Source organism: Streptomyces sp. NPDC041108 (assembly GCF_055592645.1).
On record NZ_JBVIYK010000001.1, the window covers coordinates 1,166,750 to 1,223,885 of the forward strand.

The following is a 57,136-nucleotide window of genomic DNA, read 5'->3' on the forward strand; positions in this document are numbered from 1 at the left end:
GCGCCGACTGAGGATCGAGGCCGGCAGCCCGACGTACCGGGACATGGCCAAGGCCGCCATGTACTCGGCCTCGGTCCTGTCCAGCGCGGCGAACGGACACCGGCTGCCCACACTGCAGGTCGCCCTGGCCTATGTGGCCGCCTGCGGGGGTGACCGGGAGGAGTGGCGCCGGCGCTGGCTGGCGGCGGCCGGCAGCGGAGTACCGGTGACGCCGCCGCGCCCGGCCGCGCAGCCGCGGGAACCGGAGCCGGTGGCGACACCCCCGGAGCCGCACGGCGCCACGCCGTCGCTGCCGAAGCCGTTCCAACTGCCGCCCCGCCCGCAGGGGTTGGTGGGCCGAGCCGAGGAACTGGCCCGGCTCGCCGCCGCCCCCGCCGGTCCGGTCGTCATCAGTGGCCCGATCGGCGTGGGCAAGAGCGAACTGGCCCTGCACCACGCGCACCACCTGGCCCCCGACATGGTGGACGGCCAGCTCCACGCCGTCGTCGGACCGGTGCCCGAGGGAGGGTACGACGTGTCCTCCCTGATCGGCGCGTTCCTCACGGCCCTCGGGGTGCCCGCCGAGCGCATACCGGCGACGGTGGACCAGCGGGCCGGGCTCTACCGCTCGCTGCTCGTCCAGCGCAGGGTGCTCGTGCTGCTGGAGGACGTGTACTGCGAGCGGCAGGTCCGCCCGCTGCTGGTCGACTCCTCCACCAGCACCACCCTCGTGGTCAGCCGCTCCTCGCTGCTCGGCCTGCGCGACGTCCAGCGCATACGGCTGGAGCCGCTGCCGCGGGCCGACTCGGTCGCCCTGATCGCCCGGGGACTGCCGGAGCGCGCCCAGGCCGACCCGGCGAGCGCGGACCGGCTGGCCGACCTCTGCGGCGACCTGCCGCTGGCGCTGGACATCGCCACCCGCAAACTGCTCGCCCGTCCCGAGCTGTCGCTGCGCGGGGCCGTGGGCCGGCTCGACCGCCCGGAGGCGCTGCTGGACTGGCTGAGCGTCGGTGACCTCTCCATGCGCGAGATCCTCAACTCGGCGCACGTCCAACTCGGCGACCCGGCCTCCGATCTGCTCGACCGGCTCGTGAACCTGGCTCAGCCGGAGCTGCGGGGCGACGAATCAATCCTCGCCGGAGCCGATCAATTGATCGACGAGTTGGTCGAGGCAGGCATGCTCCGGACCACCGAACGGTTCGGCGCGTACCGGCTCGACCCCCTGGCGCGAGCCTTCGTCACCGACCGCGATCCGGCCCACAACCTGCTGCCTCGTCGCTCGGTGCCGTTCCCCCGGATGCGACCCAGGGAGGGTGTCCGGCAGCTGACCTGACCCTCCGATCAACTGCGGGCCCACGCCCGTTGATTGTCCGCTCCGGACAAGCCTGTCGATCAACAGCCGACCTCGTTGTACTCGTCCTATCGAACGGATCCGAACAGCACGACGGACCGTTCACCTGCTCGCTCGAACGAGCGGTAGGACGAGTCACGAGAGGCTGAGCATGACTAACCACGAGGTCGAGGTCCTGGCGATCGGCGCCGGCCCCTCCAACCTGGCCCTGGCGGTGGCGATCGAGGAGTCCGGTGCCACCGGACTGGCATCCGACACGCTGATACTGGAGCAGCACCACGACGTGGTGTGGCAGCGCAACCTGCTGCTGCCGTTCGCCCGCAGCCAGGTCTCCTTCGTCAAGGACCTGGTGACGCTGCGCAACCCCCAGAGCCGGTTCTCCTTCCTCTCCTTCCTGCACGCCAAGGGCCGGCTCGACGAGTTCGTCAACCTCGGCACCTTCAACCCCTTCCGCCGGGAGATCTCCGAGTACCTGCAGTGGGTGGCCAACTCCCTGGACCACGTGGGAGTGCGCTACAACTCCCGGGCCCAGAGCGTCGCCCCGCGCAAGGCCGACGACGGCACCGTGATCGGCTGGCGCGTCACCCTGACCGACGGCGACACCGTGGACGCCCGCGACCTGGTGGTCGGCACCGGCCGCGACGCCAACATCCCCGCGGAGTTCGCCGATCTGCCGCACGACCGGCTGATCCACAGCACCCAGTACTCCACCCGTATCGCCCAGTACCCGATCGACCGCCCGGTACGGGTGGTGGTGATCGGTGCCGCGCAGAGCGCCGCCGAGATGTTCGTCGCCGTCCACCAGGACCTGCCGCTCAGTCAGCCGACCCTGGTGCACCGCTCGATCGGCCTGATGAACTACCAGACCAGCAAGTTCGTCAACGAGCTGTTCTTCCCGTCCTTCATCGACGAGTTCCACGGCAGCTCCCCGGACGCCCGCAAGCAGATCCTGGACGAGGTCCACCTCACCAACTACGCGGGTCTGGCGGCTCCGTTCCTCGACGAGATGTACATGAAGCTCTACGAGCAGAAACTGACGGGCTCGCAGCGCTCCGCCGTCCGGTCGATGACCGAGGTGATCGCGGCCCGCGAGGAGGACGGCGAGGTCGTCCTCGAACTGCGCGACCGCAGGACCGGCCGCGTCGAGATCCTCCGCTGCGACCTGGTCCTGCTCGGCACCGGCTACGACCAGCGCATGCCCGCGATGGTCCGCAGTCTGGCCGGCCAGGTGGGCGTCGACCACGTCGAGGTGAACCGCCGCTACCGGGTGGACCTCGGCGAGGCCCGCGCCGGTCTCTATCTGCAGGGCTTCAACGAGCGCACCCACGGCATCTCCGACTCGCTGCTGAGCGTGCTCGCCCAGCGCTCGCACGAGATCACCACCGACCTGCTGGACCGCCGCAGCGTCGGCGCCACGACCGGGGTCCGCTGATGGAGATCCGTCGACTGGACCGCGCCAACCTGACCCCCGCCTACGGCATCGAGGGCGAACGCCTGCAGCCCTGGGACGCGCTCAACGCCCCCTTCGAGGGCGCCTGGTGCGTGGTCCGGGCCGGCGGTGAGTCCACCCCGCACAGCCACCACGAGTACGAGATCTTCATCGCGCTGAGCGGCCGTGCCGCCCTGGTCGTGGACGGCGCCGAGCGCGAGTTCGCCGCCGGAGACATCGTCCACCTGCCGCCGGGCTGCGACCACAAGGTGGTCAACGGCTCCGCCGAGGACTTCGAGTACTACGGGATCTGGTGGGACACCGACATGTCGGAGAGCTTCCTGACCCGCCATCAGAAGGAGAGCACAGCATGAGCAAGCGCGTGGCGGTGATCTCACCCGCCCCGACCGCCAACGGCGACCTGCACCTCGGGCATCTGGCCGGTCCGTTCCTGGCCGCCGACGTCTTCACCCGCTACCAGCGTGCCGTCGGCCGGGAGACCGTCTTCGGCACCGGCGCCCAGGACACCTCCACCTTCGTGGTCACCACCGCCCGCCGGCTGGGCACCACCCCCGAGGCCCTGGTCGCCGACTCCACCGCCAGGATCGAGTCCACCCTCGCCGCGATGGGCATCGAGGTCGACGGCTTCACCCGGGACGAGGAACGCTTCACCAAGCAGGTGCTGCGGTTCGTCAGCCGGCTCCACGACGAGGGAAAGCTGGTCCTGCGGCCCACCCTGTTCCCCTACGCGCCGAGCACCGGGCAGTACCTGGTCGACGGCTTCGTCAAGGGCGGCTGCCCGAACTGCCTGGCCGAGGGCTGCGCCGGGCTCTGCGAGAGCTGCGGCCACCCCCTGGCCGCCGCCGACCTGATCGACGCCCGCTCCGCCGAGAACCCCGAAGAGGTCCTGGAATGGCATGAGATCCCGGTCCTGGTACTGCCGCTGGAGGAGTACCGGGGACGGCTGCGGGAGTACTTCGCCACCACCGGCGCCGCGCTGCGGCCGCACATGGCCCAGGCCGTCGAGGAGATGCTGTCCCGTCCGCTGCCGGACTTCCCCCTCACCTACCCGATCTCCTGGGGCATCCCCGCCCCCTTCCCCGAGGTCGCCGGACAGTGCGTCAACCCCAACGCCGAGACGATGGCCTGGTCCATCTACACCACCGGCCTCTCCGCCGAAGCACGCGGCGAGGTGCTGACCGAGGACGACCAGCTCTGGTGGCCGGAGTCCGACACCGAGGTCGTCTACTTCCTCGGCTTCGACAACACCTTCCCGTTCGCCATCGCCGGGGCGGCCATGCTGCTCGCCCTGCACGACCGGTACGCCCTGCCCGCCGGCTTCGTCACCAACGAGTTCTACGAACTGGAACACCAGAAGTTCTCCACCAGCCGGGGCCACCTGGTCTGGGGCCAGGAGCTCGCGGACAGACTGCCGCGGGACATCGGCCGCTACCACCTGGCCGCCACCAGCCCCGAGAACCAGCGCACCAACTTCGGCTGGTCGGCCCTGGCCGCCGTCACCGGAGCCCGGCTGGTCGAGCCGTGGAACCGGGTGGCCGCCAAGGCCGAACGCTGGGCCGGGCAGACCCTGCCGGTCTCCGCCGCCTCCCGTGAGGCCGCCGCCCGGATCACCGCACGGTTCGCCGCCGCCTACGAACTCGACACCTTCAGCCTCGGCCGGGCGGCGGAGACGCTGGCCGAACAGCTGGGCCGGCTGGACCGCTGGGAGGTCACCGACGCACAGGCCGGCGACTTCTTCCACCAGGTGCGGACCGTACTGCGGGGCGCCGCCCCCATCCTGATCGACCTCGCCGAACGCGCCGGCGTCGGCACCCGCCTGACGTACGACGACCCGACGACCGAGGTCACCGTGGGGCAGCTGCCGCGGCTGGACGGCGAGGCGATGTAGATGGCCACCGACAGACGACGCGTAGTGGTGGTCGGCGCCGGGGTGACCGGACTGCTCTCGGCGGTGCGCTGCGCACTGGCCGGACACCACGTCACGGTCCTCGACCGGGACGCCATCCCGAACCCCGGCTCCACCTCCTTCGACCAGCACCGCGCCGTCCGCGCCCTCGACCTGACCGACCGCGCCGCCTCCCGGCGGGTCGCGGTGGCACACCGCCGCTGGATGGCGCTGGAGGCCCTGACCGGGTCCAAGTTCTACCGCCGGGTGGGCATGATCACCGCCTGGGCCGCCGACGAGGTGGACGAGGTGATGGCCGCCGCGGCCGCCGCCGACCTGCCCGTCAGCGTGGTCGACCCGGACTCCGTACCCCACGTCCGCTTCCCCGAGAACACCGTCGGGGTACTGGAACGCCACGGCGGCGTCCTGCTCGCCGACCACGCGCTGCAGGTGCTCGTCCGCTGGCTGAACGAGCAGCCGAACGTCACCCTGCGCCCCTGGCAGCAGGTCAAGGCGGTGGATCCGGAGACCGGCCGGGTGTATCTGCCCGACGCGGAGTTCCTGGACTCCGACCTCACCCTGATCGCCACCGGCCCCTGGTCCAAGGACCTGGTCGACCTGCCGATGGTGCTGCACCGCCAGACCCTGGTCTACCTCAAGCCGCCGGAGCAGCTGGCGTCGGCCTGGGAGAACACCCCCGGGATCGGCCGGATCGGCACCTCGGGCCTGGCCTGGCTGCTGCCGCCCGGCGACGGGACGCTCCTCAAGGTCAGCTCGGCCTCGGTCTGCCGGGAGGCGGACGCGGTCACCACCGGCTCCTCGGTGGAGGAACGCCGGTGGGCCGAACAGGTCCTGGCCGAACGGTTCCTGACCGACCCCGACCGCTACAGCGTGATCGCGGTCAAGCGCTGCCACTACTTGGTGGACGCCGAGACCGGCGCCGCCCACCTGGTCAAGATCGGCCCGCACACCTGGGCGAGGACGGCCAGCGGCGGAGACGGCTTCCGTACCGCCCCGCTGGTCGCCGAACGGATTCTCGAAGCACTCACCACTGACTTCCGGGAGGAGACGATATGAGCGCCGAAGACCGCGTGCTGCTGGTGATCGGCAGCGGACTCAAGGTCTACCGCGAGTACCTGATCGAGTCCGCCGCCCGCCGGGCGGCCGAGCTGGACCTCAAACTGGTCCTGGTCAACAACCTCAAGCCCACCTGGCAGGCCGGCTACTTCGACGAGATCACCGTGGCCAACGTGTTCGACCACGACGAACTCCGCGCCGCCGCCAGGGAGATCGCGAGCCGCCGTACGGTGGTCGGGCTGTTCTGCTACGACGAGCCGCTGGTGATGCCGGCCGCCGAACTCGCCGCCGAGTTCGGGCTCCCGGGCCTCGGACTGGCCGGCGTGCAGGGCTGCCGCGACAAGCACCGGACCCGGTCCATGCTGACCGCCGCCGGCCTTCCCCAGCCCGGCTTCGAACTGACCGACACCCTGGAGCAGGCCCGTGAGGTCGCCGCCCGGATCGGCTACCCGGTGGTCGTCAAACCACGGGCGCTGGGCGCCTCGATGGGCGTCGTCCTCGCCGAGGACGAGACCCAGCTGGAGCGTGCCTACCTGGTCGCCTCCAACGCCAGCCTGGTCGGCGACGAGCCCTTCCGGGGCGGCGCGATCGTGGAGGGCTACGCCCGGGGTCCCGAGATCAGCATCGACGGCGTCGTCCACCAGGGCGAGTACCGGGCGCTGTTCGTGGCCCGCAAGGAGACCGGGCACTACCCGTACTTCGAGGAGGTGGGCCATGTCGTGGACGCGGCGGACCCGCTGCTGCGGGACCCGGAACTGATCGACGTCCTGACCAAGGCCCACGAGGTGCTCGGCGTCGAGAACGGACTGACCCACACCGAGGTCAAGCTCACCTCGTACGGCCCGGTGATCATCGAGATCAACGGCCGGCTCGGCGGCGACCTGATCCCCTTCCTCGGCCGGATCGCCACCGGGATCGACACCGGCGAGGTGCTGGTGGAGGTCGCGGCCGGACTCCGCCCGGACACCGCCTTCACCCGGCACGAGGTCGCGGGCATCCGCTTCGGCTACCCGGAGGAGGACTCCACCATCCACGCGGTGCGGGTGCCGACCGGACTGCCGGGCCTGGTGACCGCCTCACCGATGGTCGAACCGGGCACCGAACTGCGGCTCCCGCCCGGCGGATACCTCTCCCGGCACTCCTTCGTGGTCTGCGCCGGCGAGGACACCGGGACCTGCCGGGAGCGCCTCGGCGCGGCCATCGCGGCCGTCGAGCTGGACACGGACCCGCTGGAGCGCAAGGACGTCGCCGCACGGCTGGAGATGCCGGCCGGGCTGCTGGACGCGGACGTATGAGCATCGACTACAACGGCCGCCAGTTCCGCAAACTGGCCGCCGCGGACGGGGTGACGGCCCAGTACCACCAGAAGGACGACCTGGTGTGGGCGGACTTCGCCGGAGGCCAGGTGCGCCGGGGGAGCGTGAACGGGATCTGCGAGCCGGACGGCACCCTCCGCCTCGCCTACACGATGGTGCTGGACGGCGGCGAGGTCATCGCCGGAAGCACCGTCAACACCCCTGAACAGGACATCGAGTTCGGTCTGCTGCTCCGTGAGGAGTGGAAGCGGTACACACCGCGCTCCGAGACCGGCGTCTCGTACCTGACGGAAGTGACGGAACCGGAGGAAGCGGGATGACCGACTGGCAGGGCCTGCGCGAGCGGGTCGACGGAACGGTGCGGCTGCCGGGGGAGCCCGGCTTCGACGAGAACAGCGGCGCCTTCAACAAGCGCTACGCGGACATCCGTCCGGCCGGGGTCCTCTCGGTGGCGAGCGTCGCGGACGTCACCCGGGGCATCGCCTGGGCCCGTGAGCAGGGGCTGCCGGTGGTGGCCCGCGGCGGCGGCCACAGCTACGCCGGCCAGGCCGCCACCCCGGGACTGGTGCTCGACCTGCACGGGCTCAACACCATCACGGTGGACCGCGAGCGGGAACTGGTCACGGTCGGCGGCGGAGCCCGCTCCGGCGAGCTGTACGCCGAACTCCAGCGCCACGACCTGGCGGTGCCGCTCGGCAACTCGGACGAGGTCGGCATCGGCGGCCTCACCCTCGGCGGCGGCGTGGCCGCGGTCTCCCGCGCCTTCGGTCTGACCTGCGACTCCCTGGTGGAGACCGAGATCGTCCTCGCCGACGGCACGCTCGTCGTCTGCGACGAGACCCGCCACCCCGACCTTTTCTGGGCCTGCAAGGGCGGGGGCGGCGGCAACTTCGGGATCAATGTCTCCTTCACCTTCCAGGCCCGTCCGACGGTCGACAGCTCCACCTGTCTCGTGGTGTGGCCGATGGACGACGCCGAGGCGGTCCTGCCGGTGATGCAGCGCATCATGCGGGACGCGCCGGACCGGTTCGCCGCACGGATCGGGGTCAACCGGTCCGGGGACGACGACGGGGTCGTCTCGGTGATCGGCCAGCACCTGGGCCCGGCCTCGGAGCTGCGCGCGCTGCTGGCGCCCGCGCTGGAGACCGGCAAGCCGTCCACCGTGGAGATCGAGGACCGCGGCTACTGGGAGGCCAAGGACTACCTGCGCCACGAGACCTCGGGGGACCCGTTCGCGGTCCGCACCCGCACGGTCGGCGAGCCGCTCACCGAGGCCGGCGTGGACACCATGCTGACCGCCCTGCGCAAGTGGCCCGGCAGCGGCAACCCGGACGGCGCCGGTATCGCCCTGTTCACCTGGGGCGGCGCCATCAACCGCGTACCCGTCACCGAGACCGCCTTCCCCCACCGGGACGTCCTCTTCCTGGTCTCCATGGACACCTCCTGGTCCACCGACGACCCCGGCGAGGTGCGCCGCGCCAACCTCGACTGGCTGACCGAGCTGCACACCGCGATGGGCGCCCACGCCCGGGACGCCTCCTACGTCAACTTCGCCGACCCCGACCTGTCCGAGGCCCAGGCCGCCTACTTCGGCCCCAACCTGCCCCGGCTCCGCGAGATCAAGCACCGCTACGACCCCGAGCGGGTCTTCACCTTCGCCCAGGCCGTCTAGTTCCGAGGAGAAGCCGTCATGTCACCCGATCTGCGCGGCACGATGCGCAACTTCGCCACCGGAGTCTGCGTCGCCACGACCTACACGGACCGCGGGGGCCTTCGCCGCCACGACGCCGTCACCCTCAACTCACTGACCTCCGTCTCGCTCGACCCGCCGCTGGTCTCCATGTCGCTGCACCGCGACTCCCAGTTCCTGGGCGATCTGCTGGAGACCAAGAAGTGGGCCGTCTCCATCCTGGACAGCGACGCCGAGCCGCTGGCCCGGCGCCTGGCCAAGGGCCGCGACGCCCGAGCCGGAGCCGTCGCCGAACTGGAGGCCAACCCCGGCCCCGCCACCGGCGCCCTGATGCTGGACGCGCAGAGCAGCCTGGAGTGCGTGCTCTGGGACAGCTTCGACCTCGGCGACCACACGATGCTGATCGGCGAGGTGGTCTCCACCGGCGTCCGCGACCAGCAGCCTCCCCTGCTCTTCCTGCACGGCAACTTCCACCAGCTCGCGACCGCCACCGGCAAGGAGTCCTGACATGACGCACACCCAGGCGATTCCCAACACCGCCGCCGAGATCCTCGCCGCCTCCCGTGCCCTGGCCCCGCGACTGCGTGAGCGCGCGGTCGAGATCGAGCAGAACCGCCGCCTCCCCGCCGACGTGGTCGAACTGATCCGCTCCACCGGCGCGTTCCGGATGGGCTTCAGCAAGGCATGGGGCGGCCCGGAGCTGACCTCCGTCGAGCAGACCGAGGTGGTCGAGGCCCTGGCCTACGGCGACTCCTCGGCCGGCTGGGCCGTGATGATCGGGATGGACTCCGGCCTCTACGCCTCCTTCCTCGACGAGACGGTCGCCAAGGAGATGTTCCCCCGGCTGGACATGACCACCGCCGGCCTGCTCTTCCCCACCGGCCGGGCCGAACGCGTCGACGGCGGGTACCGGCTGACCGGCAAGTGGCAGTTCGGCAGCGGCATCACCCACGCCGACTGGGTGATCTCCGGCGCCTTCATCTACGAGGACGGCGAACCGTACCTGGTCGACGGCGCGCACGACTCCATCCTGCTGATGGTGCCGCAGGCCGAGGTCGAGATCATCGACACCTGGAACACCACGGGCCTGGCGGGCAGCGGCAGTTGCGACTACGCCATCCACGACGTGTTCGTCCCCGAGGGGCGCACTCTCACCTTCGGCACGGTGCGCAACGGCGAGGGCCCGCTGGCTCAGCCCGAGGTGCACATGCGGAACATGCCCGGTGTCCCGCTCGGCGTCGCCCGGGCCGCGCTGGACTGGGTGCGCGAGCAGGTGGTGGCCAAGTCCCCGCCCGGCGGCGGTGGCTGGGCCGACAACTGGCGCATCCAGGTCGGACTGGCCGAGTGCGAGGCCGACTTCAACGCCACCCGCGCCGCGGTCTACGCAGCGATGGAACGCCAGTGGGAGGTGCTGGCCGCCGGCGGCACCCTCGACGACCTCACCCCCGACGAGCGCGCCGCGCTGCCCCTGTCCCGGCTGCACGCCTTCCGTTCCGCCCGCTCCATCGTGATGCGCCTGTACGACCTGATGCAGACCGCCTCCATCTACAAGCCCAGCCCGCTCGACCGCTGGCTGCGCGACACCATGACGATGTGCCAGCACGTGGTGGCCCAGGACAAGATCCTGCAGTCCGCCGGCGCGCACCTCCTGGGCGCCAAGCCCGGCTTCCCCCTCAGCCTCGGCATCACCGGCTGACCGCGCACCAGCGCCCCGTTCACCGCATCCTCACTTCGAAGGGACCCCTCCCATGACCGAACTTCTCGCGCCCGCACTGGAACTGACTGAGCGTCAGGCCCGCACCCGGGACTACGTGATGTGCCGCCCCGACCACTTCGAGGTCACCTACAGCATCAACCCGTGGATGAACCCCGAGAAGCCCACCGACAAGGCCCTGGCCCTCGCCCAGTGGGAGGACCTGCGCGCCCTGTACGTCGAACTCGGCCACCGGGTCCGCACGATCGACGCGGCCCCCGGGCTGCCCGACATGGTGTTCTCCGCCAACGGCGCCCTCGTGGTCGACGGCAAGGTGCTGATCTCCAGGTTCCGCCACCCCGAGCGCCACGCCGAGGCCGGGTTCTGGGCCGACTGGTTCCGGGGCCGGGGCTATACGGAAGTGGTCCAGGCCGCCTTCACCAGTGAGGGCGAGGGCGACTACGTGACGACGGCACGGGCCGTCCTGGCCGGCAACGGCTTCCGCTCCGACCCCCGCTCCCAGGCCGAGGCCCGGGAACTGTTCGGCCGCCCGGTGATCGGCCTGAAACTCGTCGACCCGCGCTTCTACCACCTGGACACCGCCCTGGCCGCCCTCGACGACGACGAGATCGTGTACTACCCCGGCGCCTTCGACGCCGAGAGCCTGCGGGTGCTGGAGAGCCTGTTCCCGAAGGCCGTCCTCGCCGACGAGGAGGACGCCCTGCTCTTCGGACTCAACCTCGTCTCCGACGGCCGCAACGTCATCCTCCCCGAGCCCGCCACCGGCCTGGCGGCCAAGCTCCGCGCCCACGGCTTCCGCACCCACCACGTGGACCTGTCCGAGCTGCTCAAGGCGGGCGGCAGCGTCAAGTGCTGCACGCTCGAACTCCGCCACTGACCCTCGACCCGCGCCCCCCGGCCCCCGTCCCGGCACTGGAGAAGCATCATGACCGAGCAGCAGCCCTGGATCATCGTCGGATACGTCAACATCCTGCCCTACATCAAGGAGTTCGCCCCCAACTCCGTGATCGTCATCGACGAGCCGGACGTGATCCGCAAGCAGGACGTCAAGCAGGCCCTCGAAGGCGCCGAGATACTCCGCGAGCTGATCGAGTGGGAGTACCAGCTCCCCGCCGCCGCGGACGAGTTCTACAACACCTACCCCGACCTCGCCCCGGCCGTGGTGGCCCCGCTGGTCGAGTACGCCACGCCGTTCGCGGCCCGGCTGGCCGAGCGGTACGGCCTGCCCGGGGCGGGCGCCGGAGCGGCCGCCGTCATGCGGGACAAGTCGCTGCTGCGCCGGGTCACCCGGGCCGCGGGTGTCCCCAACCCGGCCTCCCGGGAGGTCACCTCCCCGGACGAGGTACGGGAGTTCGCCGCCGCCCACCCCGGCTCGCTGGTCCTCAAGCCCGCCAACCGGCAGGCCTCCGTCGGCACCAAGGTGCTGCACTCGCTGGACGACCTGGACGCGGCCTGGGAGGAGTGCACCAGCCAGGACGAGGGCGACCGGGTGCCGGACCGGGAGCGTGAACTGCGGATGATCATCGAGCAGTACGTCCGCGGCGCGGAGTACAGCGTCGAACTGCTGGTCCGCGAGGGCGAGACGCTGTTCTCCAACGTCACCGGCAAGCTGCTCTTCCCCGGCCCGCGCCCCGTCGAGCTGGGCCACACGGTGCCGGCCGCCGGCCTCCCGGACGAGCTGAACGACCTGATGGTGTCCCAGACCGAGGCGGTGCTGCGCGCGGTCGGCTTCGGCAGCGGCATGGTGCACTGCGAGTGGATCGTCAGCGACGGCCGCCCGTACCTGGTGGAGTGCGCCGGCCGGTTCCCCGGCGACGGCATCCCGATGCTGATCGAGGAGGCGTACCGGATCGACCTGGCCGGGGCCTTCTACACCGTCATGCGGGGCCGACGCCCGGAGCCGCTGCCGCGGAAGGCGGCGGGCGGCGCCGCGGTCCGCTTCATGGAGGCGGCACCCGGCGAGGTGGTGTCGGTCGACGGCGCCGAGGAGGCGGGCCGGCTGCCGGACGTCCTCTCGCTCTCGCTGCACCTGAAGCCCGGGGACACCGTGCGTGAACTGCAGAGCTCCTGGGACCGCGTGGGCTCGGTGATGACCAGGGGAGCCACGTCGGCGGACGCCCTGCGCACGGCGGAGGAGACGGTCGACGCGATCCGGATCACCACCGTCTGAACACACCCGCACCACGCATGCCGATGCGACCGGGGGCCGAACCAGGTCCCCGCTTCGCCTTTTTCCGGCGCAGGGCGGTGTGCCCCTCGGCTGTGCCCACGCTCCCGGTCCGGCGTGCACGAGCAGGCGGAGAGCGGAACAGCGGGAGCCGTCGAGGTCGCGCTCGCATGGTCGGAGTGCCCACGGGGTATTTCAGCCGACGGGTCCGTGCGGGTGCCGATGGCCGGCTGACTTCTTGGGGGGAGAGCCATGGGACACGGCGCGCTCTTTGTCCTGTTCGACAAGTACAGTCGGCGGGCGCGGCTGAGGCCCGTCCTCATCGCGTTGCTTCCGCTTGCGTTGCCCCTCGCCGCGGCTGCCCCGACCCTGCCCAGGACGCAGTGGCTGTGGTCACTGGTTCTGCTGAGCGGGCTGCCCCTGTTCGCCGACCAACTGGGACGCAGCAGGGGCAAGCGGATCGAGCAGCGGCTCTTCCTGTCCTGGGGAGGAAAGCCCAGTGTGCAGATGCTGCGCTGGCGGGGTCCCACCAACCGGCAGCAACTCGGGTTTCTGCATGCCAGGGTTCAGGAGATCACCGGTCCTTCGCTGCAACTGCCCACCCGACAGGAGGAGGCGGCGGACCCGCAGAAGGCGGACCAGATCTACGATGCCGCAGGGCTGGCCCTGCGGGTCCGGGCCCGCGGACTGCCAGGGGGCGAACTGGTCCTGGAGCAGAACTGCGAGTACGGGTTTCGCCGCAATGTGCTCGGGTTGCGCCCGTACGCCCTGCCCGTCGCCTCGGCAGGACTGCTGGCCGTAGTGGTCTGGATGTTCACCGCGCCCGGATTCCTGGGCCGGCCCGGCATCCCGTTGCTGGCCGTGCTCTTGGCGATGGAGTCACTCCTGGTGGCTTTCCAGGCGCTGCTGGTGCGGACGTCCTGGGTCGAGTCGGCGGCCTGGGCGTACGCGGAGCGGCTGCTGGAGACCGCGGCGCTGCCCGGCCCCCAGGCGCTGTCCACGGACCCCGCGTCCGGCGCCACGGCATCATGACGATCTGTCAGACCCGGCAGAGCACCGGTCCGGGCGCGGTCCATGCGTGCCCGGGGCCCGCGCACCCCAGGCGGAAGCGACGTCGAGCAGCGCCACGGCCCACCGGAGGTTCGGCTTGGGCTGCCCGGCGTGAGGGACGTGGGCGTGCACACGCGAAGACGTCCGCGGCGTGGTGGTGCGTGTGGAACAGGGACGGGCCGGCCTTGTCCGGCGCACTCGAGCGGGACCGGGCCGACCTCACCGGACTCGAAGCGGTGCCGCCCTGCCCGGCGGCACGATTCTGTCGTGTCGCACGTCGTGTCTCAGCTCCGGAGACGGCCGGTACGGAAGCCGCCCCCGCCGGGCCCGGCCCGAACCGTCCGGTCGCATCAGTGAAGGCTTCGGCGGCGCATGGAACACCAGGTGGGCCGGGTGTGATCCGGGACGCGTTCCTCTCGGGCCCCGGACAGTCGACAGAGCCCTGGCCCAGTCGTCGGGAATCCCGGCCCGCCGCAGATCCGGCTCAGTGCCATGAGAGAGCCGACGCGGTGGGGCGGGCTGCCGGGGAAGGATGCGGAGGCGCCGGTGGGCAACGGGGGAGACGCTGACATCGCGGAACCGGAACGCGCCGAGAGGGAACTGAGATCGGCCGAGGCCGCGGGCGCCGGGAGCGAGCTGCTGACGCGGCTGCTCGTACAGCTGAGCGATGCGTACCGCCGACGGTTCTGGAACCTCGGAAACGTCGCGGACCTCGACCGTGCCGTGGCCGGATACCGGCGCGCCTGCGACACCGGCCGGCACGACCCGGCGGAACGTGCCAACGACCTGGCGGTCGTGCTCACCGACCGCTACGACGTGACGGGCGACCTCGACGACCTCGCCGCCGCGACGACTGCGGCCGAGACGGCTGTGGCCGGTGCGCCGGAGGGATCGGTGGCCTGGGCGCGGTACGCGGCCACCTCGGTGCTGTGCCTGTGGGACCGCTACGACGCCACCGGTTCCCTCGACGACCTCGACGCGGCGATCGATCTCGGGACCCGCGCCCTGGCCACCCTTTCGCGCGAGGACCGCGCCTGGGCGCGGCTCTGCAGCAACGTCGGCATGCTGCGGATGGACCGCTACACACGCCACGGCACGGACGAGGACCTCCAGGAGGCCGTCGCACACGCGCGGCGTGCGACCACGCACGCGTACGAGGACGACCCCGAACTGGGCGGCTGGTACAACAACCTGGGCAGCGCGCTGTTGGCCCGGTTCGGCGCGAAGTTCCCCGAACGGGCAATGCCACGGCCGGGCGCCTCCGTCGACCTGGAGGACCTGGAGGCAGCCGTGGCGGCGTACCGAAAGGCCATCGAGGAGTCCCCGTGGGGCGTCGCGGGCCGGGCCACGTTCCTGGCCAACCTGGGCAACGCCTTGTCGGACCTGGGCGAGATGTACCGCCTGGGCGGACAGCCGGAGCACAGCCGGCCCGCGCTCCGGGAGGCGGCGGACGTCCTCGCCGAAGCGGTTTCTCTGACCCCGTCCACCGCGCCGTATCTGGCGAGTCGGCTGAACGTACTCGGTGAGGCGTGGCGCGTCATCTCCGAGGAGACAGGTGAGCCCGGTGACATTGCCACGGCGCGTGACTCCCTGCGGAAGTCGTGCTGTGCGGGCCTGGTGACAGCCCCCGAGATGACGGTGGCCGCAGCCGACAACTGGATGCGCTGGGCCGTACGGCGCTCGGCATGGGACGAGGTGGGCGAGGCCGACGGTTACCTGCTGCGGGCGGCGGAGACCCTGCACAGGGCCCAGTCGCTGCGCCGTCACCGGGAGGCATGGCTCGTCGCGTGGCGCGGGCTCACCCAGGAGTCGGCGTACGCGCTGACCATGAGAAAGTGTGCGGCGGACGCGGCGGTTCGTCTGGAACGCGGCAGGGCCGTCCTGCTGAGCGAGGAGCTCGGCCTCGCACGCGCGTCCTCGGAGCGGCTGCCGCAGCCGCTGCGCAACCGCTACACCCATGCCCTGGGACGGCTTGAGGCCGCACTGCGGGGCATGGAGTGACCACCGTGGGGACGGCGGATTCCGGCATCGCCGTGATCCTCCGCGCCTACCTCGCGGAGGACGACTACCACCGCGCGGGCGCCCTCGTACGGGCCCACCCCGAACTGCTGGGCGACACGGCGGCAGCCGCCCTCGGGCGAATGGCGAACCAGGGTCCGCGCGCCGTCCGGACGTTGGCCGAACAGCACCTGCGCTTCCTGGACCGCTGCCGCACCGACCCCGACGCGGTCTTTCCCGAGGGCCACCCGGTCATCGACCCCCTGTGCTACGCGGCTGTCGCCGACCGCCACCGGGCGGCGGAGCGGGCCGAGACGGACTTCGAGGAGGCATCATCCCCGGCCGACCGTGCGACCGCCGCCGAGCGGTGGAGCGTGGGGTGGGCCGCAGTCCTGGACGAGGTGGCCCTCGGCGCCGCGCATCCTGCGCTGCGCGCCGCCCTGCTGAACGACGCCGCGCGGGCGCACCTGCTGTGCCACTACGCGGTGGGAGACGGCGGGCTCCTGCGCCGTGCCGCCGCATGGGCGTCGGAAGCGGTCGCGCTGACGCCCCTGACCTCGCCCCGCCTGGCCACCCGGCAGAGCAATCTCGGGCTGGTGCTGCTGGAACTGTCCGAAACCCCGGACACCCTGGACCGGGCGCGGGACCGCGGCACGGCGATGAAGCTGCTGCGCCGCGCCGCACGCACCGCAGCCGTCGGCACCGCTGCGTGGGCGGACTGCCACATGCGGCTCGCCCTCGGCCGGCTGCACGCCTTCTGGGGCGATGGCCGGACGGCCCACCTCGACGTGGCGGTACGTGAGCTGACAGCCCTGTGGGAGACGGGCCCCCGGCAGGCGGACATCGCCCACACCCTTGGCGCCGTGCTGCGCCAGCGGTACGAGGCCCGGGGCCGGGCCGCGGATCTCGACGAGGCGGTGGGGCTGCTGTCGGCGGCCGCCGAGGCCACCCCGGCCACCTCCCCGCACCGCGTGCGCCGGACGCTGGACCTGGGTGTGGCCCTGCTGAACCTGCACCAGCGCAACCCGGCCGACGCGGCCCTCGTCGCGGCAGGCAGTGCGCTGCGCGAAGCCCTGGAGGCAGCGCCGGTGACGTCCCCCGACCGGGTCTCCGCTCTTGGTCACTACTCCGGGTACTGGTATCGCGTCTTCGAGACCGGCGGGGAGCTGGCGGCCTTGCAGGTGGCGCTAGGCCTGGCCCGGGAGGCCGCTGAGGCGTCCGTGGCGCGGGCCGGGGAACGCGCGGCGTGGCTGGTCAACCTGGCGGTGGTCATGGAGGAGATCGCACGCCAGTCCGTCGACCTCGGCCTGCTCGACACAGCGCTCGACACCTTCACCGCGGCACTACGGGCCGATCCCCCCTCCCTCGTCAGGCGTGCCGCGCTGGCCGGCATCGGCGGTGCCCGGCGCGACCGGTTCGCCCTGAGCCAGGACCCCGAGGACCTGCGGCAGGCCGTTCTCCAGTTGGAGCAGGCCGCTCCGGACGGCCCGCCGCGCTCACCGGAGGATGTCCGTATCGCCCTGCTCCTGGCCCTGTCACGGTTCGAGCGCTACGTGTTCACCGAGACCCCGTCCCGTGCAGCACCCGGCGGCCCACCACCGGCCGTGGACCACCACGCCGGCCTGCTCGCGGCGCTCACCTCGGTCCGCTCCCTGGCCCGCAGGCGCACCGTCCCACTGGACCGGCACCGCGTCCGGGCCACGCTGCTCATCGTGACGCTCGCGGCGGCCGAGGCCGGTCTGGTCGAGGCGTCCCTGCCGGCCCTGCGGCGGACCGTACGGCGGATACGAGTCGACGCGCCGCGGACCGACCCCGAGACGCTGCTGTGGATCGGCTCGCTCTGGGGCCGTTGGGCGAGTGGGGAGGGCCGCCCCCGGGACGCCGCCCTGGGCTACCGGATCGCGGTCGAGACCCTGAACGAGCTGGCCCGGCGTCAGGCGGACCGGCACTTCGGCACCTGGTGGCTGCGTTCGGGCGGGCGGCTCACCGGGGAGGCCGCCTACGCCGCCGTGGCCGCCGGCGACCCGCGGGAGGCCGTCCGGCTGATGGAGACCGGGCGATGCGTCCTGCTCAGTGAGGCGCTGCTGCTCAGAGCCATGCAGACGGGCCCGGCGCCCGTAGGACTGCCGCCCGTCCTGCTGCACCGGCTGGCGACCGCCGCCCGTCGGCTCAGGAATCTGGAAGGCCCTGCCCCCCGGCCCGCCGACGCACCCTGAGCCGCCCGCCGACTGCCCCTGGCCGTACGTCACTCCGGTGGGGCCGCCGCGACATGGGCCCGCAGACTCCTGGAGAAGGCGAGGACGTCACCGACACGCAGTCGGCGGGCCTGGTCCCGGGGAAGCGCGTGACCGTTGAGGAGGGTGTCGTTGGTCGTGCTGAGGTGACGGATCCAGGCGCCCTGGGTGTCCGACCAGACCACGGCATGGCTCCGGGAGACGTTGCCGTAGTCGGTGCCCGTCCACCGGCCGTGTTCCAGCATCCGCTCGGCGAGTGCGCCCGGCGCGGTGGTCGAGCGGCCGACGAGCAGCGGTTCCGGGCCGAGCGGGTAGGAACCCCACGGGAACACGACCGCGATGCCCTGCGCGCCGGAGCCGGCGGGCGATCCGGTCGGCGCCGGGCCCGTCTCGCCGGACCGCTGCGAGGCCGCGGGGACGATGGTGCCGTGCAACGGACAGCGGTCGCCGTCGAGTTCGAGACCGCACCCCGCCTCCGGACAGATCTCCGCGGCCGAGGACGCCGGCCGGGAGCCGTGCGGGGACTCGCCCGCCGGTCCGGCGGCCGCCTCGGGAGCAGGTGCCTTGCGCAGGTACTCGCCGCAGTGCACGCACAGCGCGCCGTCACCGGGATCGTCGTGCCCGCGCGGACAGATCAGGGCCGCCATGTGACACCTTCCATCGTGATGCCCCGCGCGGCGAGGGCCCGCTGGATGCGGGCGGGATCGCCCGGGCGCGGGACGCCGATCAGGAACATGCGGTCCTCCTCGACCTGGAACTGCAGTTCGGCCGGAGGTCCGGGGCCCGGACCGTCCCCGGTCCACGGTCCGTAGCGCTGCCGTCCCAGGTCGGTGAGCGGCACCAGCCGCTGGTTCGCCGAGCCGCGCCACCTCCCCCCGCCGGCCGCCGCCGCTCGGTAGGGGCCGGTCACCAGGCCGTCCAGCAGCGCGTACGCCTCCGGACAGCGGGCGGCGAAGTCCTCCTCCTCCAGGCCCGTCCAGCCCAGCAGGTCCCAGCCGTGGCGCTCCCGGCGGGCGGCGAGACCCCTGAGCAACTCGGCCAGGGCGAGCGGCTGTTCGGACGGTTCGCCTCCGCTGAGGGAGACGCCGTCGATGTCCTCCGGCGGCCGGCCGTCGCACCAGTCGAGGATCGTCCGAGTGTCCACCGCGTACTCGGGCCCCGATTCCCAGGTGTCCCGGGACAGACAGCCCGGGCAGGCCAGCGTGCACCCCTGGACCCAGATCCCGAGCCGGGAACCCGGACCGAGCGCCGTCACCGGGTGGTGCAGCCGTGCCACGTTGAGGATCATTCGGTCACCAGCCTCCAGTTCTGCCCCTCCTGCTTCAGACCCAGGACGCGGACGGTGCCCCCTGGCCGGCGGGGATTCAGGAACAGCTCCCGGGCCAGGGGGTTGACCAGGATGGCCTCGATCTCCGAGACGATGCCCCGCCCGCCGTTGCGCAGGTCGAAGATGGCCAGCTCGCGCAGCCGCTCCCTGGCCTCGTCCGTGTACTCCACGGTGACCCCGTGCACACGCAGCACGGTCTCGGCGACCCTGTCCAGGGCACGGTCGGCGATCTGGCCGGTCACCGGTGGCCGCAGGAAGTCGAAGACGACGATGTTCTGCTGAATGCGGTTGTACAGCTCGGGACGCCCCAGCAGATAGCGGAAGTAGATCTGGAGGTGTTCCCGAACGCGGCTCTCGATGATCTCCAGGTCGTCGTCCGGGGTGACGTTCTCCTTCGGCTTGCCCTCCTCGTCCGCGGTGATCACACCGAGGTTGGTGGTGAACACCAGCAGCGTCTCGGTGAAGTACACGGTGGCACCGCGCCCGTCGGTGAGCCGACCGTCGTCGAGGATCTGGAGGAACTTGTCCATCAGCCGCGGGTGGGCCTTCTCGATCTCGTCGAAGAGCACGACCCTGAAGGGCTGTTCGCGGATGCCGTTGGTGAGCTCACCGCCCGCGTTGTGGCCGACGTAGCCGGGCGGCGCGCCGATGAGACGGGCCTCGGAGTGCTCCGCGGAGAACTCGCTCATGTCGAAGCGCAGATACGCCTTCTCGTCGCCGAAGAGGAGCCCAGCCAGGGCCTTCGCCAGCTCCGTCTTGCCCACGCCCGTCGGCCCCGAGAAGAACAGCACGCCACGCGGTTTGGTCCCGGTGCCGCCGGTCTGCGCCCCGGAGAGCCCGGTGACGGACCGGGCGACGATGTCCACCGCCCGGCGCACCGCGTCCGGCTGGCCCAGGACCCGGCGCCCCAGCACAGCCTCGGCCCCGGCCAGTCGGCCGCGCAGCGTCGGGTGCTGCCAGGGGTTGTCGGGCACGCCCACGCGGAAGGTGCGTACGGCGTCCTCCACGCGCTCCGCCGGAATGCCCGCCACCCGCGCCAGCTCCACCACATCACGCATCTGGCGCAGCCGCATGCCGTGGGTGGCCTCGGCGAAGCGGCGGGCCAGAGCGGAGCGTTCCGCGGGATTGGCGGGGGCGTCCAGCATCCGGGGCATGTACTCCGCCGCCGCCCGCTCACGTGTGCCGAGGTCGGGTTCGGGCACCGCGGTCACCCGCAGGGTGTGGTTGCCCGTGGTGAACCAGCTGGGCAGATCGTTGACCCGGTCGAGCACCCAGAAGATCACCGGATAGCCGACCGCGGTCGGCAGCGCCTGATAGGCCAGCCGGTCCGCGACCGAGAGGAACAACCGTTCCTCGGCCGTGGTCTGCTCCCCGGACAGCAACCGGGACGCGTCGGTGACGATCAGCGCCACGGGCTCGGCGCCCGGCGACCGGTCACCGGCGACGGCCACCATGACGTCCCGCAACTGCCCCAGAGACAGGTGCTGCCCCAACTCGGCCTCGGCCCGGCCGAGGAGCCCGGTCACCACCTGCGGCACCGCGCCCTCGGGGCGCACCACCCGCAGCCCCTCCCCGCCGGCCGAGCTGAGCACCGCCGAGTAGTTCCGCTCGGCGAGGACGCTGCTCAGCACGTCGACCAACTCCATGTATCGCGGCCGCCCGTCGAGTTCCGGATCGGGCAGCAGATACTGGTCGTGGACGTTCCCTGTCAGCAGGATCTGCGGGTGTGCGCCGACGGCCAGCGCCACTTCCCGCACCCACGCGGGCCGGGAATCCTCCTCGGCCGGGGGCCCGACACCCTCGTAGGACGCGCCGGAGCCGTACGTACCGGTCATGCCTGTGCCTCCCGTTCCTGACCGCCACCGTGTTCCCGCCGCGGTACGACTCCCGCCCCCACCCGGGGCACCGGCCGTGCACCGGGTTCCTCCAGGTCGCCCGAGCCCAGGCGCACGTGGTAGTGCCCCAGACCGGCGACCAGCGCGGGCAGCGCGTCGCAGAACGTCCGCTGGGCCCGGCGGTCGGCGCTCTCGCCGCCGTCCGCCTCCGCGTCGCGCACGACGATGTGGCGCAGCACCGAACTGCCCCGGTCGAAGAGGACCTTCAACCCGTAGCCGGTGTCGCCGGGCAGCGCGGCGTGGGCTGTTCCCTGGTCCACCAGAGCCGTCTCGAATCCCTCGCCGACGTGGTAATCGAGGTCGGCGAGGACCTTGCCGAGGGCCCGGGCGGCGATGCGGCGTGCTCGCTCGCCGTCGGCCTCGTCGACCGCCCGCTCGACGGCGGCGACGAGGTCGGCCGGCACCTCGGAGCGCCCTTCCTCGATCACCGCGGCCAGCCTGTCGGCCAGTTCCGTCACACGCGCGCCAGGTACGTCCTCCAGCCGTGCCATCAGGGCGGCGGCCTGCTCGGCGGCCGCCTCGACCGCGCGCCGGGTCTGCTCGGCGGAGCGCAGTCGTTCCTCCAGCGAGGCCAGGACGCGCCGCGCCTTCTCCTCGCCGGCGGACGAGGCCACCTCCCGGGCGTCCTCGGCGCACCGCTCCCGTACCGGGGCCGGGGTTCCGACGGGCAGCCGGGCCAGCAGGTCCGCCGCCCGCTCGGCCAGGGCCCGGCGCCTCTCGACGCTCTCCTGTGCCTCCCGGGCGCGTGCCGCTTCGGCCTGTTCGCTCGTGACCCCGGCCCTCGTCGTGTACTCCCGGCGGGTCACCCTGGGGGCCGGGCGCGTCGCCAGGGCCGTCAGTTCGGCACGGAAGACCTGGGCCAACTGTGCGTCGAGGAGGCCGCGGGCGTGTGCCGCCTCCGCATCGAGCCGCTCCGCGGCCGCCTCCCAGTCGTCCGCTGTCGCACGGGCCGGGGGTTCGGACGCGCGCCGCAGCGCGGAGATCGCCCTGCCGTGCGCGGTCCGGCATGCCGTGGTCTCGGTCACCAGAGCGACGTGCCGGACCGCTGCCCGGCGGTAGCGCTCCCGGGCGGCTCTGAGCCGACGCGCCTCGATCTCCTCGGGCGTCTCCACACGGTAGGACGCCGCTCCCATCGAACTCATGGCCGTACCTTCCATGTCCCGGCGACGAGCGTCGGCTCGCGGCCGGCGCTCACCACAGCTCCTGCGGTCGGTCCGGCACGAGGGGCAGCCATATGTCCAGGGCGGGGAAGACGAGCAGCACCAGGACGACCGCGACGACGAGGACCCGGGCCCATACGACGTCGTCGGCCGGACTCCGCCTGCCGGTTCGGCCGTCCGCCACCTTCACGACGCCCGCCAGACAGAGGCACGCGACGATCGCGGCCCACACGGCCGTGGACCCCGGGCGCTCGCCCGCGCGCTGGTTCGCCGTCAGGAACGTCTCCCTGAGGTCCTCACCGGGAAGGTAGGGAAAGCGGATGTCACCGCCGTGGCCGTTCCACAAGGCCACGGCGACGATCCCGCCCGCGAGCAGCACGATCCAGACGGCCGACCGCGCGGCCGGCCCCGGACGCCGTCGCCAGAGCAGCACTGCCAGGATCACGGCCGCCAGCGGAACCGTGAGCTGGTACTGCACGGCCGCGGCCACCTGCGCATACCGGCTCATGTCCGGCTCGGGTGTCTCCTCGGCCCAGCTGAGCCAGGCCGCCGTCGCGGCGTACAGCGCGACGAGCGACGCGACGAGGAACAGGGCGGCGGTGGCCAGGTCGGCCACGAGCACCGCGGAGACCGTCGCCACGTTCTTCAGGGTGTCCCTGGTCCTCGTACGCCACCGGTCGCCGGTACCGCCCGGTCTGCGGAGCTCCTGAAGCCCCTCGGCCGCGGCCAGGCGCAGGAGCACCCGGGCCAGCAGGAGACGAGCAGGCGAGTCCTTGTGCCGCAGGGCCTCCGAGGACAGCCGCATCCACCAGTCGCAGGCCCGCATGCGCGGTCTGAGGCGGATCAGGACCATCCGCAGCCGCTCCCGGCGCACGGCGGCGGGGTCGAGGACGCTGCGCAGGCACAGCACCCGCAGATCGCGGTCGTGCTGCAGCGAGCCCAGCGCGTCGCGCACCGTCGGCGAGGCGCCGGTGCCGAGCCGCGTCCGCAGTCCTGTGATCGCCCGCCGCAGGTGGGCCTCGGTCTCGGGCAGGGTCTCCGCCGCGGTGGCCAGTACCTCGCAGCGGCCCGCGCAGCGGTGATGTCCGGAGGCGGTGGGCGTGGCACACGGGTGGGCGGCCAGGACCCGCAGAAGTTCTCCGCTGATGAGAGCCACGACCTGCCGGTCCTGGGCCGCGGAGGATGCCGCCAGCGCGCACAGGCCGGCGGCGTCGGCAGGCTGGTCCGCGAACCTCGGTGGCGCGTCCGGGACCACCGCCGCGCGGAACGCGGCCATGCGCACTGCTGCTTCCCGCGCGTCCTGCGCGCGTGCGGCGACGAGGTCGCCGGGGATGCCGCCGCCGTTGAACTCTCGCTGCAGCCAGGCGCGCAGAAAGGCGAGCCGGTCGTCCGAGAGGAACAGGTCCCGTGCGGCGGGCCAGAACGGGCCGACCATCGCCTCGGCCAGACTCTCCAAGTCGTCATAGGTCCGCCCGTCCAGCCGGAACGGCTCGCCGGAGCCCGCTCGCCCCTCCTCCCGGTGCACCTTCGGGCTGCCGCCGCGCAGCCAGGTGCACACCTGCTCGTGCCCCCAGCGGCGCTCGGGCTCCCGGGTCAGCAGCCCCCGGCACAGCAGCTTCCAGCGGGTGTCGGTGACCCCTGAGAGGTCCACGTCGTGCGTGGTGAGGTACTCGTGCAGTGCCGTGTTGCTGCTCCACCCGCCGGTACCCGCGCAGTTGGGGTTCTCGCCCGTCAGCATCTCCGCGACCATCACGCCGAGGGACCACCAGTCCTGGGCGGGTCGGCGGTCCGCCCGGTGGAAGGTCTCCGGTGCCTGGTACGACCCGCTGCCGGCCTTGATGTCGGTCTGTCGGGTCTCACGCGCTTCCGCGACCAGCCCGAAGTCGGCCAGGACCGCCTCCGTACGGCCGTCCGCACGGCGCAGCAGCACGTTCGCGGGCTTGACGTCCCGGTGCGCGGCTCCCCGGCGCTCGCCGATGCGCAGTTCGGTGTGCAGATGGTGGAGGGCGTCCGCGATCTGCTCCAGCACCTCCCGCACCTGCTGCGGTGGTAACGCTCCCCGTTCGCTCAGCAGGTCGTGGAGCGAGCCGCCGGGCACGTACTCCAAGACCTCCCAGGGCCATGCGTCACCACCGAAGGTGTCCGGTTCCGCGCCGAAGTCGCGCACCCTCACGATGTGCGGGTGATCGGCGTCGCGCAGCCCCCGCATCACTTCGTCCGTGCGGCGCTCGGAGCCGCGGTACAGCTTCACGACCCAGGCGGAGCCGTCCCGCTGGTCGCGCACGAGCAGGACACGATAGGCCTCGCCCCCGGCGGGCAGCGCCCTCACCACCTCGTACCGCTCGGTGATCGCGGCGGGCACATGGCTCCAGCCGTTGCCCCGCCCACCTGTGGTCGTCCCGCCGGAGTCCCGGGGCCGGGTGTCCGCCCGCGTGGCGTCCTCGGACCGGACGCCGCTGGACCGGGCATCCCGCCGGGTCGAGTCCCGCGCCCTGTCGTCGTGGCCCGTCGCGTCGCTGCGGGTGACGTCCTCGTCAGCCCGCGGCTGGCTTCCCCGCCCGGATCTCGCACCTGATTCGTCCGTCATGGCCCCCCTGCCCGGGGTGTCACCGAAATGGTCAAGAACGGCCCGGTGACACCCACTTGTACGTCCCCGTCGGCACTGTACCGATCCCGGACGCCCGGTTGTCTCGACAATCCGCCAACTCCGACCCAGTTGTTGTCGGTTGCCCGAATCAACCCGCGCGCGAGAGCCGGGCCGGTCCATACTGGGGGGCCAGCTCCGTCCATGGCAGAGGACCCCGACTTGGACATCCGCCGGCTCCCGGCCGAGGAGGTGCCCTGCGCACGGGTACCGGAACTGCTGCGCCGAGCCCGTGCCGCCCTGCCCGGCCCCGGCGCCTCGAATCTGCGCCGCGCGGTGGCCCTCTCGGACCTGTCGCAGGCCCACTTGGCCGGCTACCGCTGTACCGGGCACCACCAGGACCGGGAGGGAGCGGTGGCGGCCGGCCGGGAGGCGCTGGCCCTCGTTCCCGAAGGGCGGCCCGAGCGCAGGATCTTGACCGCCAACCTCGCCAACTGCCTGTCGTACGTAAGGACCGTGGCCGCCCAGGAGGAGGCCGTGGAGCTGTGGCGGGATGTCCTGGACGGACTGCGTGAGGGATCGTCCGCCCACGCGGAAGCCCTCGGCTCCAGCGGACTCGCCCTCCTCGCCCTGCACGAACTGCGCGCGGGGCCGACGGACCTCGAACGCGCTGTCGTCCACCTGGACGCGGCGCTCACGGGACCGCGCCTCACGGACGTCGTCCACGCCGTCCTCACCATGGGGCTGGGCTGCGCCCTTCTGGAGCGCTGCCGCCGGGCCAGCGCCGACCCCGAGGACGCGGCCCGCGCCGTACGGCTCCTGGAAGAACTCGAACGCGCGGGCACGGGCCGCGCGGTGGTCGGCTTCGCGGGGGTGCTGCGGACCAACCTGGAGGCCGCGCGGCTGGAGTGGTTCCGAGTGAGGACCGACAGCGACCCCGGCGCGCTGGACCGGACTCCGGAACCGTCGCCCGGCCCGGACGGCTCCGGGCTGCTGCCCGGCCTCGGCGGTGCCGGTCACCCGGAGCAACTGTCGGGCACGCGGTCCGCGGTGTCGGCCGCGGTGACCGGCCGACTGCACGAGGCCGACCGGGCCGTCGTCCTGGCCGACCGCGCCCTCGACGGCGTTTCGCCCCGCAGTCCCTCGCGCGCCCCGCTGCTGTGCGACGCCGCCCACGGCCGGCTGGGCCGGGCACATCGGTACCGTCGTGCCGATCCGGACCGCGCGAACAGGGACCTCCTGGACGCCCTCGCACTGGCACGTGAGGCGGTGGAGCTGGCCGTGGGCGTGCACATCGACGGTGCGCGGACCGTGCTGGCCGAGTGCCTGATCCACCGGTACGTCGAGATCGCTCCGTGTGATCCACGGGACCTGGACGAAGCCGTCACCCTCCTCGAACGGGTGCTGCGCTCGCCCGGCCGACGGCCCGACATCCTCCCCGCCGCACGCGGCCGCTACGCCGACGCCCTCCTGCTGCGCAGCGCCAGTACCCACAGCGCCGAGGACTTCACGCGAGCGCTGGAGCTGCGCACCGCGGCGTCCCAGCGGCTGCCGAAGGGGACCGCACGACGGGCGCACGCCGATGCCGCCCTCGCCCAGGTGCTGCTTCTCCGGGCGGACGGCACCGGTCTGAGCGATCACTGGGCCGAGGCGACCGGCTGCTCCCGCCGTACGGTGCGCGCCCTGGCACAGGTCATGCCCTACGCCGCTCTGGAGGCAGCCCGTATCTGGGCCCATTGGACGTGGAAGGGCCGCAGGGTGCGTGAATCGGCCGAGGCGTACGACTGGATGCTGCGGCTCCTGTACGGGGTGTCGGTCACTCAGATCACACGTGACGACAAGGAGACCGTGCTCTCCGACGCGTCGGTCGCCGGCCGGCGAGCCGCCCACGCCCACACTGTCATGGGCGCACCCGGTCCTGCGGCCCTGGCACTGGAGACCGTCCGTGCCGTCACCCTCGCCGAGACCCTCCACCGTGACCGCTTCGCCCTGGGCAGGCTGCGGACGGTGCAGCCGGGGCTGGCCGACCGGTACGCACGGGCCGTGGCGCGACTGGGCCGGGCCATGGAGGCGTACGACGACACATGAGCGCCATCGAGCGGCGAGCAGGGCCGCCGGGAACCGGGGGAGGACGAGCGTGACGTACGACGACCGTGTGGAGGAGCTCCGGGCCGCGCGCCGTGAACTGGACGACGTCGTCCGGGACATCCAGAACATCGAGATCGACGGGGTGCGGGAGTTCGCCTCGTTCCTCGCACCGCCGACCATGGACGACATCGCGGACGCCGCCTCCGGCCCCCCGCTCGTCTACGTCACCGCGGCCGAGCCGGGCGGACTGGCGCTGATCGTGCGCGGTCCGGAGGTCGAACACGTACCGCTGCCGTCGCTCACCGCGCAGGCTCTGCGCGACCAGGTGATGACGTACCTCGCGGCGCACGCCCGCGACAAGGACACGTCCGTGCAGGACGGGGAGGCATGGCACACGGCTCTCGACGAGATCACGGGCTGGCTCTGGCCGACCGTCATGGAACCCGTGCTGCGGCGGCTTCCCGGGCCGGGCGCGGCGACGCTCGTGGCGGGCGGGCTCCTCGGACTGCTGCCGCTGCACGCCGCCTGGACCAAGGACGCGGACCGATCGACCGGGCGCCGCTATGCACTCGACCACCGCACGCTGAACTACGTGCCCAACGCCCGCGCCCTCAGTGCGGCCCGGGCGATGTCCCGGACCCCCGCGCGGCGGCTGCTCACCGTGGCCGCTCCGCTGCGTACGCCGCCCGGCAGACCTCTGGAGTACGCCGGCACCGAGGCGGCGGTGGCCGGCGCCGCGTTCCCCGGGGGTCACACGCCGCTGGCCGGAGCGGCGGCCGGCGCGCGGGCCGTCTCCGAAGCGCTGCGCGAGGTTGACGTCGCCCATCTGGCGTGTCATGGGAAGGCGGATCTGACCGCACCTCTGGAGAGCCACCTGCTCCTCGCGGGTACCGAACGACTGCGGCTCAGGGACTTGCTGACACTGCGGCTTCGACTGCGGCTGGCCGTGCTGTCGGCCTGCGAGACCCTGGTGCCCGGCACGGATCTGCCCGACGAGGTCGTCGCACTGCCCACCGGGCTGCTCCAGGCCGGCGCGGCCGGGGTGCTCGCCTCTCTCTGGGAGGTCGGTGTCGTGGCCACCACGATGCTGATGACGGAGTTCTACCGGCTCTGGCGCCACCAGGAGGAGCCTGTAGCCCCTCCCGAGGCACTCGCACGGGCACAGATCTGGATGCGCGACACCACCAACGCGGAGAAGCTCGCCCTGTACGCCAAGGCCACCGCCGAAGGCGCCGCCTGGCTTCCGCCGGAGGCCGCCCGCCGCTTCCGGCTGGCGCTGATGACCCTGCCCGGCGGCCCGGAGGCGCGCTCCTACGCCCACCCCGACCATTGGGCCGGCTTCGCCTACGTGGGGGTGTGACCGCGAGGGGGCTGGGCAGGCCCGACGCCTCCTCCCCGGAAGACCCTGCCCTGCGAGACGGTCACCGTGATGCCGTCGGCGTCGCCCTCCGGATACTCGGTCCGCAGGCCCAGCGCCGCCAGCGAAGGGTCGGCATAGCGCTGTGTGCTGGGCGTGCGGTGGTTGAACCAGAAGGTCGTGTGTGGCTCGGACGGGTTGTCCTCGCCCGCGGCGTTCCGCAGCAGGATACGGGCGACCGCCTCGGGGGAGGGGTGCGTCGAGTGACCGGCCGCTGTGCGTTTCTCGTGGCCGCGACCCCCGTTGGTGGAGAACAGCCAGTCCTGGCATTCGACCGCGGCGACCAGCCCGGCGCTCACGTTGTGCGAGCTGCCGTGGTGGGGCGCCTTGACCAGGGAGACCGGGTAGCCGTTGCCGTGCCACAACCGGTGCAGCGAGCGGACCAGGGCATCCGCGTGGGCGTCGGCGGCGAACAGGACGTTGCTGCCGTCGTGATGCTGGGCCAGGAAGGCGATGCTGGAGCCGTTCGCCGGGGAGCGGTCGGCTCGGTAGGGCCGGGTGGCCAGCTCGGCCAGGACACGAGCGTCGACCCCCGTCGGTGGGGCGGCGGACTTCAGGACGTCACGTTCCGACCGGGCGACCGCCTTGGTGCGCCACTCGGTGCGCAACCGGGTCAGTTGTTCCGGCCAGGGCGAGAGCAGAGTGAGGGTCAGCCCGCGCAAGGGGAACGTGGGCGGTCCCTCTCGTGCCGGTACGACGACGGGGCCGCCGTTCGTGGCGGCGTTCCAGGGAAGCCGGCCCTCGCGCAGGAATGCCGCCAGACGCTCGGCGCTGCGCACCCCGAGCGTGTCCGTGGGACCGGTGTGTTCGAGGGCGTTGAACCAGACATCGCGTACCTGGAAGTTCTTCGGTGGTGAGGTCAGCAGCGGCAGCAGCCCGACGATGTGGTCGTCGTCGATGTGGCTGCACACGACGAGCTCGAACTCCCGCTGGTCCTCGGGTTGACGCGCGAAACGCGCCGCCAGCCCGGGGGGCAGGGTCCGGTCCTGTCCGGGACCGCCGTCGATGAGCATGCGCCGCCGGTGGGGTCCGTCGTCCCACTCGACCCACAGGCAGTCGCCGTATGCCGCGGGTAACGCCTCGACACTGATCACGAGGGCGTCACCATCCGTGCGTCGGCGGTGCCGAACGCCGTGTAGAGCAGGCACAGCAGATTGCGGTGTTCCCTCACGAGATCGCGGGCTGTCAGGTGCAGCGCGGTGGCGACGGTGGCACCCGCGAGCAGACGGTCGAAGAAGCGGCGCGCCCATTCGGCGCCGAGTTCCGTGGGCACCTCGATGTCGGTGCAGACCACGGCACGGGCACCCTTGCTGAGGAAATAGGAGGAGAACGCCGCGCGCAGCGCGGAGCCGCGGGCCGACGACGCGCAGGCGTTGAGAACGACGAGCGGGGCGCCCGGCAGGGGCACGTCCGGTGGGGCGTCGCGCCTCGCGTCCCGCAGTCCCACCTGCCGTCCTCCGGTGAACTCCAGTGCCATGTCACCCAACGGGGACGGCTGCTGGGCGACCGCGAGGTGGCAGTAGAAGTACCAGAGGGAATCGGGTCGTCTCGGCTTGCGCAGGGCCTCGGTGACCCTCTCCGCGTCGTCGACGACCTCCGCGCGGTCGGCGATGTGCCGTTTCCAGTAGTCGACCTGTCCCGCCACGAGCGTGCGGGGCCGCCTGGTCCGGACGCGGTCGATGTCCGTGTTGACGGCGATGAACGCGGTTGCCTCGGACGCGGTCCGCGGCACGTACTCGGTGCGGTGGCGGTGGTGATGGCCGGAGCGCAGCGGGACGAGGGTGAGCCTGGCTCCCAGGCCCAGCAGGCGGTAGGGCGACAGCCGTGCGTCGTCGTAGGTGTCGACGGCGTACATGAGGTGCCAGGGCAGGTTCAGTCCGTCGCTGACGACCTCGACGTACGGGGCACGGTCCGGTCCGGCGGACGCCAGGGCGTCGATGATGATGTCGCCGACCCTGCGCAGGTTCGGGCTGCCGTCGTCGGGGCGGAACAGAGCGTGGAAGAAGTCGAAGCCGGATCGTGCCAGCCGACGGAGATCGGACTGGTACATCTCCTCCGGTATACCGAGGGACGACTCGTACATCAGGCCCTGCGGCCCCAGCAGAAGTTCCTCGACTCCTGCCCTGGCCTCACGTACCAGCACGTCCAGTTCGCTGCGGCCGTACGGGAGTTCCGCCGTGGCACTGCCTGTTCCGTCCCGCACGGTGAGGACGTGGGTGCCACCGGTCGAGGTCAGGATGAGCGACAGGGCGATCTGTGTCGCGGGGGAGACCGGGGCGGCACGCCACGGTGCCAGCAGGATCTCTTGTTCCAGTCGGCCCGAGGGGTGGACGGTGAGGCGGAGTTGATGGGGGACGTGACTGTCCGTGGTGCGGGCCACCACGATGAGGGACACCGTCCGGTCGTCGTCGAGAGGCGTGACGTCGAAGAGGGCCTCGGAGGGGTCGGCCGTCGGATCGGGCATCTGCCGCCGCACGACGAGTGACCGGATCACCGGCACCACCTCGACGGCTTCCGGCGCTCCGTACACCTCGATGTCCAGGACCCCGGTGTCCGCCTCCGGAGGGAGAGTCAGGCCGAGCTGGGCGGAGTCGAAGGCGTACGGGTGGGCGGCGCGGTCGATACCGAGGACCAGTCGGCGAGTACGCTCGGCCGTCGGTTGGGCACCCGGGAAGTCCGGGTCGAACCGAGCTGTGATCCACTGTTCGCGCTGCATGGCGTCCAGCAGTCGGCACAGTTCGGTCCAATCGGGGGTCTCCGCGACCGATCCGGCCGATAGACGCCCGCGGTGGTACGCCTGACCGAGGACACTGGCGACCGAGGGGTACGGAAGGAACAGTTCGAGCAAGGACTCGGTGTGGCCGACGCGTTCCTCGTCGGTGGCCGCCTCGCCTAGCCGACCGACCAGATTCAGGGCTTCCGCGCGTACATGCGGCCAGTCCGGTCCCACCAGGTGCGGCAGTTTCGGCCATAACCCGACCAGTTCGGTGGCGGCGTCCTGAGCGGTCATGCGGCCCCGTCCTCTCCCAGTAGCGCGAACCGCCCGGACACCGAGAGTGCCCCACCCGCTGGTGCACCACCTGGCCCGGACCGGGCACGATAGGTACATGCGGCACATTCCCCGTGCACCATGTGACTCATCGTATTCCTTCACCCTCGGACGAGTTGCGCCTTGCTGGAAAGAGCGGAGGCCGGCTCCCGCACAGGCGGTCGGCCTTCCAGCCTCCCCGCGCGGTGTCCCCGCCATGTCGACCGGACCGCGCCCCTCTTGGCCTGCCGGCGCGGCAGACTGCTCTGGCTGGTCCACCACTGCTTCCAGAGCGACGGCCGGCTCCGCCCGGCCGATTCCGCGGCGCGCATACGGGTGCACCGTGCCCGACGGTGTACGCGCGCCTGACCAGCCCGGAGCCGCACGACCGGTCGGGGCGGGAAAGGGGAAGCACGACGGCCGACCGCTCGCGCTGGTCCGCATCGCGCAGCGCACGCAAGGCGCGACGGCCGGCTCCCTGGACACCGCCCGCGTCCGCTGCCCTGCCGGAGGCGAAGCCGGTGTCGGATCCGGCCACCGGCGTACCGGGCGGTGCGCGCTCTTCGGGTATCTCGATGTCGACGTGGCCCAGTTGGCCGGGTGGTGCGGGCCGGCGATGTCGTGGAGCCCGAGTGGGTGCTACTCGACCAGGCTCTGGGTGCCGACCACCCGGCGCGTAGTTGGCTGGCGAGCTGGTGGAAGGCGTCGACGGTCAGGATCAGCCCGAAGTGCGGTACGGGGACGTCGTGGCCGTCGACCGGGTTGTGCGTCTGTCCCGCGCGGGCCGGGGCGAGGTGGGTGACGAACTGGTGGCCGTGCAGATTCCAGTCCACCCAGGTGTCGGCGCTACGGCCCTGCTCCGGGCCGAGCGTCTCGCCGTAGAAACGGCGGGCGGCGTCCAGGTCGTCGACCGGGACGGCGAGGTGGAAGCGGGGGATGGGGGAGGCGAGACCGGCCATGGGCCTGGGGTTCCTTCCGTGCGGTGTGGAGTGTCTGGCGCTCGCCGGTTCTGACGGGCGGGGGAAACGCAGCGCCGAGGTTGCGGAGGTGTCAGCGCTTGCGGCGCTCGACGACGTAGGCGTAGTAGTCCGGCCAGGTCGGCTCGGCGTCGAGTGCGAGGGCGGCGTGCTGGGGCCAGTAGGGGTTGCGCAGGAGTTCACGGCCGAGGAGGACCGCGTCGGCCTGCCCGTTCGTGGTGATGTCGGTGATGACGCCGACGGCGGCGGTGGGGATGCCGGTGGCCTGGCGGGCCTGGGTGGCGAAGGGCACCTGGTAGTTGGGGCCGGCGACGATCTTGGCGTCGCGGACCCTGCCGCCGGTGGAGACGTCCAGGAGGTCGACGCCGTGGGCGTCCTGTCCCGCGTGGCCCGACTTCCGGTCGAGCGCCTTCGCTCCTGACGGCAGTCCAGGCCGTCCGCGTGACGGTGATCACGGACGTCCTCCGGGGGTGCTGCGTAGGCTTGGGCCGTCGCCACGGTGGGGTCCGCGAGAGTGGGTGAAGCCCTCCCCCGGCCACCTGACGGGGCGGCTGGAAAGTCGGCAAATGGTCAGCTCAGTCCTGAAGAACCTGGGGACGGCTGCCCGGACATGCGACTCGTTGTAGGGTGTGGAAACAGCCCTTGACCTGCAAAAACGCAGGCAGGGAGCCTACCTGTGGGAGTACCCCGATGTTGCGTACCATGTTCAAGTCCAAGATCCACCGAGCCACCGTCACCCAGGCCGACCTGCACTACGTAGGGTCCGTGACCATCGACGCCGACCTGCTGGACGCCGCCGACCTGCTGCCCGGCGAGCTGGTGCACATCGTCGACATCACCAACGGCGCCCGCCTGGAGACGTACGTCATCGAGGGCGAGCGCGGGTCCGGGGTGGTCGGGATCAACGGTGCCGCGGCCCATCTCGTCCATCCCGGGGACCTGGTGATCATCATCAGTTACGCTCAGGTCACCGACGCCGAGGCCCGCGCCCTGCGGCCCAGGGTCGTCCACGTGGATCGCGACAACCGGATCGTGGCCCTGGGTTCGGACGCCTCCGAGCCCGTCCCCGGCTCCGACCAGCGGCGCAGCCCGCAGGCTGTCACCGCCTGAGCCGAGGCCACGCGCGGCCGCCCGGCGTCCCCGACCGCACGCCGAGGAGTGTCATGAGCGACGTACAGATCCGCGACGACCGGGCGGCCGGCCGCCTCGAAGCCCTCGCCGGCGACGAACTGGCCGGTCACATCCAGTACTTCGTCCTCGAAGCCCCGCGCCGCGCGCTCGTCCCGGTCCACACGATCGTCGAGCCCGCGCACGAGGGGAAGGGCGTCGCGGGCTCGCTGGCCAGGGAGCTGTACGGCATCGCGGCCCGCGAGGGCGTCGTCGTCGCACCGCTGTGCCCGTACGTCGTCAAGTGGGCCGAACGCCATCCCGAGGAGGCCCCGGCCGCCGATCCGGAGCTGCTGCGGACGGCGAAGGACTGGCTGACCGCCCACCCCGAGGGCTTCTGAGGGGCGGGTCGGCGGGAGCGGTCACGGCGGCTCGGCCGGCCGGGTGACTGCCCGTGCGCGCGGCGGGTACCCGTGGCAGTGGTCCTAGGACCGACGTACCCCATGGCTGGAGGACGCGATGACGTACCCCGACCGGGACCCCGTGCACCCGGACCCCGCCCCGGGCCCCGACCGCCCGGAACCCCTTCCGCAGCCCCCGTTCCCCGACCCCGTCCCCACCCCGGACCCCCGCCCCGTCCCCACCCCGGACCCGATCCCGCAGCCCCCGGGCCCGGAGCCGGTGCCGGGGGAACCCGGGCCGGGGCCGCTGTCCTGAGAGCGGTACGCGGACGCGATGCGGCCCGGCGTGGAGGAGCTCCACGCCGGGCCGCATCGGCATGATCGGGGGCGCGACCGGCCGGACACGGCTCGTGGCCGCCCCCTCGGGCGTTCTAGGCCTCGACCTCGGACCGGCCCTGACCCCACAGCGTGTGGAACGACCCCTCCCGGTCCACCCGTCGGTAGGTGTGCGCGCCGAAGTAGTCCCGCTGGCCCTGCGTGAGCGCGGCGGGCAGCCGCTCGGCACGCAGGGCGTCGTAGTACGCCAGCGCCGCCGCGAACCCGGGCGTCGGCACACCCTGACGCGTGGCCGCCACCAGCACCTCGCGCCAGTCGTCCTGCGCCGCCGCGATCTCCTGGGCGAACGCGTCGTCGGAGAGCAGGCTGGGCAGGTCGGGCCGGGCGTCGTACGCGGCCCGGATACGGTCGAGGAAGGCCGCGCGGATGATGCAGCCGCCCCGCCAGATCGACGCCACCTTGCCGAGGTCGATGTTCCAGTCGTACTCGTCGCGGGCGGCGTCGATCTCGTGGAAGCCCTGGGTGTACGACACGATCTTGGAGGCGTACAGCGCCTGCTCGACCCGGTCGGCGAAGGCGCCCGCCTCGGCCGCGCTCAGCGGGGTGGCCTTGGGGCCGGCCAGCGAGCGGGAGGCGTCGCGCAGCGCGGCGTGGCCCGACAGGGAGCGCGCGAAGACGGCCTCGGCGATGCCGGACACCGGGACGCCCAGGTCCAGCGCGATCTGGACGGTCCAGCGGCCGGTGCCCTTCTGCTCCGCCTGGTCGACGACCACGTCCACGAACGGCTTGCCCGTGGCCTCGTCCACGTGCGCCAGCACCTCGGCCGTGATCTCGATCAGGTACGAGTCGAGGCGGCCGGTGTTCCAGGTGCGGAAGATCTCCGCGATCTGCGCGGGGCTGTATCCGGCCACGTCGCGCAGCAGCTGGTACGCCTCGCCGATGAGCTGCATGTCGGCGTACTCGATGCCGTTGTGGACCATCTTCACGAAGTGCCCGGCGCCGTCCGGCCCCACGTGCGTGACGCACGGCGCGCCGTCGGCGGCCTTCGCGGAGATCTTCTCCAGCATCGGGCCGAGGGAGTCGTACGACTCGACCGGACCGCCCGGCATGATGCTCGGGCCGTTGAGCGCGCCCTCCTCGCCGCCGGAGATGCCCGCGCCGACGAAGTGGATGCCCTGCTCGCGCAGCGCGGCCTCACGGCGGCGGGTGTCGGCGAAGTGCGCGTTGCCACCGTCGATGATCATGTCGCCGGGCTCCAGGAGCGGCGCGAACTCCTCGATCACCGCGTCCGTCGGCCCGCCCGCCTTCACCATGACGACCAGACGCCGGGGGCGCTCCAGCGCCTGGACGAAGTCCTTGGCGGTCTCGGCCGCGATGAAGTCGCCCTCGCGCCCGTGCTCCTCGATCAGCGCGTGGGTCTTCGCCGCGGAGCGGTTGTGGACGGCGACCGTGTAGCCGTTGCGGGCGAAGTTGCGGGCGAGGTTGCTCCCCATGACCGCGAGGCCGGTGACGCCGATCTGGGCTGAAGTGCTCATACGGTTGGCTCCTATGGATCCTGATATCGGTGGTGCCGTTCCTGCCCGCCAGTATTGTCCTTCCGGCCATCCTGACGTGCACCGGCCCCGTCCGCACTGCGCGGTCTGCCGGGCTTGAGTACGCAGGAAGGGCCCTACCTGCCTCAAAGGGGCGCGCAACCCGGTCGTTTGTGCGCCGTCCCTGCTCACTCGCGCGCCGGACGAGGGCACTTACGCGCCGGAGCAGATCGCATACCCGCCACGCGCGGTACCAGAGCGGCTGAATTTTCGTCTTGTCCTGGCCGGTTCGTGGCCCTTACTTTTGCGGCTCATGGCATATGCGAGGGGGGCTTCTCCATGGCCGCAAGCGGCCGGCACCGCCGGTACCAGCCGAACAGAATCAACCGCGCCTCACTCACCGTCACGGCGGGCGGCGCCGGGATGGCGCTCCCGCTGATCGGCACCGGGGCCGCCGAGGCGGCCGATGTCGAGACCTGGGACAAGGTCGCGGCCTGCGAGTCCACCAACGACTGGAGCATCAACAGCGGGAACGGGTACTACGGCGGACTCCAGTTCAGCCAGTCCACCTGGGAGGCCTTCGGGGGCACGGCCTACGCCGCCCGCGCGGACCTCGCCACCAAGGAACAGCAGATCGCGATCGCCGAGAAGGTCCTCGACGGGCAGGGCCCCGACGCCTGGCCGGTGTGCTCGGGCCGCGCGGGCCTCACGATCGGCGACGTGAAACCCCAGACCACGCCCCAGTCACAGGCGGGCAAGGTCGAGATGTACACGGTCGTGCGGGGCGACACCCTCTCCGGGATCGCGGACTCCGAGGACGTGCGGGGCGGCTGGCGCAGGCTCTACGAGAACAACCGCAGGACCATCGGCTCCGACCCGGACGTGATCATCCCCGGCCAGCGGCTGAGTCTTCACTCGGCGGGCCGCAAGGAGGTGCCGAAGAAGGAACGGAAGCAGGACAGCAGGCAGGAGAAGAAGCAGGTCCACAAGGAGCAGAAGGGCGGCAAGCAGCAGACGAACGAGAAGCGGCAGCAGTCCGCCTCCTTCGTCGCGCCGGTCAGCGCCTCTCTCGGCACGCCCTACCGCGCCTCGGGTTCCTCCTGGTCGAAGGGGTACCACACCGGCGTCGACTTCCCCGTGGCGACCGGCAGCTCCGTGAAGTCCGTGGCCGCCGGGCAGGTCGTCTCCGCGGGCTGGGGCGGGTCCTTCGGCTACGAGGTGGTCATCCGGCACGCCGACGGCCGCTACACGCAGTACGCCCATCTGTCGGCGATCTCCGTCAAAGCCGGTCAGAGTGTGGGCGCGGGCCAGCGCATCGGGCGCTCCGGTTCCACAGGCAACAGCTCGGGCCCGCATCTGCACTTCGAGGTGCGGACGGGGCCCGGCTTCGGCAGCGACGTCGATCCGATCGCCTATCTGCGGGCCGGCGGAGTCCGGATCTGACGCGCCGCACGGCGTCCGACGTGGGGCGGGAGGCCCGGTCCGGGCCTCCCGCTCAGGATTTCACGCGGTCACGATGCCGGTCGAGGAGCGCCCGGGGCACGTACAGCTCGCCGTGGAACGGCTGAAGCAGCAGACCGGGCGGAGTGTCCTCCTCGTCGGCCGCGCCCTTCCCGAGGAACGGGGCCGGTACGACCACACGCTTGTCCAGGCCGATCGCGTAGCCCGTGTCCGGGACCTCCGCGGTCCGCCCCGGAAGCCCCGCGAGCAGCTCCTCCAGGGCGAAGGAGTCCCGGTCGGAGTCCGGGCCGGCGGCCGCGGCCTTCTCGGCCGTGCGCTCCCGCTCCGCCCCGGTCTCGGCGGCGAGGCGCTCGGTGGTCAGCAGGATCAGACCGCCCGCCGCGACCACACCGCAGCCCAGCGCGAGCAGGGTGCCGGTCGTGCCGTGGCGGAACGTCTCGCCGAACATCGTGATGCCGACCGCGGCCGCCACCACCGGGTTCACCACGGTGAGCGTGGCCAGCGGGGCCGCGAGACCGCCGCCCCGGTAGGCGGCCTGGGAGAGCAGCAGACCGGCCGTCGCGAAGGCGCCTATGACCGCGAGGGTCGGCACGTCCGAGAGCGCGACGCCGTCCGTCCAGTCGACGGCGACCGTCTTGGTGAAGACCGAGGACATGCCGAACGCGACACCGGAGGCGACCGCCAGCAGGATGCTGCGCACCGCCGGGTGCCGGTGCGCGGCACGGGCCGCCACCGTCAGCGCCGCCACGGCGCCACCGCTGGCGACGGCCACCAGTACCCGCTGGACCGTGTCGAGCGACTGCGCGTCCGCCGAGCCGACCAGGGAGAGCAGGCCCGCGAGACCCACCGTCGCCATGATCGCGCCCCGCCAGGCCGTGGCCCCCGCCTTGCGGCCCACGAACAGCGCCGCCATGGGCAGGGCGAAGACGATGGTCAGCGCGCCCAGCGGCTGCACCAGGCTCAGCGGGCCGTACGCCAGCGCCACCACGTGCAGCAGCCCGCCGAGGCCGTTCAGTCCGACGGCGGCCCACCAGACCGGCCGGCGCAGCGGCGCGTAGGACCGGCCGGGGGAGGAGACCGCGACGCGCTCCTGGACGATCGCCCCTCCCGCGTACGCCACGGCGGAGACGAACGACAGCAGCACGGACAACGCGAGGGCATTCATGAGGTGCTCCTCGACGCGGCGCGGGGGCTCCGGGCCCGGCGCGGTGAACGCTCGGCTTTCATGGTGACCACGATGCCTCGCGAAACCGTCCGCGTCGTCGTACCTGAGCACTCAATGCGTCCTACTGCCGATGGAGTACGACCGGCCCCGTGTCATCCCCAGGAGGGGCGACACCGAGTGCAAGCCCCCGGGTGAGCGGGTCTGCGGGGCCTGGTACTACTCGTCCTCGTGGATCACGACCCCGGACTCACCGCGCTCTCGGCCCTCGGCGGCTTCTTCGTACTACACACGGGCGAACCACCGCGGGGGGCCCTGCCCACGCTCGCCCGGGCCTATGCGGCACGGGATGCCGATGTGAGAAGGGAGGTTTACGAGAATCCGGTAATTTTCCGTGTCCGCAAGGTCGCGCGAGGTGTGCGGGCCTCCGAACCGCGTGTGGCCGCCTCCGTCGCCCACCTCGGCTTCGCCTCCCGTCTGTGGTCGGTGGCCCTCGGCGCGGCCGCCGTGTACGGCCGCGTCCCCGATCTGGACCCGCGCCTGCTGCGCTGGGACGCGGACGCGAGCGCCCCCGACGAGCTGTGGCTGACCGAGGTGCGTGGCCTTCCCGCCGAGCGGATCGGCGCGGTCGTACTGGACGGCCACCTGCTGCCGCTGACGGCCGCGCTGCGGGCTCAACTCCCCATCTCCGAGCGCCTGTTGTGGGGAAACGCGGCCTCCGCGCTGATGGGAGCCCTACGCCAGATCGACCGCTGGGCGGCGGCCAACGGGCGTACGGAGGCGGCGGATCGGGCTCGCGCGCTCGCCGCCGGTCTGTTCGCGCACCCCACTCTGGCGGGCACCCTCGACCCGGCGACGTCCCGCCGCCGCAGCTGCTGTCTCTACTACCGGCTGCCCGGCGGCGGCCTGTGCGGCGACTGCTGCTTCGACCGGCCGCCCGGCCGGCGCTCCCCGGCCGGCCCCCGCCCGGACTGACCTCGCGAGCACGGCCGCGCGAGAATCGTGGTCTTCCCCAACCGACCCTTCTGGGTGACCATGTGGGAACCAGCCGCTGAGACAGGGGGTTCCGGGTGCGAGTCGGCCTGCTGACCCGGGAGTATCCGCCCGACGTCTACGGTGGCGCGGGCGTCCATGTCGAGTTCCTCGCCCACGAGTTGAGGTCACTCGTCGACCTGGACGTGCACTGCTGGGGCGAGGGCGCGGGCGGCGGTGTCGTACGCCACCGGCCCTGGTCCGCGCTCGACGGGGCCAACGACGCGCTGCGCACCTTCTCCGTGGACCTCTCCATCGCCGCCGGACTCGAAGACCGTGAACTGGTCCACTCGCACACCTGGTACGCGAACCTCGCCGGTCACTTCGGCAAGCTGCTGCACGGCATCCCGCACGTGATGACCGCCCACTCGCTGGAGCCGCTGCGCCCCTGGAAGGCCGAGCAGCTGGGCGGCGGCTACGCCCTGTCCAGCTGGGCCGAGCGCACCGCACTGGAGTCCGCCGACGCCGTGATAGCCGTGTCCGGCGCCATGCGCGACGACATCCTCGGCTGCTACCCCGCCCTGGACCCGGCGAGGCTGCACGTGGTGCACAACGGCATCGACACCTCCCTCTACACGCCGGACCACGGCACCGACGTCCTGGAACGGATCGGCGTCGACCCCGGCCGGCCGTACGTCCTGTTCGTCGGCCGGATCACGCGCCAGAAGGGCGTGCCCCATCTGCTGCGCGCCGTGCGCGACATCGATCCGGCCGCACAGGTCGTGCTCTGCGCGGGCGCGCCCGACACCCCGGAGACGGACCAGGAGTTCCGCGACCTCTTCGCGGAGCTGGGCCGCGTCCGCGAGGGGCTGTTCTGGATCCCGCAGATGCTGCCGCGCCCGGATGTGATCCAGCTCCTGACACACGCCGCCGTCTTCGTCTGCCCGTCGGTGTACGAGCCGCTCGGCATCGTCAACCTGGAGGCCATGGCCTGCGGCACGGCCGTGGTGGCCTCGCGGGTGGGTGGTATCCCGGAGGTCGTGGAGGACGGTGTCACGGGCCTGCTCGTGGAGACCGAGGACGGCTTCGAGGGCCGGCTGGCCGGCGCTCTGGACTCGCTGCTCGCCGATCCCGCGACGGCCGCCCGGATGGGTGAGGCCGGGCGGGAACGCGCGGTGCGGGAGTTCGGCTGGCAAGCGGTGGCGCGGCGGACTGCCCGGCTTTACGAGGAAGTCCTCAAACTGGGGTAGTCAGGGAACAGGGTTCGGTACAACCGGTGGGTGTAGAGGGGCGGCGGGATGCGGCGCGGTGGACCTTCGGTGCTGGGGATCGTACTGGCGGGCGGAGAGGGCAAGAGGCTGATGCCATTGACCGCCGACCGTGCGAAACCGGCGGTGACTTTCGGCGGGACGTACCGCCTGGTGGATTTCGTCCTGTCCAATCTCGTCAACGCGGACATCCTGCGCATCTGCGTGCTCACGCAGTACAAGTCGCACTCGCTGGACCGGCACATCACCACGACGTGGCGGATGTCGAGTCTGCTCGGCAACTACGTCACCCCGGTCCCGGCGCAGCAGCGGCTGGGCCCGCGCTGGTACCTGGGCAGCGCCGACGCCCTGCTGCAGTCCCTGAACCTGGTCCATGACGAGCAGCCCGAGTACGTGGCCGTGTTCGGCGCGGACCACGTCTACCGCATGGACCCGCGCCAGATGCTGGCGCAGCACATCGAGGGCGGCGCCGGCGTGACGGTGGCCGGTATCCGCGTGCCGCGCACGGAGTCGTCGTCCTTCGGTGTGATCACGCCCGGCTCCGACGGCCGGACGGTGGAACGCTTCCTGGAGAAGCCGTCCGACCCGCCCGGCCTGGCCGACGACCCCGAATGCGTGTTCGCTTCGATGGGCAACTACATCTTCACCACCAAGGCCCTGGTGGAGGCGCTCCAGCGGGACGCCGAGGAGGAGGACTCCGTCCACGACATGGGCGGGTCGATCCTGCCCCAGCTCACCGACCGGGGCGAGGCGCAGCTGTACGACTTCAGCGCCAACCACGTGCCCGGCGAGACCATCCGCGACCAGGGCTACTGGCGGGACGTCGGCACGCTCGACGCCTACTACGACGCCCATATGGACCTGATCGCCGAGCGCCCCGCCTTCAATCTCTTCAACCGCAGCTGGCCCATCTACACCAGCTCCGGCCAGCTCTCCCCGGCCCGCTTCAACGCGGGCGGCATGGCCAGTGAGTCGATCATCAGCGCGGGCTGCCTGATCCGCGGCCAGGTGACCAGATCCGTCCTCTCCCCGGGGGTCGTGGTGGACCCGGGCGCGGTCGTCCAGGGCTCGGTCCTGCACGACAACGTGCACATCGGGCGGGGCGCGGTGGTCCGGGGCGCCGTGCTCGACAAGAATGTCCAGGTGCCCCCGGGGGCGACCATCGGAGTCAACCCCGAGCGGGACGCCGAGCTGTACACCGTCTCCCGGGGCGGAGTGATCGCTCTGGGGAAGGGGCAGCAGGTTCCGTAGTCGCCGGGCGGTCCGGCGGGCCGCCCGCCGGATGGCCGGACGGTCGGATGGTCCGTCAGGGTGACCCCGGTGAACACAGATGCCCCATGCGTCCCGCCTTTCGCCAAGAGGCGGGACGTAATCTGTTGTTAACTGTGCGTAGCTTGATCGTACTTGACCGTAATCGGCCAACAGCGATTGACTGCTGACTCATCCATCGTCGACGCGAGGCAAGCCATTGACTTCCGACCTGCTCGCCCCTCTCGACCTGGCGTTCTGGAACATCGAGTCCGCCGAACACCCCATGCACCTGGCCGCCCTCGGCGTCTTCACGGCCGACTCGCCCACCGCGGGAGCCCACGCCGCCGAACTGCTCGCCACGCGGGCCGTCGCCGTGCCGGGGCTGCGGATGCGGATCCGGGACGTGTGGGTCCCGGACGTGCGGCTGCCGCTGGCGTTCGGCGGCGCGACCCGGGAGCCGGTCGCCGACTTCGAGCCCTTCGACCACGTACGGCTGCACGCGCCGACCGCCGACTTCCACGAGGTGGCCGGGCGGTTGATGGAGCGTCCGCTGGAGCGCGGCCGGCCGCCCTGGGAGGCGCACGTGCTGCCCGCGGCGGACGGTGCCTCCTTCGCCGTGCTGTTCAAGTTCCACCACGCCCTGGCCGACGGACTGCGGGCCCTGACGCTCGCCGCCGCCGTCATGGACCCCGTCGAGATGCCCGCGCCCCGGCCGCGCCCCGCGCAGCCGCCGCGCGGCCTCCTGGACGAGGTGCGCAAACTGCCCGACCTGGTCCGGGGCACCTTCTCCGACCTCGGCCGCGCCCTCGACATCGGTGCCTCCGTGGCCCGCACCACGATCGACGCGACCCTCGCCGCCCGCTCCTCCGCCGCGCTGACCTCCGGGGCCAGCGGCACCCGCCGCACCGCCGGGGTGCTCGTGGACCTCGACGACGTGCACCGGATCCGCAAGACCGTCGGCGGCACCGTCAACGACGTCCTCATCGCCGTGGTGGCGGGGGCGCTGCGCCGGTGGCTGGACGAGCGCGGGGACGGCAGCGAGGGGGTCGCCCCCCGGGCCCTGATCCCCGTCTCCAGGCGCCGCCCCCGCACCGCGCACCCGCAGGGCAACCGGCTCTCCGGCTATCTGATGAAACTGCCCGTGGACGACCCGGACCCGCTCGGGCGGCTGCGTACGGTGCGCGCGGCGATGGACCGCAACAAGGACGCCGGGCCCAACCGGGGCGCCGGCGCGGTCGCCCTCCTGGCGGACCATGTACTGCCGCTCGGCCACCGGCTCGGCGGCCCGCTGGTCAGCCAGGCCGCCCGCCTCTGGTTCGACATCCTCGTCACCAGCGTGCCGCTGCCCAGCCTCGGGCTCCGGCTCGGCGGCTGCCCGCTCGCCGAGATCTACCCCCTGGCCCCGCTCGCCCACGGCCAGTCCCTCGCGGTGGCCGTCTCGACGTACCGGGGGAGCGTCCACTACGGCCTGGTCGCCGACGCGGAGGCGGTCCCGGACCTGGAGCGCCTCTCCCGGGCGGTCACCCGGGAGGTGGAGGACCTGCTGGCGGCGTGTGAGCCGTGACACCCGGTGGTGACGGGGGCTTTCCTCGCCCCGGCGCCGCTGCCCGTCCCGTCCCCCGGGGACTGCGCCCCTTCGACCCCCGGCCGCAGGTCCGGTGGGGCTTCTCGCGCAGTTCCCCGCACCCCTGAAAGGCAGGGGCCGCGCCCACTGCATGACAGGGGCAGGGGCCGCGGGGGAGGACCGGGTTTTGGTGAGCGGGGGCCGCCCTACGTAGAATTCCGCGTTCGGTGGCGGACGCGGTGGGCGGACCGCGGGTGATCAGGGAAGCGGCAGCGCGATGACGGTGACAGAGGACGGCCCTGCGGCCACGGACGAGGTCGTGTACGGCCCGGGCATCGACCCGGACCGGCTGGCCGTGTGCCTCGGCGTGCTGGAGGAGCTGGACAAGCTGGAGGTCGACCACCCGGACGCCATCGCGGTGCGCCGGGCGACCGCCGGCGTCTACCGCACGGTCAAGCAGCGCCGCCGCCAGGAGCGCCGCGCCGCCAAGACCGCCCACGACAAGGCGGTCACGGAGTCCACCGCCACCGGCTCCGCCCAGCGGATCGACGACGAGACCGAGGGCATCCTGCCGTCGTCCGTGACGGAGGAGGGGAAGATCGCGGGGATACTCCAGCGCCCCCGCTCCTGCTACACCTGCAAGACCCGGTACGTCGAGGTCGACTACTTCTACCACCAGCTCTGCGCCGACTGCGCCCGCCTGAACCGCGGCAAGCGAGACGCCCGAGCCGACCTCACCGGCAAGCGCGCCCTGCTCACCGGCGGCCGCGCCAAGATCGGCATGTACATCGCCCTGCGGCTGCTGCGCGACGGCGCGCACACGACGATCACCACGCGTTTCCCCAAGGACGCCATCCGCCGCTTCAACGCCATGGACGACTCGGCGGACTGGATGCACCGGCTGGAGGTCGTCGGCATCGACCTGCGCGACCCGGCCCAGGCCGTGGCCCTCGCCGAGCGGGCGGCCGAGGCGGGCCCCCTGGACATCCTCATCAACAACGCGACCCAGACCGTACGCCGGCTGCCCTCCGCCTACGCCGCCCTGGTCGAGGGCGAGAGCGCCCCGCTGCCCGCCGGCGAACTCCCCCCGCACCACGTCATCGGTGCCTTCAACTCCGGCGCGGTGGACGGCCTGACCGGGCTGACCGCACTCCCGGCGGGTGTCAGCGGGCTCGACGCGCAGCAGGTCGCCGACCTCGCCCTGGTCGCCGGCAACGCCAGTGTGGCCCGGCACCTCGACGGCACCGCCATCGACGCGGGCGGCCTCGTCCCCGACGTGGTCGACAGCAACACCTGGGTGCAGACCATCGAGCAGATCTCCCCGGTGGAGCTGCTGGAGACCCAGCTGTGCAACTACACGGCACCCTTCATCCTGATCAGCAAGCTCCGCCCGGCCATGGCCGAGGCCGCGAGGAAGGCGGCCAGCGGACGGGCGTACGTCGTGAACGTCTCCGCGATGGAGGGTGTCTTCGGCCGTGGCTACAAGGGTGCGGGCCACCCGAACACCAACGCAGCCAAGGCCGCGATGAACATGGTCACGCGCACCAGCGCCCAGGAGATGTTCCAGACCGACGGCATCCTGATGACCTCCGTCGACACCGGCTGGATCACCGACGAACGCCCCCACTTCGACAAGCTGCGCCTCGCCGACGAGGGCTTCCACGCCCCGCTCGACCTCGTCGACGGGGCGGCCCGCGTCTACGACCCCGTCGTGCTCGGCGAGCGGGGCGAGGACGTGTACGGCGTCTTCCTGAAGGACTACGCGCCCGGCAAGTGGTGAGACGAGGCTCCGACCCGGCGGGCCCGCTCGGTGCGGTCCGCCCGGTCGGCCACCAGTTCCAGCACGGTGCGCCAGTCCTCCAGATCCCCGGCGTCCAGCCCGGCCGACCGGCCGGCCTCATCCGCCTGGCGTAGCGTCAGTACGTCCTCGACGAGGCCGGCGTCCACCCAGCCGCCCGCGTGCAGTCGTACGAGCTGATCGGGGCCGAGGGCGTGCAGGCGTACGAGATGGGCGACGCGGTCGCCGAGCAGCGGCCGGACCGCGTCGGCAGCCAGGTCCGCGTGGCTCGTGTGGCTCGTGTGGTCACCCGGTCGGAGCAACTGCCCGAGGGTGTGCACCAGACCGGCCACCTGCAGTTCCTTGTCGGCGGGCCGGCCCCGGCGCAGCAGCGCCGCGGTCCGCAGCGCGTGTTCGTGGGGGTCCGGGCGGGTGCTCGGAGGGCGCTCCGGTCCGTCCGGGCGCCGCTCCGGCGCCGGCCCGCCGCCCCGGTGGCCGTGCAGCAGCTCCATCAGCTCATCGACGCCGCGCAGTTCCATCCGCCGGTCCTCCCGAGTCCGCCCGCGAGAAATGCCGTTGCGGCACATGAGCAGATCATGGTCGGCTTGCGATTCGGCCAACGGGACCTGAACTACGCGCCGAGGCCGGTGATCCGATGGGTCGTCGGGCCGGTGCGCGGAGCGGGAGCTGAGCCGAACGGGTGATGAGAAAAGCTACCAAATGGGTCAAATTGCCCTAGGGTGGGGCCTGCTGGCTGCTGAACGACTCAAGACAGTTACCTCTTGTTTCCAGCCCCATAGAGCGGCCACCCGCTCATTTGGTTACTCTGTACCGGACGGACAGCCTTATCTGGGTCCCACCCACACCCACGGTCCGTCCCGGGACAAGCCGGTCACCACGGCCTGATCTCACAACTCGAACGATCCGGCGCCACCGCGTCCGAACTGACATCGACTCAGACCCGAGCGGACGTCAGGCACGCAGCGGCAGGCTGGGCCGATGTCCCGAGGGTGACCGACACATAAGGAGTGCGCGGTGACACCAGAGAAGACGAAGGGCGATCAACGCCCCAAGGAACGCACCGAGGGCGGCCGGCCGAAGAAGGACCTGGGCAGCCTGGACGTGTGGGCCAGGTCCGCCCCGATCCGACTGGCGGGCTACGAGGACGACCTCGCCGAGCCCCACATCCTGCCCAGCGTGGACTGACCGGCAGGATCATGTGATCGCCGTCTGCATGGGCGTGCCAGACTCGCGCCCATGCAGATCAGAGAAGCCACCGCCGACGACTGGCCCGGTATCTGGCCGTTCTGGCACCGCGTGGTCGCCGCCGGGGACACCTACACCTGGGACCCGGACACCTCCGAGGAAGCCGCCCGCGCCCTGTGGATGGCCCCCGCCAAGCGCGTGTACGTCGTCGAGGACGAGGCCGGGGCACTGGTCGGCTCCGCCTTCCTCACCCCCAACTACGGCGGTCCCGCCGCCCGCGTCGCCAACGCGGGGTTCATGGTCGACCCCGACCACGGCGGCCGGGGCATCGGCCGCGCCCTCGCCGCGCACGTCCTCGCCGAGGCCGGGGCCCAGGGCTTCCGGGGCATGGTGTTCAACGCCGTCGTCGAGACCAACCCCGCCGTACGGCTCTGGACCTCGCTCGGCTTCACCGTCCTCGGTACCGTCCCGGACGCGTTCGAGCATCCGAAGGACGGCCTGGTGGGGCTGCACATCATGTACAAGGCGCTCTGACGCAGGCCCCTCCGGCGCAAGGCTCTGAGGCAGGGCGCGGCGACGTGCCCCCTGCGACACGACCGTTGCGACGCGGCTAGGGTCTGCCGCGAAAGTGGATCTTGGTCGTAGGTGATCATGTTCTGTGGGCCGTGGGGATCTGGCGAACAGCCAGTGGGCCCGGCTGGAGCCGTTGCTGCCGCGGGGTGTCGAGCCGGGTCGGCCGCAGGTGTGGACGCGGCGGCAGTTGATGGACGGCAGACGGTGGCGGGCCCGGACCGGTGTCCCATGGCGGGACGTGCCCGGACGTCATGGGCCGTGGGACCGGGTCCATGACCTGTTCCGGTGCCGGCAGCGGGACGGCACCTGGGCAAGGATCCTCACCCGGCTCCAGGGCCGAGGCGGACGCGAAGGGCCTGATCACCTGGGACGTCAACGTCGACTCGGGCGGCCGGGCGGCTCGCGGCACTCGGAGTGAGCGTGCACCGTCTGCCGGGCCCTTGTCCGTCGTGATCGACGGCGGTGACCCGCGATGCCGTGCGGCTCGCCGACGGCCGGGAGCTGCCGAGCGCGGTGACCATCTGGACCACCGGCTTCGGCGTGCCGGATCTGGCCGCGCGCAGCGGGCTGAGCACCGATGCCCTGGGCCGTCTGCTCACCGACGAGACGCTGACCAGCGTGGATGACGACCGCATCGTCGCGGCCGGTGACTCGGCGGCAACGTCGGGCCTGCCGCTGCGGATGAGCTGCCAGGCCGCGATGCCGCTGGGCGCGCGGGCCGCCGACACGGTGCTCAGCCGGTTGACCAAGGAGCAGCCCGAGCCCCTCAACCAGTCGTTCGGAGCGCAGTGCATCAGCCTGGGCCGGGACACCGGCATCTTCCAGTTCGGCAACACGTCCGACGTCGCGGTGTCCCGTAAGTGATCTTGATGTGCGATGGTCTTGGGCTGTGGCTGGTGTGATCACGGCGTCGGAGCCGTCGGCCGGTCCCGGGGTCACTTCATCCGCCGGCGGGCTTGTTTCACCTCGCCGTCGATCGCCCAGGCGTCGGCAACCGGTCCGAGGTGGCCGAGCTTGTCGGGGTTGATGACCGAGCGGATGGTCTGGATCTGCCCGTCGAGCAGGTCGAGTGCCAGGGCATGGAGGACCCTGCCGTCCCTGTCTCGGAAAATGGCGCCGGGCTGGCCGTTGACCTCGTGCGGCTCGAACGTCACGTCGATACGTGCCAGCAGCGGGACGACGGAGGCCAGCAGCCGGGCCACGTTATCGGCGCCGATGACGGCCCTGGCCAGCTGCGGGGCCTTGCCGCCGCCGTCCCCGACCATCTGCACGTCGGCGGCCAGCAGATCCCGCAGGCCGGTGACATCGCCTTCGCGGAGGGCGTCGAAGAACCGCGTCGCCAGCTCCTGCCGCTCCTGACGGTCCGCTTCGAACCGCGGCCGCCCGGCCTCCATGTGCCGCCGCGCCCGTACCAGCAGCTGCCGGCACGCCGCCTCCGAACGCCCCACCGCCGAGGCGATGTCGTCGAACCCGAAACCGAACACCTCCCGCAGCACGAACACCGACCGCTCCAGCGGGCTCAGCCGCTCCAGAAGCAGCAGCGCCGCCATCGACACCGAGTCGGCCAGCTCCGCCGAGCGCGCCGGATCCTGATACGGATCACTCAGCAGCGGCTCGGGGAACCACGGGCCCACGTACTCCTCCCGCCGCACCCGCGCGGAGCGCAGCACGTCGATCGAGATCCGCGTCACCGTGGCGGACAGAAACGCCTTGACCGACGTGGGACGGGTCGCCGAGCCATCGAAGCGCAGCCATGTCTCCTGCACCGCGTCCTCGGCCTCGCTCACGCTGCCCAGAATCCGGTAAGCGATCGAGAAAAGCAGTGGCCGCAGGTCCTCGAACTCGTCGACCTTGTTCACGCCGCATCCCCCTTGAGGTCTTCCCGCCCGGCCGTATCCCCCGGCGCGGGCCAGTTCTGGTGATCTTGCGGTCCGTCAGCGGGGCTGCGCAACGCCCCCGCGCCCGGGGCGACAGCGCCCCGGGCGGCTCATGGATGGCCAGATCAGTGGAACTGCCCGACCTTGTAGTCGCCGGCCGGCTGCTGGGCGATGATGTTCAGCCGGTTCGCCGTGTTCATGAAAGAGATCAGGACTACCAGGGCGGTGAGCTGCTCCTCGTCGAAGTACTTCGCGGCACGCGCCCAGACCTCGTCGCTGACCCCGCCGGCCGCGTCCGCAACCCGGGTCCCCTGCTCCGCCAGCTCCAGCGCGGCTCGCTCGGCCTCTGTGAAGACCGTGGCCTCTCGCCACGCCGTCACCAGGTTCAGCCGCACCGAGCTCTCGCCGGCCGCGGCGGCCTCCTTGGTATGCATGTCGATGCAGAGGGCGCAGCCGTTGATCTGGCTCACGCGCAGGGCCACGAGTTCCTGTGTCGCGGCCGGTAGCGGCGAGTCCTTGAGCGTCTTGCCCGCCGACATGAGGTGCTTGAGGGCTTTTGCGGCGGTCGGGCTGGCGAAGTAGTTCAGTCGCGCGTCCATGGTGTGCTCCTCCGTGCTCGTCGGTGGCTACACCCCCTGGGACGAGACAGCCCGACGCCCTGTGACACGGACGTGTGTGATCCACGTCTCCCGAACCCGGATGCTCGGAGATGTCACATGCGGGGGTGCTGTCTCCGTCCCAGGGGAAGCAGGTAATCCTCGATCAAGGAGCTGATGATGAACCTCGCACTCTGGATCATCGCCGGACTCATGGCCGTCGTCTGCCTGACCGGCAGCTCCAAAATGTTCGTGCCCAAGGAGAAGCTGGCCGCCATGGGCGGCACCGCCACCCGATGGGTCGAGGACTTCAGCCCCGGTGCTCTCAAAATCATCGGCGCCATCGAGCTCCTGGCCGCGGCGGGCCTGATCCTGCCCGCCGCGCTCGACATCGCACCGGTCCTGGTACCGCTGGCCGCCACCGGACTGGTGCTGCTGTTCGCCGGCGCGCTGACCATGCGCCTCCGCCGTGGCGAGAGAGTCACGATCACGGGCGACCTGGTCTACCTCGCCCTGGCCCTCTTCCTGGCGTGGGGCCGCTTCGGCCCCGAGTCCTTCACCGGCTGACCACCCAGGTCGGTGTGAGCCGTTGCCGAAGGCGCGCGGGCTCACCCCGGTGCAGGACTCCGGCACGGCTCCGATGCCGTGATCACACCAACCACCATCCGAGATGTCTCAAACAAGATCACTTGCGGGACGGCCCCTGGGTGCGGGCCGGCCGAGGGGGAGATGATCAGGACATGAGTGACGCGCACACCGTTGACCGGGCGACCGGGACGTTCGTCGCCCACCGCAATCTGCTCTTCACCGTCGCGTACGAGATGCTCGGCTCGGCGGCCGATGCCGAGGACGTCCTGCAGGAGACCTGGCTGCGGTGGGTCGAGGTCGGCCTGGAGCAGGTGCGCGACCAGCGCGCGTACCTGGTCCGGATCACGACCCGGCAGGCGCTCAACCGGCTGCGCACGATGTCGCGGCGCAAGGAGTCGTACGTGGGGCCATGGCTGCCTGAGCCGCTGCTGTCTGCGCCGGACGTGGCCCAGGACGTCGAGCTCGCCGAGAGCGTGTCGATGGCGGTGATGCTCGTCCTGGAGACGTTGTCGCCGACCGAGCGGGCCGTGTTCGTGCTGCGCGAGGTCTTCGACGTCGGCTACGACGAGATCGCGGCGGCGGTCGACAAGACCCCGGCGGCGGTCGACGAGACCCCGGCGGCCGTCCGCCGGATCTCGCACCGGGCCCGCCGGCACGTGGATGCCCGGCGCCCGCGCGAGGTGGCTTCCCAGAGCCGGGACGCGGGCGGCTTCGGAGTCGTTCCTGCGGGCGCTGGAGGGCGGGGACCTACAGGGTCTGCTCGACGTGCTCGCGCCCGAGGCCGTCTACATGGGCGACGGCGGCGGCGTGAAGCACGCCGCACTGCGGCCGATCCTCGGCGCCGACAAGGCGGCCCGCCTCTTGGCCGGCGGCCTCGGCAAGAGCACGATCCCGATCACCTTCGGCCCCACCGTGGTCAACGGCAGCCCGGCGCTGGTGGTCCACATGGACGGTGAGCTGGACGGCATCATGGCAGCCCGTGTCGAGGCAGGCCGCATCACCGGCCTCTACGTCGTCCGCAACCCCGAGAAACCGTCCCGCATCGAATCCGAGACCCCGCTCACCCTGCGATGAACTCCCAGGAGCGGATCAGCCACTTGAGGATCAGGCGCATCGAGCGGGAGATCCTCGGCCGCGCCGGCCGACCGGCTGGATGCTCCAGCGGCTGGACGCCCGGCGCGGGCCCGACCGGGCTGGCATGCCGATGGGCCCGGCGCACGGCTCGCCCGTGACGTCTTCCCGCGATACGCACCGCGATCATCCACCACGCAAGATCGATTACCGACACACCCACGAGGGGTTCAGTCATGATCCTGATCACCGGGGCCACCGGCGTCGTCGGACGGGAAACCGTCCGCCTCCTGGTCGAGGAGGGAGCCGAAGTCGCCGCTGTCACCCGCGACCCGCACGCCCAGTTCCCTACGGGTACACAGCTCGTCCACCCCACGAAGGTTCCCACCATCGACGGTGTGGAGGCCGTCCTGCTCAGCCCGCGTGCCGCCGGATCCACCGCTGTCGACCTGTTGGCCCACGCCCGCGAGACGGGCGCGGCAAGAGTGGTCGTGCTGTCCGCCCTGACCGTGCAGTACCCGGCCGGGCATGCACGCTTCCGCCGGCAGTTCCATGCGGTCGAGGAAATCGCCAAGGACAGCGGCCTGGACCGGACGATCCTGCGCTGCGCCGATTTCGCCGCCAACACCCTGGCCTGGGCCGGGCAGATCCAGGCGACCGGGACCGTGCGGGGGGCCTACCCGCACGCGCGGACCTCGACCGTCGACGAGCGTGACATCGCCGCGGTGGCCGCCCTCGCCCTGACCCACCCGCACCACCGCGGTCAGACGTACCTGCTCACCGGAGAGCAGTCACTGAGCCAACCGGAGAAGGTCGCCGCGCTCGGCGCGGCACTCGACCGGACACTGTCCTTCGCCGAGGCCGCACCGGACGAGATCCGCCGCGGCATGCTCGCCGCCGGCCTGCCCGACGAAGTACCCGACCGGTTGCTCGGCTCGCTGGCCGACTACGCCCGCGAAGCCGGGCCCACCACCGACACCGTACGGCGGCTGCTGGGCCGCCCGGCACGCACGTACGCCACCTGGGCCCGCGACCACCGTGCCGCCTTCACCGCCGGAGGACCCCGATGAAACTCACGATCGTGGCCGCCACCGGCGGTATCGGACGGCACCTGGTCGAGCAGGCGGTAGCCGGCGGGCATGACGTCACCGCCGTGGCCCGCCGCCCACGGGAGCTGCCGGACGGAGTCCGGACGATCGCCGTCGACCTCACCCGGCCCGACATGCGGACGCTCGCCGCGGCGGTACGCGGCGCCGACGCCGTCCTCTCCGCGCTCGGCCCGCGAAACCCGCGCGCGGACGCGGGCATCACCTCGCGTGGCACCCGCGCGATCGTCGCGGCGATGCATGCCGAGCAGGTCCGGCGGATCATCATCGTCAGCGCCGCACCCGTCGGACCGGTGCCGTTACCCGGCCGGCCGACGCCGCCCAGGCACGATCCGGGCGACGGCTTCTTCATGCGCCACCTGGGAGTCCCGTTGACCCGGGCGATGTTCGGCCGACACTACGCCGACCTCGCCGTCACCGAGCAGACCCTGCGCGACAGCGGACTGCAATGGACGGTGTCGCGCCCGCCGAAACTCACCGACAAGCCGCTGACCGGCACGTACCGGACCGCACGGAACCGCAACGTCCGGGGCGGGTTCTCCGTGCCACGCGCCGACGTCGCCCACCACATGCTCGCCATGGTGAACCAGCCGGACACCGTCGAGCAGGTCGTCGGAATCGCGAGCTAGGGTCTGTCGGGAGAGTGCCGGTCGCAGCGCTCGTCGATGGCTGCGACCAGCACTGTCGCTTCGTGGCGGACGGTGAGTCCGTCGTACCGGGTGGCGACGGCCCCGTGGCGCTCGAGCCGGTTGATTCCGCGCTCGACCGCGTGCCGCCGGCCTGCGGCCGACCCGGCTCGACGCTCCGCGGCAGCAACGGCTCCAGCCGGGTCCACTGGCTGTTCGCCGGATCCCCACGCCCGATAGAACATGATCATCTACGATCAAGATCCACTTTTACGACAGGCCCTAGTCGAGCGGCGCCGTCCGCCTCCACGGGTTCAGCTCCTCCAACCGGCCCGCCACCTCCAGGAGTTGCCCTTCCGAGCCCGGCCGGCCCACCAGCTGCACCGCGCAGGGCGCGCCCGACGGCAGCGAACCGAACGGCACGGACATCGCCGGCCAGCCCGTGAGGTTCCACGGCGGGGTCAGCGGCGAGCAGTTGGTGTTCACCAGCAGATTGCGCAGCCATCCCCGCTCGTGCCAGTTCGCGGCGGCGGGCCCGCGCCGGGCGAGCGCCGGTGTGAGGAGCACGTCGTGCTCGGTGAAGAACGGCTCCAGACGCCGGCGCAGCCGCTCCCGGTGGTCGCCCGTGCGCACCCCCTTCACGAAGCGCCGCCCCACGGCCGCGTGCACCCGTGTGCGCCGGGTGAGCAGCCTCGGATCCAGGCCCTCCGCGTCCACCGCCGTGCCCGCCGTCCAGTGCGCGAGCGAGGTCGTGCCCAGCCGGAGCGGATACGGCGGATCGGCGGGCCGGACGTCGAGGCCGGACCCCGCCAGCAGCCCGGCCGCCCGGCGCGCGGCGTCGGCGTACGGGCGCGTGACCGTCACGCCGACCAGGGGGCTGCGCACGGACAGGGCGATGCGCGGTCCGGACGGGGCGGCGCCGGAGGGCGGGCCGGTGTCGGTGCCCGCCAGGACGCCGAACATCAGCCGGGTGTCCTCCACGGTCGTCGCCAGCGGGCCGTTCTCCGACATGCCGAACCAGTCGCCGTGCCCGATGTCCGCCGGGACGACACCGAAGCCCGGCTTGAGCCCGAGCAGACCGCAGTTGGCGGCCGGTATCCGCAGCGATCCCATCCCGTCGTTGCCGAGGGCCAGCGGCACCAGCCCGGCGGCGACGGCGGCCGCGCTGCCGCCCGAGGAGCCGCCCGTCGTGCGCGAGGTGTCCCAGGGGTTGCGGGCGATGCCGTGCACGCCGTCCGTGGTGCCGAACACGCACAGCTCGGGCACGTTCGTCAGCCCCACGACCACCGCGCCCGCCGCCCGCAGCCGGGCCACGGTCACATGGTCGTCCTCGGCCGGTGTCTCGGGGGTCGCGGCGGACCCGTTCCGGGTGGCCTCGCCCCGCACGGCGAGGTTGTCCTTGACCGCCACCGGCACGCCCGCCAGCGGCAGTCCGGCGAGGCCGGCCCGGCCGGCCACCTCGTCCGCCTCGGCCAGGGCCGCCTGTGCCCGGACCGTGCGGAACGCGCCGACCCGCCCGTCCAGCGCCTCGATCCGCGCCAGATGCTCCGCCACCACCTCCCGCGGCGTGACCCGCCTCTCCCGTACGGCGGCGGATATCTCGGCGGCGGTCCGGCCGGTCCAGCTGGTCACGGGCGCTCCCTGGCGGTGTCGTGCGCGTCGGTGCCGTACACGACGCGGGGCGTACCCGTGAGTAGTGATCGAGTACGGGAGCACTGTGCCCTGCGGCGCGGCCCCGCGTCGAGGGTCCGCCGGGAAGAAGTCCGTCCGTGGCCCCGCTACGGCCTGCGCGAGGGCGTTCCGGCCAGCCGTGTCGGTGGCATGAACTCCCGTACGCAGGTCCGTTCCCAGCAGGCGCCGGTCTCCCTCAGGTCGCGCCAGGTCGTGTAGCGGTAGCGGAAGAGCCGGGCGCGGACGAAGCGGGGCGGGGCGTCGGCGGGGAACGGGGAGCGGCGGAGCAGCCGCAGGGTGTCGCGGTCGTTCTCCAGGAGCCGTTCCATCAGGGCGCCGAACCAGGAGTCGGCGTACGCGGGGGAGAGCGCGGCGAACCACATCAGCCAGTCGAGCCGCAGATGGTACGGGGCGAACTGGCGCGGCCAGCGTCGTGGATCCCCCGGCTTGCCCCGGAACTCGTACTCCCGCCACCGCGCGTCCTCGCGCGGCACGTCGTCCGCGGTCCCCTCGATCACCACCTCGTACCGCACCCGGCTGACGCTTCCGAACGCCCCGTAGGTGTTGACCAGGTGCAAGGGGTCGAAGGAGCGGTTCATGACCTGGCGGCGGGAGAGCATGTTGCGGACGGGGCGGTGGCTGAGCGCGAGCACCGAGGCGGCGACGGCGAGCACGACGACGATGTACCAGAGGGGAGTGCCGGGGGTCTTCGGCGCCGCCCGGCCGAAGTCGACCGCGGACAGGGCCAGCACGATCGTGATCCAGTTCAGCCAGGCGAAGTTTCCCGACAGGACGAGCCAGAGCTGGGTGAGGATCATCAGCGAGGCCGCGGCCGTGGCGACCGGCTGCGGGGCGAACAGCAGGAACGGCACCACCAGCTGGGTGACGTGGTTGGCGGCCACCTCGACGCGGTGCAGCGGCTTCGGGAGGTGGTGGAAGAACCAGCTGAGCGGACCGGGCATCGGCTGGGTCTCGTGGTGGTGGTCGAGGCACGTCAGCTTCCGCCAGCACGCGTCGCCGCGCATCTTGATCAGCCCGGCGCCGAACTCCACCCGGAACAGCACCCAGCGCAGCAGGAACAGCACGACGACCGGCGGCGCCACCTCGTCGTTGCCGAGGAAGACGGCCAGGAAGCCGGTCTCCAGGAGCAGCGACTCCCAGCCGAACCCGTACCAGGTCTGCCCGACGTTCACGATCGACAGGTACATCGCCCACGGCACCAGCCACAGCGCCATGCCCGCCCAGAGGGGCAGCAGCGAGTCCAGCCCCGCGACGAGCGCCGCCGAGACCGCGCAGCCCGCCCAGGCCCACCCCGCGAAGAACCGGTCCGAATAGTGGTGGTGGAACACGCTCGGTGCCTGCCGGAACGGCACCCGCTCGACGAAGCGCGGCACCGGCAGCATGCCGCGCTCCCCGATCAGCGCGCGGAACTGCAGGGCCGCCCCCAGGAAGGCGACCAGATAAAGGGCGGCCAGCGACCGCTGGAAGAGCAGTCTGCTCAGCCAGAGGTCGGGTGCGGTGAACCAGTCCACGCCACCGACGATAGTGAGTGTGCCGACGAGGCTCACTCCACTCGAATATTCGGGCAAATACTGTCAAAGTGTCCCCATGGTTGATCGGGGAGCGAGTGATTCGGACGTCCCGGACGACTGGCTCTCCCATCCGGACCCGGTCCTGGCGCTCAACCTCATGGGCACCTTCGACTGGGACCTCGACGCCGGTGCGTTCCACATGGACGCCACGGCCCACGAGATCTTCGACCTGCGTCCGGACGAGTACGACGGCAACCCCGAGACCCTGTCGCTGCGGGTGCCCCCGATGGAGGGCCGCAGACTCGACACCCTCGTCTCGCAGGCGCTCAAGGACGGCAGCGAGAACTACGGTGCCTACTTCCGCCTCCGGCTGCGCGACGGCACCATGCGCTGGACCCACACCCAGGGCTACATCCGCCGCGACAAGACGGGTCGCCCGTACCGGGTCATCGGCATCGTCCGCGACGCCACCCGGGAACTGCGCGAGATCCGCTCCCGCACCGAGCGGACCGCGCACGACGAGGTCCGCCGCAGACAGGCCAACGTCGTCCAGGTCATCACCGCCGCCCTGGCCCACGCCCGGACCGTCCAGGACGTGATCGACGTCCTGGAGGACACCGACGGTCTCACCCACCTCGGCGCGACCAGCCTGGTCATGGGCCTGCTGGAGGCCGGCCGCGTCCGGATGGTCGCCGCAGGCCCCGAGGACAGCTACGTACCCGGCACCCGCGTCACCCGCCTCGACGTGAAGTACCCGATGAACGAGGTCGTACGGCAGCTCGTACCGCACTTCATCGAGTCGCCGGAGGAGTTCGCCGAGTCCTACCCGCTGCTGTGGCCGCACATCACCGACCTCAAGATCACCTCGGCCGCCTATCTGCCGCTGATCGTGCAGGCCCGCCCCATCGGCGCGATGGGACTGCTCTACAACGACCGGCGCGGCTTCAGCTCCGAGGAACGCGACGTCCTCATCGCGCTCGGCAGCAGCATCGCCCAGAGCCTGCAGCGGGCCATGTTCTACGAGCAGGAGAAGGACCTCGCCGAGGGCCTGCAGCAGGCCATGCTGCCCCGG

The 57,136-nt window shown here is 72.0% G+C and carries 47 protein-coding genes and 3 pseudogenes (2 of these 50 cut by a window edge); 35 read left to right on the top strand and 15 right to left on the bottom strand.

Going from position 1 to position 57,136, the window contains the following annotated elements:
- From ACZ6BB_RS04960 to ACZ6BB_RS05030, 15 genes are all read left to right on the top strand, one after another.
- Window positions 1–1,312 carry the 3' portion of a helix-turn-helix domain-containing protein gene (locus ACZ6BB_RS04960; RefSeq protein WP_471613898.1) on the top strand. The gene continues 65 nt to the left of window position 1, outside the view, so the window shows 1,312 of its 1,377 coding nt (coding positions 66–1,377); its start codon lies off the left edge, out of view; its stop codon occupies window positions 1,310–1,312.
- A 169-nt stretch (window positions 1,313–1,481) separates the two neighbouring features.
- Complete coding sequence (locus tag ACZ6BB_RS04965) at window positions 1,482–2,762, top strand: SidA/IucD/PvdA family monooxygenase (RefSeq protein ID WP_471613899.1); 1,281 nt, start codon at window positions 1,482–1,484, stop codon at window positions 2,760–2,762.
- Window positions 2,762–3,133 (top strand): cupin domain-containing protein, encoded by a 372-nt coding sequence (locus ACZ6BB_RS04970; protein ID WP_005484439.1) that lies wholly within the window; start codon window positions 2,762–2,764, stop codon window positions 3,131–3,133. Before ACZ6BB_RS04965 ends, ACZ6BB_RS04970 begins: the two co-directional genes overlap by 1 nt.
- The gene (locus tag ACZ6BB_RS04975) at window positions 3,130–4,668 is read left to right on the top strand and encodes a class I tRNA ligase family protein (RefSeq protein ID WP_471613900.1); all 1,539 of its coding nucleotides are present in this window, start codon (window positions 3,130–3,132) and stop codon (window positions 4,666–4,668) included. The genes ACZ6BB_RS04970 and ACZ6BB_RS04975 overlap by 4 nt, the downstream gene beginning before the upstream one ends.
- Entirely contained in the window at window positions 4,669–5,742 is a 1,074-nt protein-coding gene (locus ACZ6BB_RS04980; protein WP_179859962.1) for an FAD-dependent oxidoreductase, read from the top strand.
- Window positions 5,739–7,037, top strand: coding sequence for an ATP-grasp domain-containing protein (locus ACZ6BB_RS04985; RefSeq protein WP_471613901.1), 1,299 nt, complete (start codon window positions 5,739–5,741; stop codon window positions 7,035–7,037). The genes ACZ6BB_RS04980 and ACZ6BB_RS04985 overlap by 4 nt, the downstream gene beginning before the upstream one ends.
- Window positions 7,034–7,378 (top strand): avidin-fold protein, encoded by a 345-nt coding sequence (locus ACZ6BB_RS04990; RefSeq protein ID WP_059080008.1) that lies wholly within the window; start codon window positions 7,034–7,036, stop codon window positions 7,376–7,378. The genes ACZ6BB_RS04985 and ACZ6BB_RS04990 overlap by 4 nt, the downstream gene beginning before the upstream one ends.
- On the top strand, window positions 7,375–8,730 hold the full coding sequence (locus ACZ6BB_RS04995) for an FAD-binding oxidoreductase (RefSeq protein WP_471613902.1): 1,356 nt from the start codon (window positions 7,375–7,377) through the stop codon (window positions 8,728–8,730). The genes ACZ6BB_RS04990 and ACZ6BB_RS04995 overlap by 4 nt, the downstream gene beginning before the upstream one ends.
- 18 nt (window positions 8,731–8,748) lie before the next feature.
- On the top strand, window positions 8,749–9,255 hold the full coding sequence (locus ACZ6BB_RS05000; RefSeq protein WP_471613903.1) for a flavin reductase family protein: 507 nt from the start codon (window positions 8,749–8,751) through the stop codon (window positions 9,253–9,255).
- A 1-nt stretch (window position 9,256) separates the two neighbouring features.
- Complete coding sequence (locus ACZ6BB_RS05005; protein ID WP_471613904.1) at window positions 9,257–10,444, top strand: acyl-CoA dehydrogenase family protein; 1,188 nt, start codon at window positions 9,257–9,259, stop codon at window positions 10,442–10,444.
- Between the two features lie 52 nt (window positions 10,445–10,496).
- Window positions 10,497–11,339: a dimethylargininase gene (gene ddaH, locus ACZ6BB_RS05010; RefSeq protein WP_471613905.1), complete on the top strand. Its 843-nt coding sequence runs from the start codon at window positions 10,497–10,499 to the stop codon at window positions 11,337–11,339.
- Between the two features lie 48 nt (window positions 11,340–11,387).
- The gene (locus tag ACZ6BB_RS05015) at window positions 11,388–12,632 is read left to right on the top strand and encodes an ATP-grasp domain-containing protein (protein WP_471613906.1); all 1,245 of its coding nucleotides are present in this window, start codon (window positions 11,388–11,390) and stop codon (window positions 12,630–12,632) included.
- Between the two features lie 249 nt (window positions 12,633–12,881).
- Complete coding sequence (locus tag ACZ6BB_RS05020) at window positions 12,882–13,661, top strand: hypothetical protein (protein WP_471613907.1); 780 nt, start codon at window positions 12,882–12,884, stop codon at window positions 13,659–13,661.
- Window positions 13,662–14,171: 510 nt separating this feature from the next.
- Complete coding sequence (locus ACZ6BB_RS05025; protein WP_471613908.1) at window positions 14,172–15,680, top strand: tetratricopeptide repeat protein; 1,509 nt, start codon at window positions 14,172–14,174, stop codon at window positions 15,678–15,680.
- A 5-nt stretch (window positions 15,681–15,685) separates the two neighbouring features.
- Window positions 15,686–17,893 carry a hypothetical protein gene (locus tag ACZ6BB_RS05030; RefSeq protein WP_471613909.1) on the top strand — a complete coding sequence of 736 codons (2,208 nt, stop codon included), beginning with the start codon at window positions 15,686–15,688 and terminating at the stop codon, window positions 17,891–17,893.
- A gap of 29 nt (window positions 17,894–17,922) precedes the next feature.
- Here the strand turns inward: ACZ6BB_RS05030 and ACZ6BB_RS05035 are convergent, their stop codons facing one another.
- The 5 genes from ACZ6BB_RS05035 to ACZ6BB_RS05055 are packed head-to-tail and all read right to left on the bottom strand — an operon-like array spanning window position 17,923 to window position 24,880.
- Window positions 17,923–18,558 (bottom strand): FHA domain-containing protein, encoded by a 636-nt coding sequence (locus tag ACZ6BB_RS05035; protein WP_471613910.1) that lies wholly within the window; start codon window positions 18,556–18,558, stop codon window positions 17,923–17,925.
- On the bottom strand, window positions 18,546–19,199 hold the full coding sequence (locus ACZ6BB_RS05040) for a 4Fe-4S single cluster domain-containing protein (RefSeq protein ID WP_471613911.1): 654 nt from the start codon (window positions 19,197–19,199) through the stop codon (window positions 18,546–18,548). Before ACZ6BB_RS05040 ends, ACZ6BB_RS05035 begins: the two co-directional genes overlap by 13 nt.
- Window positions 19,196–21,073, bottom strand: a complete 1,878-nt coding sequence (locus ACZ6BB_RS05045; RefSeq protein WP_471613912.1) for an AAA family ATPase — start codon at window positions 21,071–21,073, stop codon at window positions 19,196–19,198. Before ACZ6BB_RS05045 ends, ACZ6BB_RS05040 begins: the two co-directional genes overlap by 4 nt.
- Window positions 21,070–22,275 (bottom strand): hypothetical protein, encoded by a 1,206-nt coding sequence (locus ACZ6BB_RS05050; RefSeq protein WP_471613913.1) that lies wholly within the window; start codon window positions 22,273–22,275, stop codon window positions 21,070–21,072. The genes ACZ6BB_RS05045 and ACZ6BB_RS05050 overlap by 4 nt, the downstream gene beginning before the upstream one ends.
- A gap of 49 nt (window positions 22,276–22,324) precedes the next feature.
- Window positions 22,325–24,880, bottom strand: a complete 2,556-nt coding sequence (locus tag ACZ6BB_RS05055; RefSeq protein ID WP_471613914.1) for a protein kinase domain-containing protein — start codon at window positions 24,878–24,880, stop codon at window positions 22,325–22,327.
- A 201-nt stretch (window positions 24,881–25,081) separates the two neighbouring features.
- Between ACZ6BB_RS05055 and ACZ6BB_RS05060 the strand changes: the two genes are divergently transcribed.
- Window positions 25,082–26,965 (top strand): hypothetical protein, encoded by a 1,884-nt coding sequence (locus ACZ6BB_RS05060; protein WP_471613915.1) that lies wholly within the window; start codon window positions 25,082–25,084, stop codon window positions 26,963–26,965.
- Between the two features lie 49 nt (window positions 26,966–27,014).
- The gene (locus ACZ6BB_RS05065) at window positions 27,015–28,325 is read left to right on the top strand and encodes a CHAT domain-containing protein (RefSeq protein WP_471613916.1); all 1,311 of its coding nucleotides are present in this window, start codon (window positions 27,015–27,017) and stop codon (window positions 28,323–28,325) included.
- On the opposite strand, the gene ACZ6BB_RS05070 is transcribed toward ACZ6BB_RS05065, so the two are convergent.
- The 3 genes and pseudogenes from ACZ6BB_RS05070 to ACZ6BB_RS05080 all read right to left on the bottom strand — a co-directional run.
- Window positions 28,310–29,476, bottom strand: coding sequence for a ComEC/Rec2 family competence protein (locus tag ACZ6BB_RS05070; protein WP_471613917.1), 1,167 nt, complete (start codon window positions 29,474–29,476; stop codon window positions 28,310–28,312). The genes ACZ6BB_RS05065 and ACZ6BB_RS05070 overlap by 16 nt on opposite strands.
- Window positions 29,473–31,392 carry a CHAT domain-containing protein gene (locus tag ACZ6BB_RS05075; RefSeq protein ID WP_471613918.1) on the bottom strand — a complete coding sequence of 640 codons (1,920 nt, stop codon included), beginning with the start codon at window positions 31,390–31,392 and terminating at the stop codon, window positions 29,473–29,475. The genes ACZ6BB_RS05070 and ACZ6BB_RS05075 overlap by 4 nt, the downstream gene beginning before the upstream one ends.
- A 1,068-nt stretch (window positions 31,393–32,460) precedes the next feature.
- Window positions 32,461–32,790, bottom strand: a pseudogene (locus ACZ6BB_RS05080) (NADH:flavin oxidoreductase/NADH oxidase); the annotation flags it as partial.
- Between the two features lie 287 nt (window positions 32,791–33,077).
- On the opposite strand from ACZ6BB_RS05080, the gene panD reads away from it, so the two are divergent.
- From panD to ACZ6BB_RS05095, 3 genes are all read left to right on the top strand, one after another.
- The gene (panD, locus tag ACZ6BB_RS05085) at window positions 33,078–33,497 is read left to right on the top strand and encodes an aspartate 1-decarboxylase (RefSeq protein ID WP_471613919.1); all 420 of its coding nucleotides are present in this window, start codon (window positions 33,078–33,080) and stop codon (window positions 33,495–33,497) included.
- Between the two features lie 53 nt (window positions 33,498–33,550).
- Window positions 33,551–33,895, top strand: a complete 345-nt coding sequence (locus tag ACZ6BB_RS05090; protein WP_471613920.1) for a GNAT family N-acetyltransferase — start codon at window positions 33,551–33,553, stop codon at window positions 33,893–33,895.
- Window positions 33,896–34,013: 118 nt separating this feature from the next.
- Window positions 34,014–34,211: a hypothetical protein gene (locus ACZ6BB_RS05095; RefSeq protein WP_471613921.1), complete on the top strand. Its 198-nt coding sequence runs from the start codon at window positions 34,014–34,016 to the stop codon at window positions 34,209–34,211.
- 115 nt (window positions 34,212–34,326) lie between these two features.
- Here ACZ6BB_RS05095 and gndA read toward each other — a convergent pair whose 3' ends face one another.
- Window positions 34,327–35,766 (bottom strand): NADP-dependent phosphogluconate dehydrogenase, encoded by a 1,440-nt coding sequence (gene gndA / locus ACZ6BB_RS05100; protein WP_471613922.1) that lies wholly within the window; start codon window positions 35,764–35,766, stop codon window positions 34,327–34,329.
- A 336-nt stretch (window positions 35,767–36,102) separates the two neighbouring features.
- On the opposite strand from gndA, the gene ACZ6BB_RS05105 reads away from it, so the two are divergent.
- The gene (locus tag ACZ6BB_RS05105; protein ID WP_471613923.1) at window positions 36,103–37,206 is read left to right on the top strand and encodes a transglycosylase family protein; all 1,104 of its coding nucleotides are present in this window, start codon (window positions 36,103–36,105) and stop codon (window positions 37,204–37,206) included.
- A 52-nt stretch (window positions 37,207–37,258) separates the two neighbouring features.
- Here the strand turns inward: ACZ6BB_RS05105 and ACZ6BB_RS05110 are convergent, their stop codons facing one another.
- The gene (locus tag ACZ6BB_RS05110; RefSeq protein WP_471613924.1) at window positions 37,259–38,389 is read right to left on the bottom strand and encodes a DMT family transporter; all 1,131 of its coding nucleotides are present in this window, start codon (window positions 38,387–38,389) and stop codon (window positions 37,259–37,261) included.
- 228 nt (window positions 38,390–38,617) lie between these two features.
- On the opposite strand from ACZ6BB_RS05110, the gene ACZ6BB_RS05115 reads away from it, so the two are divergent.
- The 5 genes from ACZ6BB_RS05115 to ACZ6BB_RS05135 all read left to right on the top strand — a co-directional run bounded on the left by ACZ6BB_RS05115 (window position 38,618) and on the right by ACZ6BB_RS05135 (window position 45,221).
- Window positions 38,618–39,361, top strand: coding sequence for a (2Fe-2S)-binding protein (locus tag ACZ6BB_RS05115; RefSeq protein WP_471613925.1), 744 nt, complete (start codon window positions 38,618–38,620; stop codon window positions 39,359–39,361).
- A 95-nt stretch (window positions 39,362–39,456) separates the two neighbouring features.
- The gene (gene glgA / locus ACZ6BB_RS05120) at window positions 39,457–40,608 is read left to right on the top strand and encodes a glycogen synthase (protein ID WP_471613926.1); all 1,152 of its coding nucleotides are present in this window, start codon (window positions 39,457–39,459) and stop codon (window positions 40,606–40,608) included.
- Window positions 40,609–40,656: 48 nt separating this feature from the next.
- The gene (gene glgC, locus ACZ6BB_RS05125; protein ID WP_471613927.1) at window positions 40,657–41,877 is read left to right on the top strand and encodes a glucose-1-phosphate adenylyltransferase; all 1,221 of its coding nucleotides are present in this window, start codon (window positions 40,657–40,659) and stop codon (window positions 41,875–41,877) included.
- Window positions 41,878–42,094: 217 nt separating this feature from the next.
- Entirely contained in the window at window positions 42,095–43,441 is a 1,347-nt protein-coding gene (locus tag ACZ6BB_RS05130; RefSeq protein ID WP_471613928.1) for a wax ester/triacylglycerol synthase family O-acyltransferase, read from the top strand.
- 277 nt (window positions 43,442–43,718) lie between these two features.
- Window positions 43,719–45,221 (top strand): SDR family NAD(P)-dependent oxidoreductase, encoded by a 1,503-nt coding sequence (locus tag ACZ6BB_RS05135; protein ID WP_471613929.1) that lies wholly within the window; start codon window positions 43,719–43,721, stop codon window positions 45,219–45,221.
- Here ACZ6BB_RS05135 and ACZ6BB_RS05140 read toward each other — a convergent pair.
- Complete coding sequence (locus tag ACZ6BB_RS05140) at window positions 45,200–45,757, bottom strand: hypothetical protein (RefSeq protein WP_471613930.1); 558 nt, start codon at window positions 45,755–45,757, stop codon at window positions 45,200–45,202. The genes ACZ6BB_RS05135 and ACZ6BB_RS05140 overlap by 22 nt on opposite strands.
- 496 nt (window positions 45,758–46,253) lie before the next feature.
- On the opposite strand from ACZ6BB_RS05140, the gene ACZ6BB_RS05145 reads away from it, so the two are divergent.
- The 4 genes and pseudogenes from ACZ6BB_RS05145 to ACZ6BB_RS05160 all read left to right on the top strand — a co-directional run.
- A complete protein-coding gene (locus ACZ6BB_RS05145; protein ID WP_199845434.1) occupies window positions 46,254–46,424 on the top strand; it encodes a hypothetical protein in 171 nt (56 codons plus the stop codon).
- Window positions 46,425–46,475: 51 nt separating this feature from the next.
- Complete coding sequence (locus ACZ6BB_RS05150; RefSeq protein WP_471613931.1) at window positions 46,476–46,958, top strand: GNAT family N-acetyltransferase; 483 nt, start codon at window positions 46,476–46,478, stop codon at window positions 46,956–46,958.
- A 124-nt stretch (window positions 46,959–47,082) separates the two neighbouring features.
- The gene (locus ACZ6BB_RS05155) at window positions 47,083–47,415 is read left to right on the top strand and encodes a transposase (RefSeq protein ID WP_471613932.1); all 333 of its coding nucleotides are present in this window, start codon (window positions 47,083–47,085) and stop codon (window positions 47,413–47,415) included.
- A pseudogene (locus tag ACZ6BB_RS05160) lies at window positions 47,388–47,849 on the top strand (NAD(P)/FAD-dependent oxidoreductase); the annotation flags it as partial. The gene ACZ6BB_RS05155 and the pseudogene ACZ6BB_RS05160, both read left to right, overlap by 28 nt.
- Window positions 47,850–47,932: 83 nt before the next feature.
- On the opposite strand, the gene ACZ6BB_RS05165 reads toward ACZ6BB_RS05160, so the two are convergent.
- Together ACZ6BB_RS05165 and ACZ6BB_RS05170 are read right to left on the bottom strand one after the other, a co-directional pair.
- The gene (locus tag ACZ6BB_RS05165; RefSeq protein ID WP_471613933.1) at window positions 47,933–48,856 is read right to left on the bottom strand and encodes an RNA polymerase sigma-70 factor; all 924 of its coding nucleotides are present in this window, start codon (window positions 48,854–48,856) and stop codon (window positions 47,933–47,935) included.
- Window positions 48,857–48,999: 143 nt separating this feature from the next.
- Window positions 49,000–49,473: a carboxymuconolactone decarboxylase family protein gene (locus ACZ6BB_RS05170; protein ID WP_471613934.1), complete on the bottom strand. Its 474-nt coding sequence runs from the start codon at window positions 49,471–49,473 to the stop codon at window positions 49,000–49,002.
- Between the two features lie 177 nt (window positions 49,474–49,650).
- On the opposite strand from ACZ6BB_RS05170, the gene ACZ6BB_RS05175 reads away from it, so the two are divergent.
- The 4 genes and pseudogenes from ACZ6BB_RS05175 to ACZ6BB_RS05190 all read left to right on the top strand — a co-directional run bounded on the left by ACZ6BB_RS05175 (window position 49,651) and on the right by ACZ6BB_RS05190 (window position 52,864).
- Entirely contained in the window at window positions 49,651–50,037 is a 387-nt protein-coding gene (locus ACZ6BB_RS05175; protein ID WP_471613935.1) for a DoxX family protein, read from the top strand.
- A 173-nt stretch (window positions 50,038–50,210) separates the two neighbouring features.
- Window positions 50,211–51,132: pseudogene (locus ACZ6BB_RS05180) on the top strand (RNA polymerase sigma-70 factor).
- A 233-nt stretch (window positions 51,133–51,365) separates the two neighbouring features.
- Window positions 51,366–52,199, top strand: coding sequence for an NAD(P)H-binding protein (locus ACZ6BB_RS05185; RefSeq protein WP_471613936.1), 834 nt, complete (start codon window positions 51,366–51,368; stop codon window positions 52,197–52,199).
- Window positions 52,196–52,864: an NAD(P)-dependent oxidoreductase gene (locus ACZ6BB_RS05190; protein ID WP_471613937.1), complete on the top strand. Its 669-nt coding sequence runs from the start codon at window positions 52,196–52,198 to the stop codon at window positions 52,862–52,864. The genes ACZ6BB_RS05185 and ACZ6BB_RS05190 overlap by 4 nt, the downstream gene beginning before the upstream one ends.
- A 279-nt stretch (window positions 52,865–53,143) precedes the next feature.
- Here the strand turns inward: ACZ6BB_RS05190 and ACZ6BB_RS05195 are convergent, their stop codons facing one another.
- Complete coding sequence (locus ACZ6BB_RS05195) at window positions 53,144–54,493, bottom strand: amidase (RefSeq protein ID WP_471613938.1); 1,350 nt, start codon at window positions 54,491–54,493, stop codon at window positions 53,144–53,146.
- Window positions 54,494–54,639: 146 nt separating this feature from the next.
- Complete coding sequence (locus ACZ6BB_RS05200) at window positions 54,640–56,064, bottom strand: lipase maturation factor family protein (protein WP_471613939.1); 1,425 nt, start codon at window positions 56,062–56,064, stop codon at window positions 54,640–54,642.
- Window positions 56,065–56,140: 76 nt separating this feature from the next.
- Here ACZ6BB_RS05200 and ACZ6BB_RS05205 point away from each other — a divergent pair, with 76 nt between their 5' ends.
- A protein-coding gene (locus ACZ6BB_RS05205; RefSeq protein WP_471613940.1) for a SpoIIE family protein phosphatase crosses the window boundary here: on the top strand, window positions 56,141–57,136 show its 5' portion. The gene runs 1,089 nt beyond the window's last position; the window shows 996 of its 2,085 coding nt (coding positions 1–996); it begins with the start codon at window positions 56,141–56,143; the stop codon falls past the right edge of the window.

Excerpts from the sequence above, each read along its gene's own strand:
- ACZ6BB_RS04970 (WP_005484439.1), top strand. The coding sequence starts at position 2,762 with ATGGAGATCCGTCGACTGGACCGCGCCAACCTGACCCCCGCCTACGGC.
- ACZ6BB_RS05015 (WP_471613906.1), top strand. The coding sequence starts at position 11,388 with ATGACCGAGCAGCAGCCCTGGATCATCGTCGGATACGTCAACATCCTG.
- ACZ6BB_RS05110 (WP_471613924.1), bottom strand. The coding sequence starts at position 38,389 with ATGAATGCCCTCGCGTTGTCCGTGCTGCTGTCGTTCGTCTCCGCCGTG.
- ACZ6BB_RS05040 (WP_471613911.1), bottom strand. The coding sequence starts at position 19,199 with ATGATCCTCAACGTGGCACGGCTGCACCACCCGGTGACGGCGCTCGGT.
- ACZ6BB_RS05035 (WP_471613910.1), bottom strand. The coding sequence starts at position 18,558 with ATGGCGGCCCTGATCTGTCCGCGCGGGCACGACGATCCCGGTGACGGC.
- ACZ6BB_RS05090 (WP_471613920.1), top strand. The coding sequence starts at position 33,551 with ATGAGCGACGTACAGATCCGCGACGACCGGGCGGCCGGCCGCCTCGAA.
- ACZ6BB_RS05150 (WP_471613931.1), top strand. The coding sequence starts at position 46,476 with ATGCAGATCAGAGAAGCCACCGCCGACGACTGGCCCGGTATCTGGCCG.
- ACZ6BB_RS04980 (WP_179859962.1), top strand. The coding sequence starts at position 4,669 with ATGGCCACCGACAGACGACGCGTAGTGGTGGTCGGCGCCGGGGTGACC.
- ACZ6BB_RS04990 (WP_059080008.1), top strand. The coding sequence starts at position 7,034 with ATGAGCATCGACTACAACGGCCGCCAGTTCCGCAAACTGGCCGCCGCG.
- ddaH (WP_471613905.1), top strand. The coding sequence starts at position 10,497 with ATGACCGAACTTCTCGCGCCCGCACTGGAACTGACTGAGCGTCAGGCC.
- ACZ6BB_RS05175 (WP_471613935.1), top strand. The coding sequence starts at position 49,651 with ATGAACCTCGCACTCTGGATCATCGCCGGACTCATGGCCGTCGTCTGC.
- ACZ6BB_RS04995 (WP_471613902.1), top strand. The coding sequence starts at position 7,375 with ATGACCGACTGGCAGGGCCTGCGCGAGCGGGTCGACGGAACGGTGCGG.
- panD (WP_471613919.1), top strand. The coding sequence starts at position 33,078 with ATGTTGCGTACCATGTTCAAGTCCAAGATCCACCGAGCCACCGTCACC.
- ACZ6BB_RS05005 (WP_471613904.1), top strand. The coding sequence starts at position 9,257 with ATGACGCACACCCAGGCGATTCCCAACACCGCCGCCGAGATCCTCGCC.
- glgC (WP_471613927.1), top strand. The coding sequence starts at position 40,657 with ATGCGGCGCGGTGGACCTTCGGTGCTGGGGATCGTACTGGCGGGCGGA.
- ACZ6BB_RS05185 (WP_471613936.1), top strand. The coding sequence starts at position 51,366 with ATGATCCTGATCACCGGGGCCACCGGCGTCGTCGGACGGGAAACCGTC.
- ACZ6BB_RS04975 (WP_471613900.1), top strand. The coding sequence starts at position 3,130 with ATGAGCAAGCGCGTGGCGGTGATCTCACCCGCCCCGACCGCCAACGGC.
- ACZ6BB_RS05000 (WP_471613903.1), top strand. The coding sequence starts at position 8,749 with ATGTCACCCGATCTGCGCGGCACGATGCGCAACTTCGCCACCGGAGTC.
- ACZ6BB_RS05105 (WP_471613923.1), top strand. The coding sequence starts at position 36,103 with ATGGCCGCAAGCGGCCGGCACCGCCGGTACCAGCCGAACAGAATCAAC.
- ACZ6BB_RS05045 (WP_471613912.1), bottom strand. The coding sequence starts at position 21,073 with ATGACCGGTACGTACGGCTCCGGCGCGTCCTACGAGGGTGTCGGGCCC.
- ACZ6BB_RS05060 (WP_471613915.1), top strand. The coding sequence starts at position 25,082 with ATGGCAGAGGACCCCGACTTGGACATCCGCCGGCTCCCGGCCGAGGAG.
- ACZ6BB_RS05055 (WP_471613914.1), bottom strand. The coding sequence starts at position 24,880 with ATGACGGACGAATCAGGTGCGAGATCCGGGCGGGGAAGCCAGCCGCGG.
- ACZ6BB_RS05050 (WP_471613913.1), bottom strand. The coding sequence starts at position 22,275 with ATGAGTTCGATGGGAGCGGCGTCCTACCGTGTGGAGACGCCCGAGGAG.
- ACZ6BB_RS04985 (WP_471613901.1), top strand. The coding sequence starts at position 5,739 with ATGAGCGCCGAAGACCGCGTGCTGCTGGTGATCGGCAGCGGACTCAAG.
- gndA (WP_471613922.1), bottom strand. The coding sequence starts at position 35,766 with ATGAGCACTTCAGCCCAGATCGGCGTCACCGGCCTCGCGGTCATGGGG.
- ACZ6BB_RS05170 (WP_471613934.1), bottom strand. The coding sequence starts at position 49,473 with ATGGACGCGCGACTGAACTACTTCGCCAGCCCGACCGCCGCAAAAGCC.
- ACZ6BB_RS04965 (WP_471613899.1), top strand. The coding sequence starts at position 1,482 with ATGACTAACCACGAGGTCGAGGTCCTGGCGATCGGCGCCGGCCCCTCC.
- ACZ6BB_RS05095 (WP_471613921.1), top strand. The coding sequence starts at position 34,014 with ATGACGTACCCCGACCGGGACCCCGTGCACCCGGACCCCGCCCCGGGC.
- ACZ6BB_RS05025 (WP_471613908.1), top strand. The coding sequence starts at position 14,172 with ATGAGAGAGCCGACGCGGTGGGGCGGGCTGCCGGGGAAGGATGCGGAG.
- ACZ6BB_RS05190 (WP_471613937.1), top strand. The coding sequence starts at position 52,196 with ATGAAACTCACGATCGTGGCCGCCACCGGCGGTATCGGACGGCACCTG.
- ACZ6BB_RS05020 (WP_471613907.1), top strand. The coding sequence starts at position 12,882 with ATGGGACACGGCGCGCTCTTTGTCCTGTTCGACAAGTACAGTCGGCGG.
- ACZ6BB_RS05135 (WP_471613929.1), top strand. The coding sequence starts at position 43,719 with ATGACGGTGACAGAGGACGGCCCTGCGGCCACGGACGAGGTCGTGTAC.
- ACZ6BB_RS05140 (WP_471613930.1), bottom strand. The coding sequence starts at position 45,757 with ATGGAACTGCGCGGCGTCGATGAGCTGATGGAGCTGCTGCACGGCCAC.
- ACZ6BB_RS05075 (WP_471613918.1), bottom strand. The coding sequence starts at position 31,392 with ATGACCGCTCAGGACGCCGCCACCGAACTGGTCGGGTTATGGCCGAAA.